The 57,671-nt window shown below is 41.2% G+C and carries 52 protein-coding genes and 1 other annotated feature (2 of these 53 running past the window's edge); of the genes, 35 read left to right on the plus strand and 17 right to left on the minus strand.

Going from position 1 to position 57,671, the window contains the following annotated elements; genetic code table 11:
- Positions 1 to 390 carry the final stretch of a homoserine kinase gene (gene thrB / locus ACE3G9_RS06875; protein ID WP_449218793.1) on the plus strand. Its footprint begins 579 nt before the window's first position, so only the last 390 of its 969 coding nucleotides appear in the window; its start codon lies beyond the left edge, outside the window; the stop codon is at positions 388 to 390.
- Positions 387 to 1,676, plus strand: coding sequence for a threonine synthase (thrC, locus tag ACE3G9_RS06880; RefSeq protein WP_449218768.1), 1,290 nt, complete (start codon positions 387 to 389; stop codon positions 1,674 to 1,676). The genes thrB and thrC overlap by 4 nt, the downstream gene beginning before the upstream one ends.
- A gap of 124 nt (positions 1,677 to 1,800) precedes the next feature.
- Here thrC and grcA read toward each other — a convergent pair whose 3' ends face one another.
- Complete coding sequence (gene grcA, locus ACE3G9_RS06885; protein ID WP_417880195.1) at positions 1,801 to 2,178, minus strand: autonomous glycyl radical cofactor GrcA; 378 nt, start codon at positions 2,176 to 2,178, stop codon at positions 1,801 to 1,803.
- A gap of 332 nt (positions 2,179 to 2,510) precedes the next feature.
- Between grcA and ung the strand changes: the two genes are divergently transcribed.
- Together ung and ACE3G9_RS06895 are read left to right on the plus strand one after the other, a co-directional pair.
- On the plus strand, positions 2,511 to 3,209 hold the full coding sequence (gene ung / locus ACE3G9_RS06890) for a uracil-DNA glycosylase (RefSeq protein ID WP_417880194.1): 699 nt from the start codon (positions 2,511 to 2,513) through the stop codon (positions 3,207 to 3,209).
- Between the two features lie 128 nt (positions 3,210 to 3,337).
- The gene (locus tag ACE3G9_RS06895) at positions 3,338 to 3,877 is read left to right on the plus strand and encodes a hemerythrin domain-containing protein (RefSeq protein WP_449218769.1); all 540 of its coding nucleotides are present in this window, start codon (positions 3,338 to 3,340) and stop codon (positions 3,875 to 3,877) included.
- Between the two features lie 107 nt (positions 3,878 to 3,984).
- On the opposite strand, the gene ACE3G9_RS06900 is transcribed toward ACE3G9_RS06895, so the two are convergent.
- Positions 3,985 to 4,170 carry a DUF3545 family protein gene (locus ACE3G9_RS06900; protein WP_417880192.1) on the minus strand — a complete coding sequence of 62 codons (186 nt, stop codon included), beginning with the start codon at positions 4,168 to 4,170 and terminating at the stop codon, positions 3,985 to 3,987.
- A 715-nt stretch (positions 4,171 to 4,885) separates the two neighbouring features.
- On the opposite strand from ACE3G9_RS06900, the gene ACE3G9_RS06905 reads away from it, so the two are divergent.
- Positions 4,886 to 6,313 carry an alanine/glycine:cation symporter family protein gene (locus tag ACE3G9_RS06905; RefSeq protein ID WP_417880191.1) on the plus strand — a complete coding sequence of 476 codons (1,428 nt, stop codon included), beginning with the start codon at positions 4,886 to 4,888 and terminating at the stop codon, positions 6,311 to 6,313.
- 97 nt (positions 6,314 to 6,410) lie between these two features.
- Complete coding sequence (yaaA, locus tag ACE3G9_RS06910; protein ID WP_417880190.1) at positions 6,411 to 7,184, plus strand: peroxide stress protein YaaA; 774 nt, start codon at positions 6,411 to 6,413, stop codon at positions 7,182 to 7,184.
- Positions 7,185 to 7,282: 98 nt separating this feature from the next.
- Here yaaA and srmB read toward each other — a convergent pair whose 3' ends face one another.
- Together srmB and ACE3G9_RS06920 are read right to left on the minus strand one after the other, a co-directional pair.
- On the minus strand, positions 7,283 to 8,506 hold the full coding sequence (gene srmB / locus ACE3G9_RS06915; protein WP_417880189.1) for an ATP-dependent RNA helicase SrmB: 1,224 nt from the start codon (positions 8,504 to 8,506) through the stop codon (positions 7,283 to 7,285).
- 121 nt (positions 8,507 to 8,627) lie between these two features.
- Positions 8,628 to 9,335: a tRNA1(Val) (adenine(37)-N6)-methyltransferase gene (locus ACE3G9_RS06920; protein WP_449218770.1), complete on the minus strand. Its 708-nt coding sequence runs from the start codon at positions 9,333 to 9,335 to the stop codon at positions 8,628 to 8,630.
- A gap of 327 nt (positions 9,336 to 9,662) precedes the next feature.
- Here ACE3G9_RS06920 and brnQ point away from each other — a divergent pair, with 327 nt between their 5' ends.
- The gene (gene brnQ / locus ACE3G9_RS06925; RefSeq protein ID WP_417880187.1) at positions 9,663 to 10,991 is read left to right on the plus strand and encodes a branched-chain amino acid transport system II carrier protein; all 1,329 of its coding nucleotides are present in this window, start codon (positions 9,663 to 9,665) and stop codon (positions 10,989 to 10,991) included.
- 85 nt (positions 10,992 to 11,076) lie between these two features.
- Here the strand turns inward: brnQ and fldB are convergent, their stop codons facing one another.
- Positions 11,077 to 11,595 (minus strand): flavodoxin FldB, encoded by a 519-nt coding sequence (gene fldB, locus ACE3G9_RS06930; protein WP_417880186.1) that lies wholly within the window; start codon positions 11,593 to 11,595, stop codon positions 11,077 to 11,079.
- Between the two features lie 147 nt (positions 11,596 to 11,742).
- Here fldB and xerD point away from each other — a divergent pair, with 147 nt between their 5' ends.
- The 7 genes from xerD to ACE3G9_RS06965 all read left to right on the plus strand — a co-directional run bounded on the left by xerD (position 11,743) and on the right by ACE3G9_RS06965 (position 19,941).
- Positions 11,743 to 12,639 (plus strand): site-specific tyrosine recombinase XerD, encoded by an 897-nt coding sequence (gene xerD / locus ACE3G9_RS06935; protein WP_417880185.1) that lies wholly within the window; start codon positions 11,743 to 11,745, stop codon positions 12,637 to 12,639.
- A 48-nt stretch (positions 12,640 to 12,687) separates the two neighbouring features.
- On the plus strand, positions 12,688 to 13,464 hold the full coding sequence (gene dsbC, locus ACE3G9_RS06940; protein ID WP_417880184.1) for a bifunctional protein-disulfide isomerase/oxidoreductase DsbC: 777 nt from the start codon (positions 12,688 to 12,690) through the stop codon (positions 13,462 to 13,464).
- Positions 13,464 to 13,802: a N(4)-acetylcytidine aminohydrolase gene (gene yqfB / locus ACE3G9_RS06945; protein ID WP_417880183.1), complete on the plus strand. Its 339-nt coding sequence runs from the start codon at positions 13,464 to 13,466 to the stop codon at positions 13,800 to 13,802. The genes dsbC and yqfB overlap by 1 nt, the downstream gene beginning before the upstream one ends.
- A gap of 26 nt (positions 13,803 to 13,828) precedes the next feature.
- On the plus strand, positions 13,829 to 15,598 hold the full coding sequence (gene recJ, locus ACE3G9_RS06950) for a single-stranded-DNA-specific exonuclease RecJ (RefSeq protein ID WP_417880182.1): 1,770 nt from the start codon (positions 13,829 to 13,831) through the stop codon (positions 15,596 to 15,598).
- 114 nt (positions 15,599 to 15,712) lie between these two features.
- Positions 15,713 to 16,811, plus strand: a protein-coding gene (prfB, locus tag ACE3G9_RS06955) for a peptide chain release factor 2 (RefSeq protein ID WP_417880181.1) whose coding sequence is annotated in 2 segments (ribosomal slippage) — positions 15,713 to 15,787 and positions 15,789 to 16,811 — 1,098 coding nt in all. Because the reading frame shifts where the segments join, the coding sequence is not laid out codon by codon here.
- Between the two features lie 72 nt (positions 16,812 to 16,883).
- On the plus strand, positions 16,884 to 18,407 hold the full coding sequence (gene lysS, locus ACE3G9_RS06960) for a lysine--tRNA ligase (RefSeq protein WP_449218771.1): 1,524 nt from the start codon (positions 16,884 to 16,886) through the stop codon (positions 18,405 to 18,407).
- A 199-nt stretch (positions 18,408 to 18,606) separates the two neighbouring features.
- Positions 18,607 to 19,941 (plus strand): sigma-54-dependent transcriptional regulator, encoded by a 1,335-nt coding sequence (locus ACE3G9_RS06965; protein WP_449218772.1) that lies wholly within the window; start codon positions 18,607 to 18,609, stop codon positions 19,939 to 19,941.
- A 97-nt stretch (positions 19,942 to 20,038) separates the two neighbouring features.
- On the opposite strand, the gene ACE3G9_RS06970 is transcribed toward ACE3G9_RS06965, so the two are convergent.
- A complete protein-coding gene (locus tag ACE3G9_RS06970) occupies positions 20,039 to 21,073 on the minus strand; it encodes an NADP(H)-dependent aldo-keto reductase (protein ID WP_449218773.1) in 1,035 nt (344 codons plus the stop codon).
- A gap of 151 nt (positions 21,074 to 21,224) precedes the next feature.
- On the opposite strand from ACE3G9_RS06970, the gene ACE3G9_RS06975 reads away from it, so the two are divergent.
- Positions 21,225 to 21,533, plus strand: a complete 309-nt coding sequence (locus ACE3G9_RS06975; protein WP_417880177.1) for a DUF6482 family protein — start codon at positions 21,225 to 21,227, stop codon at positions 21,531 to 21,533.
- A gap of 40 nt (positions 21,534 to 21,573) precedes the next feature.
- Here ACE3G9_RS06975 and mutH read toward each other — a convergent pair whose 3' ends face one another.
- On the minus strand, positions 21,574 to 22,248 hold the full coding sequence (gene mutH / locus ACE3G9_RS06980) for a DNA mismatch repair endonuclease MutH (RefSeq protein ID WP_449218774.1): 675 nt from the start codon (positions 22,246 to 22,248) through the stop codon (positions 21,574 to 21,576).
- A gap of 606 nt (positions 22,249 to 22,854) precedes the next feature.
- Here mutH and rppH point away from each other — a divergent pair.
- From rppH to ACE3G9_RS07010, 6 genes are all read left to right on the plus strand, one after another.
- Positions 22,855 to 23,370 (plus strand): RNA pyrophosphohydrolase, encoded by a 516-nt coding sequence (rppH, locus tag ACE3G9_RS06985; RefSeq protein ID WP_417880175.1) that lies wholly within the window; start codon positions 22,855 to 22,857, stop codon positions 23,368 to 23,370.
- 49 nt (positions 23,371 to 23,419) lie between these two features.
- Positions 23,420 to 25,669, plus strand: a complete 2,250-nt coding sequence (gene ptsP, locus ACE3G9_RS06990) for a phosphoenolpyruvate--protein phosphotransferase (protein ID WP_417880174.1) — start codon at positions 23,420 to 23,422, stop codon at positions 25,667 to 25,669.
- Positions 25,670 to 25,856: 187 nt separating this feature from the next.
- A complete protein-coding gene (gene lgt, locus ACE3G9_RS06995) occupies positions 25,857 to 26,696 on the plus strand; it encodes a prolipoprotein diacylglyceryl transferase (RefSeq protein WP_449218775.1) in 840 nt (279 codons plus the stop codon).
- Positions 26,697 to 26,699: 3 nt separating this feature from the next.
- On the plus strand, positions 26,700 to 27,551 hold the full coding sequence (locus ACE3G9_RS07000; protein ID WP_449218776.1) for a thymidylate synthase: 852 nt from the start codon (positions 26,700 to 26,702) through the stop codon (positions 27,549 to 27,551).
- Between the two features lie 128 nt (positions 27,552 to 27,679).
- Positions 27,680 to 28,606 (plus strand): transcriptional activator NhaR, encoded by a 927-nt coding sequence (nhaR, locus tag ACE3G9_RS07005; RefSeq protein ID WP_449218777.1) that lies wholly within the window; start codon positions 27,680 to 27,682, stop codon positions 28,604 to 28,606.
- Positions 28,607 to 28,610: 4 nt separating this feature from the next.
- Positions 28,611 to 28,907, plus strand: coding sequence for an ArsR/SmtB family transcription factor (locus tag ACE3G9_RS07010; RefSeq protein WP_449218778.1), 297 nt, complete (start codon positions 28,611 to 28,613; stop codon positions 28,905 to 28,907).
- Between the two features lie 120 nt (positions 28,908 to 29,027).
- On the opposite strand, the gene rpsT is transcribed toward ACE3G9_RS07010, so the two are convergent.
- The gene (rpsT, locus tag ACE3G9_RS07015; protein ID WP_089124807.1) at positions 29,028 to 29,288 is read right to left on the minus strand and encodes a 30S ribosomal protein S20; all 261 of its coding nucleotides are present in this window, start codon (positions 29,286 to 29,288) and stop codon (positions 29,028 to 29,030) included.
- A gap of 559 nt (positions 29,289 to 29,847) precedes the next feature.
- On the opposite strand from rpsT, the gene murJ reads away from it, so the two are divergent.
- From murJ to ACE3G9_RS07055, 8 genes are all read left to right on the plus strand, one after another.
- Positions 29,848 to 31,404 (plus strand): murein biosynthesis integral membrane protein MurJ, encoded by a 1,557-nt coding sequence (murJ, locus tag ACE3G9_RS07020; protein ID WP_417880169.1) that lies wholly within the window; start codon positions 29,848 to 29,850, stop codon positions 31,402 to 31,404.
- Positions 31,405 to 31,503: 99 nt separating this feature from the next.
- Positions 31,504 to 32,487: a bifunctional riboflavin kinase/FAD synthetase gene (gene ribF, locus ACE3G9_RS07025; RefSeq protein WP_417880168.1), complete on the plus strand. Its 984-nt coding sequence runs from the start codon at positions 31,504 to 31,506 to the stop codon at positions 32,485 to 32,487.
- Between the two features lie 61 nt (positions 32,488 to 32,548).
- On the plus strand, positions 32,549 to 35,407 hold the full coding sequence (gene ileS, locus ACE3G9_RS07030) for an isoleucine--tRNA ligase (RefSeq protein ID WP_449218779.1): 2,859 nt from the start codon (positions 32,549 to 32,551) through the stop codon (positions 35,405 to 35,407).
- Positions 35,407 to 35,910 carry a signal peptidase II gene (lspA, locus tag ACE3G9_RS07035; protein WP_417880166.1) on the plus strand — a complete coding sequence of 168 codons (504 nt, stop codon included), beginning with the start codon at positions 35,407 to 35,409 and terminating at the stop codon, positions 35,908 to 35,910. The genes ileS and lspA overlap by 1 nt, the downstream gene beginning before the upstream one ends.
- A gap of 125 nt (positions 35,911 to 36,035) precedes the next feature.
- On the plus strand, positions 36,036 to 36,464 hold the full coding sequence (gene fkpB, locus ACE3G9_RS07040) for an FKBP-type peptidyl-prolyl cis-trans isomerase (protein ID WP_449218780.1): 429 nt from the start codon (positions 36,036 to 36,038) through the stop codon (positions 36,462 to 36,464).
- Between the two features lie 82 nt (positions 36,465 to 36,546).
- On the plus strand, positions 36,547 to 37,503 hold the full coding sequence (gene ispH / locus ACE3G9_RS07045) for a 4-hydroxy-3-methylbut-2-enyl diphosphate reductase (RefSeq protein WP_449218781.1): 957 nt from the start codon (positions 36,547 to 36,549) through the stop codon (positions 37,501 to 37,503).
- Between the two features lie 1,133 nt (positions 37,504 to 38,636).
- The gene (locus ACE3G9_RS07050) at positions 38,637 to 38,822 is read left to right on the plus strand and encodes a hypothetical protein (protein WP_449218782.1); all 186 of its coding nucleotides are present in this window, start codon (positions 38,637 to 38,639) and stop codon (positions 38,820 to 38,822) included.
- A gap of 81 nt (positions 38,823 to 38,903) precedes the next feature.
- A complete protein-coding gene (locus ACE3G9_RS07055; protein ID WP_449218783.1) occupies positions 38,904 to 39,494 on the plus strand; it encodes a DUF6236 family protein in 591 nt (196 codons plus the stop codon).
- A gap of 421 nt (positions 39,495 to 39,915) precedes the next feature.
- Here ACE3G9_RS07055 and ACE3G9_RS07060 read toward each other — a convergent pair whose 3' ends face one another.
- A complete protein-coding gene (locus ACE3G9_RS07060; RefSeq protein WP_449218784.1) occupies positions 39,916 to 41,406 on the minus strand; it encodes a carbon starvation CstA family protein in 1,491 nt (496 codons plus the stop codon).
- Positions 41,407 to 41,664: 258 nt separating this feature from the next.
- On the opposite strand from ACE3G9_RS07060, the gene ACE3G9_RS07065 reads away from it, so the two are divergent.
- Positions 41,665 to 42,012, plus strand: a complete 348-nt coding sequence (locus tag ACE3G9_RS07065) for a DUF2799 domain-containing protein (protein WP_449218794.1) — start codon at positions 41,665 to 41,667, stop codon at positions 42,010 to 42,012.
- Between the two features lie 45 nt (positions 42,013 to 42,057).
- Positions 42,058 to 43,842: a cation:proton antiporter gene (locus ACE3G9_RS07070; RefSeq protein WP_417880160.1), complete on the plus strand. Its 1,785-nt coding sequence runs from the start codon at positions 42,058 to 42,060 to the stop codon at positions 43,840 to 43,842.
- Positions 43,843 to 44,039: 197 nt separating this feature from the next.
- On the opposite strand, the gene btsR is transcribed toward ACE3G9_RS07070, so the two are convergent.
- Positions 44,040 to 44,774: a two-component system response regulator BtsR gene (gene btsR, locus ACE3G9_RS07075; RefSeq protein WP_449218785.1), complete on the minus strand. Its 735-nt coding sequence runs from the start codon at positions 44,772 to 44,774 to the stop codon at positions 44,040 to 44,042.
- Between the two features lie 10 nt (positions 44,775 to 44,784).
- Complete coding sequence (locus ACE3G9_RS07080; RefSeq protein ID WP_417880158.1) at positions 44,785 to 46,464, minus strand: LytS/YhcK type 5TM receptor domain-containing protein; 1,680 nt, start codon at positions 46,462 to 46,464, stop codon at positions 44,785 to 44,787.
- Positions 46,465 to 46,674: 210 nt separating this feature from the next.
- Here ACE3G9_RS07080 and ACE3G9_RS07085 point away from each other — a divergent pair, with 210 nt between their 5' ends.
- Positions 46,675 to 47,748: a 3-deoxy-7-phosphoheptulonate synthase gene (locus ACE3G9_RS07085; protein ID WP_417880157.1), complete on the plus strand. Its 1,074-nt coding sequence runs from the start codon at positions 46,675 to 46,677 to the stop codon at positions 47,746 to 47,748.
- A 173-nt stretch (positions 47,749 to 47,921) separates the two neighbouring features.
- The gene (tyrA, locus tag ACE3G9_RS07090; protein ID WP_417880156.1) at positions 47,922 to 49,052 is read left to right on the plus strand and encodes a bifunctional chorismate mutase/prephenate dehydrogenase; all 1,131 of its coding nucleotides are present in this window, start codon (positions 47,922 to 47,924) and stop codon (positions 49,050 to 49,052) included.
- 122 nt (positions 49,053 to 49,174) lie between these two features.
- Here tyrA and ACE3G9_RS07095 read toward each other — a convergent pair whose 3' ends face one another.
- Both ACE3G9_RS07095 and ettA read right to left on the minus strand, forming a co-directional pair.
- Positions 49,175 to 50,245: a M23 family metallopeptidase gene (locus tag ACE3G9_RS07095; RefSeq protein WP_417880155.1), complete on the minus strand. Its 1,071-nt coding sequence runs from the start codon at positions 50,243 to 50,245 to the stop codon at positions 49,175 to 49,177.
- Between the two features lie 249 nt (positions 50,246 to 50,494).
- Positions 50,495 to 52,162: an energy-dependent translational throttle protein EttA gene (gene ettA / locus ACE3G9_RS07100; RefSeq protein ID WP_417880154.1), complete on the minus strand. Its 1,668-nt coding sequence runs from the start codon at positions 52,160 to 52,162 to the stop codon at positions 50,495 to 50,497.
- 214 nt (positions 52,163 to 52,376) lie between these two features.
- Here ettA and ACE3G9_RS07105 point away from each other — a divergent pair, with 214 nt between their 5' ends.
- Both ACE3G9_RS07105 and trpR read left to right on the plus strand, forming a co-directional pair.
- Positions 52,377 to 54,371 (plus strand): transglycosylase SLT domain-containing protein, encoded by a 1,995-nt coding sequence (locus ACE3G9_RS07105; RefSeq protein ID WP_449218786.1) that lies wholly within the window; start codon positions 52,377 to 52,379, stop codon positions 54,369 to 54,371.
- Between the two features lie 4 nt (positions 54,372 to 54,375).
- Positions 54,376 to 54,714, plus strand: a complete 339-nt coding sequence (trpR, locus tag ACE3G9_RS07110) for a trp operon repressor (protein WP_417880152.1) — start codon at positions 54,376 to 54,378, stop codon at positions 54,712 to 54,714.
- A gap of 13 nt (positions 54,715 to 54,727) precedes the next feature.
- On the opposite strand, the gene yjjX is transcribed toward trpR, so the two are convergent.
- From yjjX to ACE3G9_RS07130, 4 genes are all read right to left on the minus strand, one after another.
- Positions 54,728 to 55,273 (minus strand): inosine/xanthosine triphosphatase, encoded by a 546-nt coding sequence (yjjX, locus tag ACE3G9_RS07115; RefSeq protein WP_417880151.1) that lies wholly within the window; start codon positions 55,271 to 55,273, stop codon positions 54,728 to 54,730.
- Positions 55,274 to 56,494 carry a prephenate dehydratase gene (gene pheA / locus ACE3G9_RS07120; RefSeq protein ID WP_449218787.1) on the minus strand — a complete coding sequence of 407 codons (1,221 nt, stop codon included), beginning with the start codon at positions 56,492 to 56,494 and terminating at the stop codon, positions 55,274 to 55,276.
- Positions 56,495 to 56,505: 11 nt separating this feature from the next.
- Positions 56,506 to 56,626, minus strand: a sequence feature (Phe leader region).
- Between the two features lie 110 nt (positions 56,627 to 56,736).
- Entirely contained in the window at positions 56,737 to 57,075 is a 339-nt protein-coding gene (gene hpf / locus ACE3G9_RS07125; protein ID WP_417880149.1) for a ribosome hibernation-promoting factor, HPF/YfiA family, read from the minus strand.
- A 380-nt stretch (positions 57,076 to 57,455) separates the two neighbouring features.
- Positions 57,456 to 57,671, minus strand: partial view of an outer membrane protein assembly factor BamD gene (locus ACE3G9_RS07130; protein ID WP_417880148.1) — the end only. Its footprint extends 513 nt past the window's final position; the window shows 216 of its 729 coding nt (coding positions 514-729); the start codon falls outside the window, past its right edge; its stop codon occupies positions 57,456 to 57,458.

Below are 57,671 nucleotides of genomic sequence, written 5' to 3' on the forward strand. Positions count from 1 at the left end.
ACAGCAGAGGCACGCTCGATTTTACCTTCTCAATATCGTCGCCAAGATATTATTGCCCATGGTCGTCATCTTGGTGGCTTTATTCATGCGTGTCATTCAGGGCAACCAGAGCTCGCAGCTAAAGTGATTAAAGATGTGATAGCAGAACCCTATCGAGCTAAGTTGTTGCCAGGTTTTGAGGATGCTCGTCAATACGCGATGTCGGCAGGCGCATTAGCCTGCGGTATTTCTGGTTCTGGTCCAACACTATTTACTATTTGTAGTAAGAAAGATGTGGCAGAACGAGTTGCACATTGGTTAAATGAAAATTACATACAAAATGATGAAGGTTTCGTGCATATTTGTCGTTTAGACAAGGAAGGTTCGAGAGTAACAGGAAGTGAACTATGAAGTTGTACAATATAAAAGAAAATGATGAGCAGGTCTCTTTTGGCCAAGCTGTACGTCAAGGTCTAGGGCGTAATCAAGGGTTATTTTTTCCATCAGAATTACCTAAGTTTGATGATATTGAATCATTATTAGCGGAAGATTTTGTTAGTCGTAGTAGTAAAATTTTATCGGCATTAATTGGTGATGAGTTAACTGCTGAACAAGTAAATCAACTGGTCTCGGCGGCTTTTCAATTTCCAGCACCGATTAAATCAGTCAAAGATGGCGTTTACGCCCTAGAGCTTTTCCACGGTCCAACATTGGCTTTTAAAGATTTCGGTGGCCGTTTTATGGCGCAATCTTTGGCGGCTGTCACTGCTGATAAAGGCCAGAAGATTACCATATTAACAGCGACTTCTGGTGATACTGGTGCGGCGGTTGCCCATGCTTTCTATGGAATGGAAAACATTAATGTGGTGATCTTGTATCCAAAAGGAAAGATCAGCCCATTACAAGAAAAACTATTTTGTACTCTAGGTGGTAACATTCACACAGTGGCGATTGATGGTGATTTTGATGCATGCCAATCATTAGTAAAGCAAGCTTTTGATGATCAAGCGTTACGTGAAGAGATTGGCCTTAACTCTGCCAACTCAATCAACATTAGCCGTTTAATGGCGCAAATATGCTACTACTTTGAAGCTGCCGCTCAAATGACAAAAGCTGAGCGTGATAATTTAGTTATCTCAGTGCCTAGTGGTAACTTTGGTAACTTAACTGCTGGCTTACTGGCTAAAGCGTTGGGACTACCGATTAAGCGCTTTATTGCCGCAACCAATGCCAATGATACAGTGCCTCGTTACCTTGAAACCGGTAAGTGGGATCCAAAACCAACTGTCGCGACAACTTCTAACGCGATGGATGTTAGCCAACCAAATAACTGGCCGCGCATTGAAGAACTATGTCGCATTAAAGGTTGGGGCTTAGATACTCTAGGTAAAGGTATGGTAACTGACACACAAAGTGCTGAATCCGTGGTTGAGTTGAATAACCTTGGTTACTTATGTGAGCCGCATGGTGCGATTGCATACCGAGTGCTAACTCAACAGATTCAAGAAGGTGAAACCGGTTTATTCTTATGTACCGCGCACCCAGCTAAATTTAAAGAAGTGGTGGATGAAATACTGGATACAGATATCGATGTTCCAGGGCCATTAGCAAAACACGGTGCGATGGCATTGCTTTCTGAAGATCTTGCGGCAGATTTTGATTTGCTGAAAGAAGTGTTGAGAAGAGTGCAAGGTTAACCGTAGCTCGAAAGCTCGTTACTAGTCACTCGAAAAAGAAAAGCTCAAAAGAGGTTAAATTCTTTTGAGCTTTTTTATTTATATGAATTCCGAGCTACGAGAAACGTAAACCCGAAAATCGTTATTACATAGACTCTGTAAACGTACGAGCGATAACGTCGCGTTGTTGCTCAGCCGTTAGAGAATTAAAACGTACTGCATAACCAGAAACACGAATAGTTAGTTGTGGGTAATTTTCTGGGTGTGCAACTGCATCTTCTAGTGTTTCTCGAGAAAGAACGTTTACGTTTAGGTGTTGACCACCTTCGATGCGTGGTGCAGTTTCAATTTTTACTTCACGGTATTCGATGTTGCCTAGAGAATCAGCAGCAACAACTTGATCTGCTTCAAAGCCAGCTTCAGCGGCAACACAACGTGCTTCATTTTTGTCGCTATCTAGTAACCAGATAGAGTTTAATAAATCGTCGTTTGCTGCTTTAGTAATTTGGATACCTTGGATCATGCCCATCTCCTTTGTCACCTAAGTGGAATTAAATATGATGTTATTTTCGAACTAAATGATGATGTCATTATATACCTAATAACCACAAAATTAATATTGATTTAAATCAATAAACCACCAAAGTCAGATTTCATTATTGGTGTGTTTTCTTGCTGTAAATCAAGAAAACCAAAAGAAATAAGGGTTTGTAAGATTATTTTAAACTGTAAAAAATAATTGAAGTGCAAGTGTGTGGTTAATTTACTACGAAAATAACCGCATCCTTGTGGTTCGTCTTGCGCTCTCCTCGCGATACAATGACAAAATTAACTGAAAGTAAGGATAGGGATTAAATGATGTCAACGTGGGATGATGTGATCGAAAATGAAAAACAACAAAGCTATTTTAAACTGCTTGAAAGCTTTGTTGCGAGTGAGCGAGCTCAAGGTAAAAACATATACCCTGAAGAGAGTTTAGTTTTTTCAGCATTTAACCATACTCCATTTGATCAAGTAAAAGTGGTGATACTAGGACAAGATCCTTATCACGGGCCTAATCAAGCGCACGGTTTGGCTTTCTCGGTACAAGTTGGGGTTAAAACGCCGCCTTCTTTAGTTAATATGTATAAAGAACTGGCACAAGATATAGAAGGCTTTACTATTCCAGGGCACGGCAATCTAGTGTCTTGGGCCAAACAAGGTGTGTTGCTATTGAATACGGTATTGACGGTGGAACAAGGTAAGGCGCATTCGCATTCTAAGTCTGGTTGGGAACAGTTCACAGACCAAGTGATTGTAGAATTAAATCAAAATCATAGTGGATTGGTTTTTTTATTATGGGGAGCTCACGCGCAGAAAAAAGGCGCATCCATTGATACTTCTAAGCATCACATTTTGACCGCTCCTCACCCGTCTCCTCTTTCAGCTTATCGTGGTTTTTTTGGTTGTCAGCATTTTTCTCAAGCCAATACGCTTTTATTACAGCAAGGTAAGTCGCCAATAAACTGGGCTTCGGTAAGTTTACAACAAAATGAACAATTTGAATTGATTTGAGCTTATTCTGGGTTTGGCTCACAGAAAATGAACATGAGCTATACTGATTGAACAATATTTGACCATGGACAATAGCAAAGGAAAAGTATCACCTATAGTGGTGGTAGTTGACTGAGTAGGAGGGAGCCATGCTAAGAAATATTATAAGTCGTGAGCACAACTATATGGTGCGATTGCTGGTTATTTTGGACCAGAAACTTAATTTATTAAAACAAGAGAAACCAATTAATTACCTGATTATTAATGATATTATTTCTTATCTTCAACAGCATTCGGAAATGACACACCATCCAAAGGAAGATCTTATCTATCATTATTTCTTAGAGCATTATGGTGATAATCATAATATTGCCAATTTGCTGGAAGAGCATAAAAACTTATCGGAAACGACCAAGGAGTTTTCTGATTTACTGGAAATGGTGTTGCAAGATGCGGTGGTCCCTAATGATGTATTTAGTGAGCATTTAGAGAATTTTATCTATCAACAAAAAAAGCATTTAGATTTTGAAGAGCGTGAAATTTTACCTACCTTAAAGAAGCAGTTTACTGAGCAGGATTGGTTAGCGGTTGAAAAATTGTGGGGTAGTGAAGATAGAGATCCACTCTTTGGACAAAGTATTGATAAAGAATACCAACGCCTGTCTGAATACATGAAGTCTGATATCTAAGTCTAGATTGATGAAAAATAAAGCAGACACATTTCAAGCGTGTCTGCTTTATATTATGTAATTCTGAAAATGATGACATTTTAGTTTAAAAGTTAAAAATCCAAAGTTTAAATATCAAGGTCTTCTAAATTGTACTCGCCAAAGTAATCCAGCTCTTTCAATTCCTTCTGTAGTTGGCGTCTATCTTGAATCGCTTCAATTTCGCGCCACTTTCTCTTTGTCGGCTTAGTCTTGTGAGCACGATAAGGGTTTGGTTCCATTGCCATGATGTCTTCTAATTGGAAGCTGTCCATCTGTAATCCCTCTTTGTTGATACTGAATCCTATTCAGAACTTTATTGATATCACACTTTTTAAGAGGTTAACCTTGATGTATTTCTCATTTGTTTCTAAAAGATGAAATTTTCGTGTCATTCTGCTGCTTGATTCATGATTTAATTTTGAGCAAAAAAACGCCTTTTAATAAATAATTTTTGTAGGAAAACATGGAGAGTTGAGTGGCGATAGGTTGCAAGTGTGTTAATGATGTTAATGGTATATTTACTTGACTTGCGAGTTAGATATTTAAATTGAATTACCAAATAATAATCGATCAGGTGTTCGAGTAGAGACCTTGATAACTCTTGGGTTCACACTATTTACCTATTTTTAACAAATGTACGAAATTGGATTTTTATTTCTTAAATTACATAGTCAAAAGTTTGTTTTTCATGTGAAAAAACAGCTTAATTATACCAAAAAATTACTATCTACTAGTGTAATAATGCATAACTATGAATAAAATTTGATATTGATTTTTGACGCGTAGCCCTGCATTATCCTGCCGGTCATTATCAGTTTTGTCCTTACTTTAGGTGTTAAAATTGCATTTTGATGTGCCTTTTTCTTTAAACATAATAAAAGTAATGAATATATAAAGAGATAAGGCAAACACTCAAATGACTTGAGTGTTGAGGGAGCTCACTCTCATGGTGAGGGTAAATTAATTATTAATTTAGGTGAGGTTTGCGTGACGGATCTAATAGCTTTATTAAATGATCTTCTTTGGGGATCTATTCTGGTTTACTTATTGGTTGGGGTTGGTGTGTATTTCACAGTACGTCTTGGCCTTATTCAATTTCGCCACTTTACGCACATGTTTTCAGTGTTAAAAAACAGTCGTAAAGCAGATGCATCTGGTATTTCATCTTTCCAAGCGTTTTGTACCAGTTTAGCTGCGCGTGTTGGTACTGGTAACATGGCAGGTGTTGCAGTTGCTTTAACCGTTGGTGGCCCAGGAGCAATTTTCTGGATGTGGCTCATCGCTATGGTTGGTATGGCAACCGCATTTGCAGAAAGTACTTTAGCCCAGTTATACAAAACCAAAGGTTCTGACGGTACTTATATTGGCGGTCCGGCTTATTACATGGAGAAAGGTCTAGGCATGCGCTGGATGGGCATCCTTTTCTCAATCTTCCTGATCATTGCTTTTGGCTTGGTATTTAACGCGGTTCAATCAAACTCTATTGCGGATGCGATGCATACCGCTTTTGCTTGGAATAAAGCAATGGTCGGTGGTGTATTGGTTGTGCTTTCAGGTTTCGTTATCTTCGGTGGTATCCGTAAGATCGCTCGTACTGCGGAAATTCTTGTGCCAATTATGGCAATTTTCTATCTAGTGTTAGCAGTGATTGTTATCTTGATGAATCTAGATAAAGTACCCGGTGCTTTAGCGCTTATTTTTAAGAGTGCTTTCGGTTTGCAAGAAGCCGCAGCTGGTGGTGTAGGTTACGCTATTATGAATGCGATTAAGACGGGTGTTGCTCGCGGTTTGTTCTCGAACGAAGCCGGTATGGGCTCAGCACCAAATGCGGCAGCGGCAGCAACGCCATATCCACCACACCCAGCATCACAAGGTTATGTACAAATGCTAGGTGTGTTTGTTGATACGATTGTTATCTGTACAGCAACAGTATCAATTATTTTGTTATCTGGTGAATATGTGCCACACGGTGAAGTTACAGGTATCATCTTGACGCAAAATGCATTGAGCTCTCAAGTTGGTGCGTGGGGTAAAACCTTCGTTGCTATCGCGATCTTCTTCTTTGCATTCACATCAATCATTGCTAACTACTCTTACGCAGAAAGCAATATTGTGTTTATCTTTAAGAAATCTCGTCATGCTAAAAACATCTTCCGTGTCATTGTACTTGGTATGGTGATGTTTGGTTCATTAGCGACACTACCAACGGTATGGTCTCTTGCTGATGCTTCAATGGGCTTGATGGCGATTGTTAACTTAGTGGCTATCTTATTGTTGTCTGGTATCGTTATTAAACTAGCCAAAGACTACAACAAGCAATTAGATGAAGGTAAGTTACCGACATTTGATGCGAAAGATTTCCCTGAACTGCATTCTCAAATTGAAGAAGGTGTATGGGGTAAAGAGTTGAAGTAATAACTTTGACCTATACCACTAATAGTAAAAGCCATGCAGCGATGCGTGGCTTTTTTGTTATAATGATCAACATTATTTCAGAACACATGGATTGAATATGCTGATATTGGTTTCTCCTGCAAAAACACTTGATTATGAATCTTTACTTCCTACTCAAAAGCACACTCAACCTGATTTAACCGAGCACTCTGCTGAGTTAATTGAAGTCTGCCGTCAGCTTACGCCTGCAGGTGTGTCCAGCTTAATGAAAGTCAGTGATAAGATTGCTGGGCTTAATGTGGCTCGTTTTGCTCAATGGAGCCCTGAGTTTAGTTTTGAAAATGCACGTCAGGCGCTGTTTGCTTTTAAAGGCGACGTCTACACCGGACTAGATGCGAATAGTTTGTCAGAAGCGGATATCGACTATGCTCAGTCTCATTTAAGAATGCTGTCGGGCTTGTATGGTTTATTGAAGCCACTTGATTTAATGCAGCCATATCGCCTAGAAATGGGCACAAAGCTTGCGAATCCACGTGGTAGTAACCTGTATCAGTTCTGGGGCGATATCATTACCGATAAAGTCAATGATGCGTTACAAGCACAAGGTGATGAATGGTTAATTAACCTAGCGTCGAATGAGTACTTTAAAGCGGTGAAACCTAAAGGTGTAAAAGGTAAAATTATTACCCCTGTATTTAAAGACTGCAAAAATGGCACTTACAAGGTGATCAGTTTCTACGCGAAAAAAGCCCGCGGTATGATGGCGCGTTACATCATTGAAAATAAAGTAGAAGATCTGGATACGTTGAAAGCATTCGATACGGCTGGCTATTACTTTGTGGCGGCAGAGTCTACGGAAACCGAATTGGTGTTTAAGCGAGCAGAGCAGTAATCTGCATTTCTTGTTGCCTGAAAGCGTAAACTTGAAAACGTAAAAAAGGAGCGAATAGTCGCTCCTTTATTGTTTGGAAATGGTTTAGCAAGAATGTCTTACTTTTTCTTCTTTTTCACTGCTGTTTTCTTCTTCGCAGCAGGCGTTTTCTTTTTCTTCTTCTTAAAGGTTGCCTTTTTGCTTTGTGGGCGAAGGTCTTTAATGTAACGCTCTTTAATTTCATCTTGAGTGTAGCGCATTACACGATCAATCATCGGTTGGTCATGGGCTTCAATTAAAGAAATCGCATTGCCTTTTTTACCGGCGCGGGCAGTTCGCCCAATACGGTGTAGGTAAACATCAGCAGTTCGTGGCATATCGTAGTTAATGACATGGCTCACATCCGGTAAATCGATACCTCGCGCTGCTACATCGGTAGCAATTAATACATTCACTTCACCATCGCGGAAACGTTGAATAGCATTGTTACGGCGATCTTGAGGCATTTCGCCTTGGATCCATGAGCAAACGATTTGTGCGCTTTCTAGCTGTCCACGAAGCTCTGCGAGACGCTCACGGGTTTTGACAAAGATAATACTGCGCTCTGCTTGTTCAGTAAGAATATTTTTTAGCAGCGCTAATTTATGTTCAGCGTGATCGGCACGGTGATACCATTGGGTGATTTTTTTGCGTTCACGTCGAGAAGGATCTGCTTCCACTTTAATTGGGTTCTTTAGTAGATCTTCCGTAAAACCTTCAACACCGCGGCCTTCTAAGGTTGCAGAGAAAAGTAGCGTTTGTTTACGCCAGCGACATTCTGCCGATAGACGGTCAACGACTGGACCAAAGCCCATATCTAGCATGCGATCCGCTTCATCTAAGATCAGCCATTCAATCGCACGGCAATCAAAACGTTCAGCTTCGATGTATTCCATTAAACGGCCAGGCGTTGCAACCACGATATCTTGAGTGGTACCTAAAATATCCGCGTGTTCTTGATACATCACGCCACCGGTAATAGTGAAGATGTTTAAGTTGGTATTTTTTGCCAGTGCGCGAGTTTGGTCAGCCACTTGCATCGCCAGTTCACGAGTTGGCGTTAAGATTAATACGCGAGCCGGACCGGCTTTCTTGCGCGGGAAATCTTGTAAAAACTGTAGAGCAGGAAGTGCAAATGCAGCCGTTTTCCCTGTACCAGTAGGAGCTGACGCTAAGACATCCTTGCCATCAAGCGCTTGTGGAATGGCATCCGCCTGAATTTGAGTCGGGCGCTCAAAGCCCATTTCTTCAATGGCTTCAATAAGGTTTTGGTCTAAATCGAGTTCAGCAAAAGTTCTGATCACGTCATTTCTCCAACAAGCCATTTGGCTTTAGGTTCAGGGTTTATTAACGGTCGCGCATTATATACCCAAGTAACGGCAAGATGCGAGTTTCAGTGAGAGATCTCTTATTTTATTACCATCACTACATCTTGAGATAAAAATCGCGAGTCAGTTGAATAAATGGTTCGCTATAACCGTTAGCTTGGTGAATCGTTAATTGGCTATTCTGACATTCGGTTTGAACGCGAGTTAAGGTGAATAATAGTCGATAGCCGGGTTTATGCTCAGTGGTATTGACTTGGCAGAGTCGCTCTACAAACCAGCCTTGCTCTAAGGCTAGTTGAATAAACGCTTCGCCTTCTGTTTTCGGTAAAATAAAACTCGCACTGCCGGCTGGTTTTAATAATTTAGCACAAGCGTTAAGCAACTCACTGTGTGGCAAAGTCTGTGTGTGACGTGCGATTGCTCTGGCTTGCCAATCGGAAGTAGCACCCGAATTGAAGTAGGGTGGGTTACAAATAATATGATCAAATTTCAGGTTTGATTCTAATTGCTGAGCCGCGCTCTTGATAACTCGAATTCTTTTGTTCCAAGGGCTGTTATCGATATTATATTGCGCCGATTTAATTGCATCCTCATCAATATCAATCGCGGTAATCTGACTTTGTTGGTTTCGTTGGGCGCACATTAACGCTAGTAACCCAGTACCGGTTCCAATATCAAGTATTGAACTGTGGTTGGATATTTTAGCCCAGGCACCGAGTAATATCCCATCAGTACTGACTGCCATGCCGGAATGACCACCGTAAATTGAGAACCGCTTAAAATGAAAGTCTTTAGTTTTATTCATAATATCAATAGCTTTGGTGTAAGTGACTAATTATTGGTCTTAATATGGTTTTTTATGCTTATTTGTAATTCTGTTGTTTTTATTTTGTTAAGTTATTAATTCTTTGTTTGATGGTCATCAGTAGAGATAAACACTGCTTTTTTGTTTTAATTTTGTTATTTTATGGTGTTTTATTGCTGTTTGCTTGCGCGTTGGCTCTAATTTGTTCATTATCTTGCTCCTTATATTCAGGTAGAGTTTTATACCCAACTCGCCTCTTGAAGTCACTTGGGTATATGTTTTGTTCTTCTGAAATGCAATTCATTACTAATATATTAAGGGTTTATTTTGAACCAAAAGTTAAAAATAACCGATATTTGGGCCCTAGGCTTCATGTTGTTTGCGTTCTTTTTAGGCGCTGGTAATATCATCTTCCCCCCACTGGCTGGTCAATTAGCTGGCGAATCGGTGTCTTTTACTATGTTGGGGTTTCTTAGCACTGCAGTAGGTCTACCTTTATTAGGTATTATTGCCATTGCGCTAGTCGGTGGCGGTTGGGATAAACTGACCCAAGACTTACCTAAAAAAGCGGCGACAATTGTTGCTGTACTTTTCTTTATTATCATTGGTCCTGCTTTTGCTGCGCCTCGTACCGGGCTTGTAGCATATGAGATGGGCTTGAAACCCTTTATTGCTGAACCATCACAAATACATCTCACTATTTTTTCAATCGTCTTTTTTGCTATTGCGATGGGGTTTGCTTGGTCTCAAGGTAAGCTGTTAGATGTGATTGGTAAGGTGCTGACTCCGGTTCTGTTTTTAGGGTTAATCGTCCTCTCTGTAATGGTATTCATTAACCCTCAAGGTGATATTGTTGCTGCACAAGGTCGCTATGTAACCCATGCATTTAGTAGCGGTTTCCTTGATGGTTATAACACTATGGATACTTTTGCTTCGCTGATGTTTGGTACTTTGATCATTGAAGCTTTACGTAACAAGAAGATTACTGATAAGCGTGCGGTAACTCGTTATGTAACCTATGCGGCATTTATTGCAGCGGGTGGTTTGGCTTTGGTTTACATTTCATTGTTTTACCTTGGTGCGACCAGTAATAGTATTGCGGCTGGCCTTGATAACGGTGGCGCAATTTTAAGTGTTTATGTTCAAGCTCTATTTGGTACTGAAGGTCAGTTCGTTTTAACTACCATTGTATTATTGGCTTGTTTAACGACTTCAATTGGTTTGATTTCCGCTTGTGCCGATTACTTTAGCTCATTAACACCAATTAGCTATAAAGGATGGGTTATTGTCGTCGGTTCAGTATGTGCATTAGTGGCGAACGTTGGTTTAACGGAATTAATTGCCTTATCTATACCGGTATTATTTGCTTTGTACCCAGTGGCGATTGCGATTGTATTCCTAACTCTGGTTCGTTCTCGTTTACCAAACCGTGCTTTGGCGTATCGTTTTGTTGTTTGCTTATCTTTATTATTTGCTTTGATTGATGCAGGTAAAGCAATCGGTATTGATATGTCAGTATTCAACTTCTTGCCGTTGTTTGATTACGGTATGGCGTGGATGTTGCCAACATTGGTTGCGATTGCGGTGATGATGTTTGTCCCAAAGTGCGAACAGCAAGCGAATGAAGTAGCTGAGTTAAGCGAAGATATGGCTTAATCGGTTAACAATCTAACAAGAAAAAGGCTTAGTAGATTCAAATTGCTAAGCCTTTTTTGTATTCGAATGTGTTTAAACGATAAAATTATAAACTGTCGTGATACTCAACAAGGATTTGTTCGCACCATTGCTCGATACGTTCATCGCTGAGTTCATATTGAGAATCTTCATCAAGCGCTAAGCCAACAAAATGCGTTTTATCTTCAGTAAGGGCTTTTGATTGTTCAAACTCATAGCCTTGGTTGGGCCAGTAACCGAGAAACTTAACTCCCGTTGTTATTAGTTCGTCGTGCAGCATCCCCATCGCATCGAGAAACCATTCGCCATAGCCTTCTTGATCGCCTAGACCGAATAATGCCACGTACTTGTCGTTTAGAGATAGCCCATCGAGTTGCTGCCATACTGCGCTCCAATCTTCTTGTATCTCACCGAAATCCCAAGTGGAAATTCCTAAAATAAGGAAATCATAATCTTGAAGTGTTGAGACTGGGGTATCTTTAATATTGTAGATATCGACCAGATCTTCGCCAATTATTGCGCGGATTTTTTCCGAAGCCATTTCGGTGTAACAGGTGCTTGAACCGTAGAATAATCCAATCTTCATAAGTCTTTTTAAACGTTTGATGAATTTGTGGTTAATTCTAACGATAAAGCTGCCTGCTTTACATGCTTTCAGTAAAATTAGTGGCAATTATGAGTAAGCTACCGTAGTCTCAGCATGGATATTCGACATTAAGTGAGTGAATAGGTGATGCAGTCTGAATTAGCTCTGGTAGAGCGTTTTCTTGATTCAATTTGGCTAGAGAAAGGCTTGTCAGAAAATACCTTGCAGTCTTATCGACATGATCTCGATAAGTTGGTGGGATGGTTAAGTCAGCAATCGATGAATTTGTTAACTGTAACAACTGATGACTTACAAGCCTACCAAGCTTGGTTATTGGAGCAAAATTACAAGCAAACTTCTCGAGCACGTATGTTGTCTGCCATGCGTCGATTATTTCAATATTTTACTCGTGAGAAGTTGCGTAGCGACGATCCTAGCGCGTTATTAATTGCCCCTAAGTTGCCGAAACGCTTGCCGAAAGATTTATCTGAGCAACAGATTGAAGCTTTGCTCGATGCACCAATTGTTGAAGACCCTCTAGAACTACGTGATAAAGCCATGCTAGAACTGCTTTATGCTACCGGCTTACGTGTGACTGAATTGGTGAGTTTGACCATGGAAAATATGAGCCTGCGCCAAGGAGTAGTGCGCGTGATGGGCAAGGGGGGTAAAGAGCGTCTCGTACCGATGGGAGAAAATGCTATTGAATGGATTGAAACCTACATAGAGCAAGGTCGCCCGGCATTATTGGGTGAGAAAAGCTCAGATGTGGTTTTCCCGAGTAAACGTGCTCGGCAAATGACCCGTCAAACCTTTTGGCATCGCATTAAATTTTATGCTCAACATGCTGGTATTGATTCTGAAGCGCTGTCTCCACACGTATTACGCCATGCCTTTGCGACGCATTTACTCAATCATGGTGCTGACTTGAGAGTGGTGCAAATGCTGCTCGGACATAGTGACTTATCGACCACACAAATTTATACTCATGTGGCAACCGAAAGATTAAAACAAATCCACCAAGAGCATCACCCTAGAGCTTAGTTCTAGGATGTGTTATTGGACAACTTTTATCCATATTGTAGGTGTTTTATGCATTTTGCTTCTTTGTTTGATTCAATTAACGTTAAGTCAGTTTGTGCTAAAGGAGCATTGGCTTTTTCCGCATTGATATTTTCACTATTGAGTTTGCCAAGTTTTGCGAGCACAGAAGCTAATCAAGCTGAAATCAGTGCACGCTTTGTGAATCTTGGCATTAAAGTGACAGAGGTCGCGCCATCACCGATTGATGGTTTATATGAAGTGATCACGAATCAAGGCATTTTCTTTTCGAGTGCGACGGGTGACTTTTTTATTCAAGGCAAAATGTACAGCCTAGATAAACAAGGTAACTTCAGTGATTTAATGGCGAAAAAATACGCGAAGCAAGTTGAGAAGTTTGCTGATGATATGATCGTCTATAAAGCCAAAGATCAAAAATATGTGGTAACGGTATTTACCGATATTACTTGTGGTTACTGCGTAAAACTGCATAAAGAAATACAAAAATATAACGATCTAGGTATTACGGTTCGTTATATGGCATACCCTCGTCAAGGGCCGACTGGTGATGTTGCGCAAGCGATGGCTAAAGTATGGTGCGCAGATGATCGTAAAAAAGCTTTGGATGATGTGAAGATCAATCGCAGTTTTGATTTTGATAGTAACAATTTACCTAAATGTCAGAAAATGATCAGTGAGCAATATGCTTTTGGTGCTCAATTAGGCATTAGTGGTACGCCTGCCATTTTATTGTCTAATGGCCGAATAGTAGGTGGTTACTTACCAGCTAACGATTTACTTGAGGCGCTAGACGCTGAAAATTTATAATGAATAATCTATCTAACACACCGACCGAAATGACATTTTTTGCTCGCTTTGAAGACGATATTCTGACGGGCAAAAAGACCATTACTATTCGAGATGAAGCAGAAAGTCATTATGTGCCTGGCAGCGTAGTGACAGTATCGACCTTAGAGCAAGGGCGAGTCTTCTGCCAATTGAAAATATTATCCGTCACGCCGGTATTATTATCTCAACTTACCGAATTTCATGCCGAGCAAGAGAACATGACATTGCCTCAATTGAAATCCGTGATTCAAGACATTTACCCCGGTTTAGAACAGTTATTTGTGATTGATTATCAGCTTTATTCTACAAATGCTTAAACTCTCCTTAACCAATTAAGAGTATTATGACGACTATTTCTCGCCGACCTGATGTTGATCTTTCTATCTTACCTGAGTCGATTTCACCCTTATTACGTCGCATTTATATTAATCGTCAGATCCAGAATGTCAGCCAATTAGAAAAGGGCGCGAAAGGACTACACTCTTATCAGGCGTTGCATGGTATTGAGCTTGCAGTGTCGTTATTGTTTCAAGCGATTAAACAGAAACAACGTATTATCGTGGTTGGTGATTTTGATGCGGATGGCGCGACCAGTTCGGCTTTATCTGTACTCGCGATTCGTATGCTAGGTAGTAGTAATGTCGACTACCTAGTGCCTAATCGTTTTGAAGATGGTTATGGCCTAAGCCCTGAAGTGGTCGATCAAGCGATTGAGCGCGGCGCGCAAGTGATCATGACAGTGGATAATGGCGTCTCTTCTATTGAAGGGGTGCGTTATGCCAAGGAGCAAGGGTTAATTGTGATCGTCACCGACCACCATTTACCTGGTCATGAATTGCCAAATGCCGATGCGATGGTTAATCCTAACCTGCAACAATGCTCTTTTCCTTCAAAAGCATTAGCGGGTGTCGGTGTGGCGTTTTATCTCATGCTGGCTCTACGTGCTGAAATGCGAACGCAACAATGGTTTGCTCAACAAAATATCCCCGAGCCTAATTTAGCAGAACTGTTAGATATAGTCGCACTCGGCACCGTAGCCGATGTGGTACCACTGGATGAAAATAATCGAATTTTAGTTCATCAAGGCTTGCAAAGAATTCGTGCTGGTAAAGCGCGCCCGGGCATTCAAGCGTTAATTGAAGTGGCAAAACGTGATGCTAAGCGTCTTGTGGCAGCAGACTTTGGCTTTGCGCTAGGGCCAAGAATTAATGCGGCTGGACGCCTTGAAGATATGTCGTTTGGGGTCGAGTTATTACTGAGCAACAATATTCATGCCGCGCGCCGCATGGCCAGTGAACTGGATGGTTTAAACCACATGCGCCGTGAAATTGAGCAAGGCATGAAGCAAGAAGCAATGGCATTTTGTGAGCGTTTGCTGAACGCGAAAGGCGGCCTAGAAGATAAGTCGAATTTGCCGTATGGCTTAACTTTATTTCAAGCCGATTGGCACCAAGGGGTAATTGGAATTTTAGCCTCACGTATTAAAGATGAATTTCATCGTCCAGTGATCGCATTTGCCGACGGCGGTGAGTTGTCGAATGGAGAGCTTTCTTTAAAAGGATCATGTCGTTCGATTCCCGGGCTTCATATGCGTGATGTTTTGGATAAGATCGACACTCAAAACCCTGGGATCATTGTAAAATTTGGTGGTCATGCGATGGCAGCGGGTTTAACGATCTACCAAAATAAATTCGAACAATTCTCTCGCTTGTTTGATTTGGCGGTACGCGAAGAGCTTGATGAATCAGCGCTGGAAGGTGTAATTTTATCCGATGGTGAATTAAAGCCAGAAGAATTTTCGATGCATACCGCAGAAGAGTTACGTGCTGGTGGTCCTTGGGGGCAAGCTTTCCCTGAGCCGATTTTTGATGGTGAATTCAAATTATTGCATCAAAAACTGGTGGGTGAAAAACATTTAAAAATGATGTTAGAGCCGCTGTTTAAAGGTCATCCAACAGGCATTATGATTGATGCGATCGCCTTTAATGTTGATTTACGCCGTTGGCCAGATGCTTCCGTGAAAACCGTTCACTTAGCTTATAAACTTGATATAAATGAGTTTCGTGGCAATCAATCATTGCAATTGATGGTTGATCATCTAGAAGCTAAATGAAACGAGTAAAATTCCTGTATATTCATCATCAATTTAGGTAGAATTCTGCGCCTATCTATGCATTGAAAATAGCATGGAAAATGAATTTATTTCTCAAATAAGTGATAAGCCAACATGTTTGAAATCAATCCGATTAAAAACCGCCTTCAGGACGTTGCCGAGCGCACCAATGTTCTGAGGGGGTATCTTTGACTACGATGCTAAGAAAGAGCGTCTAGAAGAAGTCAATGCCGAACTTGAACAACCTGATGTCTGGAATGAACCTGAGCGCGCTCAAGCCTTAGGTAAAGAACGTTCAGCTTTAGAAGCGGTTGTTGACACTATTGATCAACTGGATCAAGGTTGTGATGATGTTGAAGGACTATTAGAACTTGCGGTTGAAGAGCAAGATCAAGAAACCTTTGACGAGATCGAACCTGAACTTGCCGATCTTGAAGCGAAATTAGAAAAGCTTGAGTTCCGCCGCATGTTCGCTGGTGATCACGATGCTTCTGATTGTTATATCGACTTACAATCAGGCTCTGGTGGTACCGAAGCACAAGATTGGACTTCGATGATGCTACGTATGTATTTACGTTGGGCAGAAGCCAAAGGGTTCAAGACGGAAGTGATTGAAGTATCAGAAGGGGATGTGGCTGGCCTTAAAGGCGCGACAGTCCGTATTTCTGGTGAATATGCTTATGGTTGGCTACGTACCGAAACCGGCGTGCATCGCTTAGTTCGTAAATCACCATTTGATTCAGGTGGTCGCCGTCATACCTCATTTGCGTCGGCATTTATTTACCCTGAGATTGATGACAACATCGAAATTGATATTAACCCATCGGATTTACGTATCGATGTATATCGTGCATCTGGTGCCGGTGGTCAGCACGTAAACACTACGGAATCGGCGGTACGTATTACGCACGTACCAACGAATATTGTGGTGCAATGTCAAAATGATCGTTCTCAGCATAAAAATAAAGATCAGGCGATGAAGCAGCTTCGTGCAAAATTGTTTGAGTTTGAATTGCAAAAGCAAAATGCTGAAAAACAAGCCAATGAAGATTCGAAATCTGATATCGGTTGGGGCAGCCAAATTCGCTCTTATGTATTAGATGATTCTCGTATTAAAGATCTTCGCACAGGCGTGGAAAACCGAAATACTCAAGCAGTATTAGATGGCGATCTTGATAAATTTATTGAAGCAAGCTTGAAGTCAGGACTCTAAGTTCAGCAACAAGCTAAGCGCAAAGAATTCCTCTTCTTTTAGAAGATAACTCATTTTTTATAAGGGCACATGATGACTGAATCAAACAGCCAAAACCAAATTGATACAGCAGAAGAAAATAAACTGATCGCTGAGCGTCGTTCTAAATTGGATCACATCCGTCAAAGCTGTAAAGCAAACGGCCACCCAAATGATTTTCGTCGTGAGCACTTAGCGGCAGATCTTCAAGCGGAATTTGGTGAAAAATCAAAAGAAGAATTAGAAACGCTGAATCATATTGTCGCGATTGCTGGTCGTGTAATGGCAAAACGTGGTCCATTCCTCGTGATTCAAGAAACCTCTGGCCGTATCCAAGCGTACGCTGCGAAAGATGTACAAAAAGAATTAAAAGAGAAATACCAAGGTCTGGATATCGGTGACATCATCGGTGTGAAAGGGGCATTGCATAAGTCAGGTAAAGGCGATCTTTACGTGAATATGGAATCATACGAGTTGCTGACTAAAGCACTACGTCCACTGCCTGAAAAATTCCATGGCTTAACTGACCAAGAAATGCGTTACCGTCAGCGTTATGTTGACCTGATTGTAAACGAAGATTCACGTACTGCTTTCATTATTCGCTCTAAGCTTGTGATGGCAATTCGTAACTTCATGGCGAAAAAAGGCTTCCTAGAAGTTGAAACGCCAATGATGCACGTTATCCCTGGAGGTGCAACAGCGCGTCCATTTATTACTCACCACAATGCGTTAGATATTGATATGTACCTACGTGTTGCTCCAGAGCTTTATTTGAAGCGTTTAGTTGTCGGTGGTTTTGATCGCGTATTTGAAGTAAACCGTAACTTCCGTAATGAAGGTCTATCGCCTCGCCATAACCCAGAATTCACTATGATGGAATTCTACATGGCGTATGCGGATTACAACGATCTTATGGATCTTACTGAAGAAATGCTAAGTACAGTTGCGATTGAAGTGCTGGGTGAAACCTCTATGCCTTACGGCGAAGAGCGTGTTGAGTTCGGTGGTAAATATGCACGTATGAGCATGATCGATGCAATCAAACAATACAATCCAGACCATGCTGATATTGCTAACTTAAATGAAGAAACGGTAAAAGATCGTGACTTTATGGTTAAGATTGCTAAATCAGTTCATGTCGAAGTAGAAAGTTTCTGGACTTGTGGTCAACTACTTGAAGAGATCTTTGGTGAAACCGCTGAACCTCAACTTATTCAGCCTACCTTCATTACAGGTTACCCAGCAGATATTTCACCACTGGCTCGTCGCAGTGATTCGAATCCCTTCTTTACTGATCGATTTGAATTCTTTATCGGTGGCCGTGAAGTGGCGAATGGTTTCTCTGAACTCAATGATGCAGAAGACCAAGATGCACGCTTTAAAGCACAGGTTGAAGCCAAAGATGCAGGTGATGATGAAGCGATGTTCTACGATGCTGACTACATTACAGCACTTGAACACGGTTTGCCGCCAACAGCGGGTCAAGGTATCGGTATCGATCGTCTAGCCATGCTATTTACAGATACTCATACTATTCGTGACGTGATCCTATTCCCAGCAATGCGTCCACAGCAATAAGTGAGAAAGTAATACCGGATTATTGCCCACCATCTCATTGGTGGGTTTTTTTTATCTGAAATTCGGAAAAATATTCTAAGCATCTATTTTTATTAAATAAACTGTCCGTCTCAAAAATAAGAACCCCTTTCATAGCTTTAATAATGTTGTCCTGTGTATGATTCCTTATCTGATGAATAAGTAGTCAAAAGGATACGATATGGAAAAGTATTTCCGAATGAATTCGCTACCGGGTTCGCTTTTAGTGATTGGAGGGCGACTCGATACTTGGCATGAGAAAGTAGTACTCGCAGGTTGGAAAGTGGAACGCTGTGGCGATTTAAGGCTCGGTCAAACCATGATCGAGCGAATTGGTCCGTGTATTGGGCTGATTGATCTTACGAATGATGACTTCAGTTTAAGTGCGATTGCCTATTTAGTTACTAATAATAAACATGTCCGTTGGATGGCTTACATAAAAGAGCACCAACTCAATCAAGATTCTATTTGTCAGTTCATCGTTAACTTCTGTATTGATTTCTTCACTTTGCCTATGCCAGAAAAACTATTGTTAAGCAGTATTGGCCATCAGTTAGGCATGTTGAAAATAGAGAAGAAGGTATGGCCAGAAAATATGTTGGATAACCAAGCTCTCTTAGTCGGTGATTCTTTATCAACTAAGCGCTTGCGTGAGCAGGTTAAACGTATTGCCAATACTGATGCTAATATTATTATTGCGGGTGAAAGAGGGGTTGGGAAACAGCTCGTCGGAAAATTAATTCATGACGCTTCATCACGTAGCACATGTGCTTTTGTGGTTGTTAATTGCAGTGCTTTACCAGAAAAACGTTTTGAAAGAGAGGTTTTTGGTTTTGAAAGAGAAAGCCAAACACCAGGCTTTAAAACTAAACTTGAAGAGGCAGACCAAGGAACCTTACTGCTGAAAGACATTACTGCATTGCCAAAAAGCCAACAAACTCATTTATTGCACTTTATTAATCATCCAGTTATTCAGACTGATAATGGCGAAAAAACCTTAGATATTCGAATTATAGTTTCAAGCCATAATAATCTTGAGCAAAAGGTACAAGAATCGGAGTTTTCTGCTGAGTTGTATTATCTATTAAAAATTCTTAAAGTGCATGTCACCCCTCTGAAAGATCGTTGTGGTGATATTGCCAGTATAGCGCATTATTATATTCAACAATTTAGTCGAGAATATAACACTCAAGCTCGTAATCTTTCTTCTCAAGCTCTTAAGGCTTTAACCCAATATCATTGGCCCGGAAATGTCAGAGAATTACTTAATCAAATTAAACGAGCAGTCTTAGTTTCTGATGGAATAGTGATTGAATTAGAGCATTTTGATTTACCGTCTCAAAGCCAAAAAATTCGCACCTTAAAAATGATCAGAGAAGATTCTGAAAAAGAAGCACTAGTGAAAGTATTAGAGGCACATGATGGACAAGTATCGCTCGCTGCGAAAGAGCTGAAGATATCGAGAGCAACTATGTATCGCTTGCTTGGTAAACATAAATTGGTCTCAGAGGCGTGAAACGATAACGGCTTACTGGTGGTTATGAATCACCTACGACAGAAAAGGGAAGTGATCACTTACTTCCCTTTGTGTTTTTAAAATTATTAAGTATGAATTATGGACAAGGATTAGGGTACTGAACACCTACTTGATGAAGATCTTGCAGTAGTTCGTCAGAGAGTTGGGTATCGATACTATCAATGTTCGCTTTTAGCTGTTCCATTGTGGTGGCACCGATAATATTCGACGCAACAAATGGGCGTTGATTAACAAATGCTAATGCCATTTGTACCGGATCAATATCGTGTTTTTTAGCAATATCGATGTAGGTTTGGGTTGCGGCCTCACCTTGTGGTGTAAAGTAACGAACAAAGCGTTCAAATAAGCTACAACGAGCGCCATCTGGTCGAGCGCCATTGAGATACTTACCACTTAATACCCCGAATGCTAGCGGCGAATAAGCCAGTAACTCGACACCTTCATGGTGACTAATTTCTGATAGGCCAACTTCAAAGCTGCGGTTGAGTAGATTATATGGGTTTTGAATCGATACGATCCTTGGCAAATCATGCTTTTCTGCTAAACGTAGCAACGTCATCACGCCCCATGGAGTTTCATTTGATACACCGATATAACGAGTTTTACCCGCTTTCACTAACTCCGCTAATGCTTCTAATGTTTCGATAAGAGTGACTTCTTGCTGTTCATCTAAATAAGGGTAGTTGAGTTGTCCAAAGCGGTTGTTATTACGTTGAGGCCAATGTATTTGGTACAAGTCAACGTAATCGGTTTTGAGACGTTGTAAGCTGCTATCCATTGCGAGATGAATATTACGACGATCGAGACTCATGTTTTCACGAATGTGAGACATACGGCCTGGGCCTGCCACTTTGGTCGCCAAAATGATTTTTTCGCGTTTACCTGATTTTTCTAGCCAATGACCAATATATTCTTCGGTGGATCCTTGGGTGCTAGGCTTTGGCGGAACAGGATACATTTCTGCGGTATCGATGAAGTTAACCCCCCTTTCGAGCGCATAATCTAATTGTTCGAAAGCTTCTTTTTGAGTGTTCTGTTCACCATAGGTCATTGTACCTAAAGCTATTTTACTGACTTCTAAATTAGAGTGCGGGATTTTGTGGTATTTCATTGCACATCCTTGGGCGATCGTTGAAAAATCATATAAATGGTTTGTTCAATATATAGCAAAAAAGCTCGAGTAGTAAGTCAGTTAGCTAAGGTTAGATTTTTGTTCTAGACTGGAATATAACACCATGAATTGTCCTGAGTGGGAGGTAAGGATGAGAAAACAGCAATTGGATCACTGGTTGCAAGCGAGTAAAAATGAGGAGTGTGACCCTCCTAAAGTATTTGTGGTGAGTTGTGCTGATCTTTCCCACTATTCACTTGCTGTTGAATATAAACATCGACTTGAGCCGATCATGGAAAAAGATCAATTAGCTTATTTCAATTCTTTAGAATCGGTAAAGGATGAGTTAAAAAAATTAGGCTTATCCAGTGCTTATCTTAGATTGCATAATGCTTATGATGAATTTGGCGCTGAGGGACTCGATCTTTTTCAGGATATTGAATTACATCTCGCTTCTTAGTGGATTAAGTGGCAGGGTTTTACTAGGTAACAGACGGTGGCTATGAAGATCGTTGCAAATGATTTAGTAAAATATTCGCTGTGAATTGTTTCCGTAAATAAAAACCTCTTGGTAAGGCCTTGATAGGCTGCCCATTGGCACTATAGGCTTCTGTTACCACTTTACTATTGGCCGCTTTAGGTCGTAGCTGCATTACTTCCCCGTGCTTAGCCGTAATCTGCTCTACCTTCCCTAGTACGATAAATTCCATCAACTCTTCCCAATCTTGTTGAAGTTGTTGTTCTTCTTGAGCACTTGGAGACCATAAGATTGGACGACCAACTCGGCGTTCAGCAAGAGGGATATCTCGTTCACCTTCAACCGGGATCCATAATACTTTTGCGAGTTTATGCTTAACATGGCTATTCTGCCAGGTTAGCCCATTGACTCCGGTTAAGGGGGCAACAGATATAAATGTAGTTTCCAATGGTTGACCATTAAATCCAATTGGAATGGTTTTTAATTCAATGCCTAAATGCTCAAAATCTGGTTGAGCTTTACTGCCAGATTCGGCACCTAAATGCCATTCAAGTAATTGTCCTACCCAACCTTTTTCCCGTTTGAGATTTTCGGGAACAATAATACCAGCTTGGTGTGCTAAAGAAGCAAAAGAACGAGCAACAATCTTTTCGGCTCGTTGCATCAATTCTTGTTCTGTCTTAGGGGGTAACGGCATAGCAAATGATCTGATTAAAAAACAAGGGTTCTATAGTACATTATTTTTAACAAGGATCTTATTCGCTTTGATCTTATTATGTTGTTAAATTAACTTATCCACAGGTTTTTTTCTGGATGGTGAAAATAAAAGTGATGACGATCACTTTATTCACATTTGCTGTAATAAAAGAATATGTATGAGTCCTTTTTGAGCGCTTTAGTATGATCTAATGTGGATAATATAAATCATGATGGATCTTTGACCGATCTGTGCCTATAAAAGATCCTAAAGATCTTTTATTTGTCTTCAATTGGATTTTTGTTCCTATTGTTATGTTTTTAAATAACTTTATTCTATTTTCGCATGACAGTTTGACTGTTGTATTTGAGTGTTAAATAAGCCATTTAATGGTTTTATCGTTTTCTTCACACATTTATTCACAGAAATAGTGAATAAATGCCACAGCAACTCAATTTTTGTGTTGATAACTTATTATTTAAGCTAATTTGATTAAAAAGTGGATGTTAGGTAATAAAAAACGCGATATTGTGCTCTTGAAATTTGCCCCTTTTGTGGATATGTGAAAAAATCACTGGTAACAGAGATTTATATTAGAGGTTAGCCGTGATAGATGGCGATGGTTACCGCTTAAATGTGGGAATTGTAATATGTAACAACCATGGTCAGGTATTCTGGGCAAAACGATACGGGCAGCATTCTTGGCAATTTCCACAAGGTGGGATTGATGACGGTGAAACACCGGAACAAGCACTATTTCGTGAATTGTATGAAGAAGTTGGGCTAACAAAGAAAGATGTGAAAATCATTGGAGTCAGTCGTCATTGGTTAAAATATAAATTACCAAAACGTCTGGTGAGATGGGATTCCAAGCCTGTGTGTATTGGCCAAAAACAGAAATGGTTTTTACTACGGTTAGAGTGTGATGAATCAAACATCAATATGAACCGTGGACGAACCCCTGAATTCGATGGTTGGCGTTGGGTGAGTTTTTGGTATCCAGTCAGACAAGTGGTTTCTTTTAAAAGGGATGTATATCGACGAGCAATGAAAGAGTTTGCTTCGATTGCGATGCCTTTTCGAGATCCTAAAATGAAAGGTAAGAGAAAAGTGCGTCGATAAGTCTTTATCTGGTTAATAACTAGGTAAGACCTCATAAAGGTGAATGTGAATGCTTATTCAACTAAGGGACATCGTTGAACAAGTATCTAAAGCAGACGATCTTCGTCAAGCATTAGATATTTTGGTAAAGGATACTTGTAAAGCGATGCACACAGAGTGTTGCACCGTTTATTTAGCCAATAACGAGCAAAGTCGTTTGGAGCTAATGGCCACCCAAGGGCTAAAGTTTTCTGGCCAAACTATTCACATTCCTTTTGAAGAAGGTTTAGTAGGGCTGGTTCGTCGCAGCGCCGAACCTCTCAATCTATCTTATGCACAAAAACATCCCAATTTTAAATATTTCCCTGAGCTTGGGGAAAATGTTTATCAATCTTTCCTCGGAACTCCGATCATTCACCGCCGCCAGATATTAGGCGTGTTAGTGATTCAGCAACGATCACCAAGATCATTTAGTGAAGTAGAAGAATCGTTCCTCGTGACACTTGCCGCTCAGTTGGCGGTCATTCTTGCTCATTCTCAAGCCCAAGGTCAATGGCAACTCAATGACCATCAAGTCCATTCCTATAAAGGCATAGCAGCTTCGTCTGGCATTGCAATTGGTCAAATTTGGTGGGATGACACTCATCCAGATCTTTCCCAAATTGCTCCAGCTTCTTGTTTAGATATTAATCAAGATCAAGAGTGGCTGGCGCTTGCGATTGAAAGTGCGATTGCGGATTTTCGCCGGATGCGTAAGCGTTTTGATAGTGAATTAAATAAAGATACTTTAGCAATCTTTGAGCTATTTGTTCACTTATTGCATGATCCTATGCTGCGTGCCGATTTGAATAAACAGATAGAGAAAGGCGATCGAGCGGATTGGGCGTTAAGACAAGTCGTCGAGCTTTATGCTGAGCGTTTTGCCAGCATGAGTGACTCTTATTTACGAGAACGATCCAACGACATTAAAGAGCTTGGACAGAGATTACTGTATTTCTTACACAATAGTGAAGTTCGAACTCCTAGTTTTAAAAATCCGGTTATTTTGGTGGTTAGGGAACTGACTGCTTCAATATTGGCTGCGATTCCTAAAGATAAGCTGCTTGCGGTTATTTCATTGGAAGGTGCCGCGAATTCACATGCGGCCATTTTATCTCGTGCACTTGGTATTCCTGCCATCATGGGCGCGCAACTTAAACCAGAATCGATATCGGGTAAATTCGGTATCGTAGATGGTTATAGTGGTGATATCTTTGTTGAACCTGCTGCCCAATTACTTACCGAATATCAATCGTTAGCTAATGAAGAAGAAGAACTTTCAGATTTAGTTGCTCAGGAATTATCGGAACCCGCCGCTACCCAAGATGGCAAGCGAGTAGAATTGATGCTCAATGCCGGCCTTAGTGCCGATACCAATATTGCGGTTAACCAAGGCGTTGATGGGGTTGGTTTGTATCGTACGGAAATTTCGTTTTTATTGCATAATCGCTTTCCTTCCGAAGAAGAACAAACCCAACAATACCGCACGATTTTAGCGACTTATCCGGATAAACGCGTGGTAATGCGAACCTTAGATATCGGTGGTGATAAAGCATTACCTTACTTCCCAATTGAAGAAGATAACCCTTTTCTAGGGTGGCGTGGCATCCGTTTTACTTTAGATCATCCAGATATCTTTTTAATTCAACTACGCTCAATGTTAAAAGCCAGTACCGGGCTAGGTAATTTAAATATTATGTTACCTATGGTGTCGGGATGCCAAGAGATTGATGAATCTCTGATCTTGATAGAGCGTGCTTATCAAGATGTGTCGCAGGTCGATCCTAATATTCAGCGGCCACAAATCGGTATTATGCTCGAAGTACCTTCAATGCTGTATTTATTACCGTTAGTGGCGCATAAAGTGGATTTTGTATCAGTTGGTACTAACGATTTAACTCAATATCTACTGGCGGTTGATCGAAATAACTCTCGGGTGTCGGATGTGTACGAACATGTTCATCCTTCAGTAGTAATGGCACTTAAACATATTTATGATATGTGTCAACAATATAAACTGCCAGTGTGTATTTGTGGTGAGTTAGCAGGGGATCCAATAGGTGCCTTGCTGCTTATTGGTATGGGATATCGCTCATTGAGTATGAACACATCCAATGTTGCCCGAATCAAATATATTCTACGTAAATCTGACTCTACAGAATTGCAGCAGCTCCTTAATACTGCGATGAAGCAAGCCTACGGTACTGATATCTATAACCTAGTATTTCAATATCTAGAACAGAAAGGTTTGGCTGGCTTTATTCGTGCTGGTAAGAAATAAGAGTTTTTACTACGTAATTTCTGAGCCGCTAATTAATTTGATTGGTATTACTGTATCTGTGTAGGCTTTACTTTATTATACTCGCCAATAAATTATCTTTTTATGTTTGATGGCACTAAAGCTGTAACTCTTGGTCAGATAGTATCTACCTTCTATTATTTTTTTACTTTAAAGCAGAGAGACTTTTATGAGTCAGGGATTTTTAGTCTTCCCACAGATTGATCCGATCATTTTCTCTATCGGGCCAATTGGTGTGCGTTGGTATGGATTGATGTATTTACTAGGGTTCGCTTTTGCAATGTACGTTGCTAACAAGCGGGCTGATAAACCAGGCAGTGGTTGGACGCGTGAGCAAGTTTCTGATCTACTCTTTGCAGGCTTCCTTGGGGTAGTACTTGGTGGCCGCATTGGCTATGTGCTGTTTTATGGCTTTGACTACTGGATGGAAGATCCATTGTATCTGTTTAAAGTCTGGACGGGGGGGATGTCATTCCACGGTGGCTTGCTCGGTGTGATCACTGCCATGCTATGGTATGCACGTAAAAACCAACGTACTTTCTTTGGTGTGGCAGACTTTATTGCGCCATTAGTTCCGTTTGGTCTAGGTGCTGGTCGTATCGGTAACTTTATTAATGGTGAGCTATGGGGACGCGTGACTGACGTGCCATGGGCGATGATTTTCCCAACTGGTGGCCCATATCCACGTCACCCATCTCAATTGTATGAATTTTTACTTGAAGGGGTCGTGCTCTTCTTTATCTTAAATTGGTTCATTCGTAAACCTAGACCTGCTGGTGCGGTGTCGGGGCTATTTTTGATTGGCTATGGAGTATTCCGCTTCTCAGTGGAATTTGTTCGTCAGCCAGATGCACAGCTTGGTTTATTTGATAACTTTATTTCGATGGGGCAAATTCTATCCACACCTATGATTATTATTGGTGCCTTGATTATGATTTGGTCATATAAAACTCAGAAACCGCCTGTATATTCAAATGAAAAAGCCAGCAAACCAACTAAAGGGAAGTAAGTTGTGAAACAATATTTAGAACTTTGCCAGCGTATTATTGATGAAGGGCAATGGGTTGAAAATGAGCGTACAGGTAAACGCTGCTTGACGATTATTAATGCCGATCTAACTTATGATGTTGGTAACAATCAATTTCCTTTAGTGACCACACGTAAGAGCTTTTGGAAATCGGCAGTTGCTGAGTTGCTGGGTTATATTCGTGGTTATGATAATGCGGAAGATTTCCGTAAGTTGGGCACCAAAACATGGGATGCTAATGCTAACTTAAACCAAGCTTGGCTCGAGAATCCTTACCGTAAAGGCGAAGATGATATGGGCCGTGTTTATGGTGTTCAAGGGAGAAGCTGGACAAAACCGGATGGTGGGCACATCGATCAATTACGTAAAATTGTCGATGATTTAATCCGTGGTGTCGATGACCGAGGTGAGATTTTAAACTTCTATAACCCTGGTGAGTTTCATATGGGATGTTTACGCCCTTGTATGTACAGCCACCACTTTTCCCTACTTGGTGATACGCTATATTTAAACAGTACTCAACGTTCATGTGATGTACCGCTAGGCCTTAATTTCAATATGGTTCAAGTGTACGTGTTCTTAGCGATTATGGCGCAAATTACCGGTAAAAAAGCTGGCGTTGCGTATCATAAGATCGTTAATGGTCATATTTATGAAGACCAACTCGCACCAATGCGTGATATTCAATTGAAGCGTACGCCGTTTGACGCGCCTAAATTCCATATTAACCCTAAGATTAAAACGTTAGAAGATTTAGAAACTTGGGTAACGCTGGATGATTTTGAGGTGACAGATTATCAATGTCACGATGCGATTAAGTATCCATTTTCAGTGTAGAGTGTCCGATAGGTAAGCATAATCGACTATCAGCCCTTATTTGGTCACATGTGCCTAATAAGGGCTTTTTAATAGTTCGGTAAAAGCATATTATGAGTCAATTAATTATGGTTTTTCCGAGGCAATAAATGTCACATTTGAATTATAACCATCTGTATTACTTTTGGATGGTCTGCAAACAAGGCTCAGTAGCAAAAGCGGCTGAAGCTTTGTTTCTAACACCTCAAACGGTGACTGGACAAATTAAAGCATTTGAAGAGCGTATGAATGGCAAGTTGATGAAGCGTAGTGGTCGTAGTGTGGAGCCTACCGAGCTTGGTCAATTGGTCTTTAAGTATGCCGATAAAATGTTTGGTCTCAGCTACGAAATGCTGGATATCGTTAATTACTCTCAGCAAGAAAATGTATTGTTTGATGTTGGGGTAGCGGATGCATTATCGAAAAGGCTTGTCAGTAAGATTCTGTTAAATACCGTGCCGGAAGATAACAGTATTCACCTACGCTGTTTTGAGTCGACTCATGAATTACTATTAGAGCAACTCTCTCAACATAAGTTAGATATGATTTTATCGGATTGCCCTGTCGATTCGAGTCAAAGCCCTGGGTTGTATAGTAAGAAGCTAGGGGAATGCAAAATGAACTTTTATTCTTCTCAGCCGATTGAAAATAATGATTTTCAATCGGCATTGTCTCAAAGAAAATTACTGATTCCAGGAAGAAGAACTTCAATGGGACGTAATCTCATGCATTGGTTTGAAAGATTAGGGATTACCCCTAATATTTTAGGCGAATTTGATGATTCAGCATTAATGAAGGCCTTTGCTCGTTATCACACTGATGCCATTTTTCTTGCTCCTAACTTATACTTATCAGAAGTTGAAGATGAGTTTTCTCTGCATTTGATTGCAGAAGTCGAAGATTTGAAAGAAGAATATTATGTTATTTTTGCAGAAAGGATGATCCAACATCCTTCTGTAAAGAATTTATGTGATGCGGATTTTAGTCGGTTATTTCAACCACTCCGAGATCATTCCCCTTATTCAATAGTGAGATAATAAGATGGATTTTAAAGAGATGGAAAGTAATCTTTCTCAAGCAGTGGTTCTTCTTAAAGCCATGGCCAATGAAAATCGATTACAGATATTATGTATTTTGCATCAAAATGAATTATCAGTTGGGCAGTTGTGTGAAAAGTTACCTCTAAGTCAATCGGCATTGTCTCAGCATTTGGCGTGGCTACGCCGAGATGGACTGGTGATTACTCGTAAAGAGTCACAAACTGTATACTACTCATTGCAAAGTGATGAAGTAAAAGCTTTGATTAAGCAGTTGCATCATTTGTATTGCGATAAATAATCACTCCGAGAGCCGAGAGCCGAGAGCCGAGAGCCGAGAGCCGAGAGCCGAGATACTAGAAATGCAGATATAAAAAAACCGACCCTAAGGTCGGTTTTTAGCAATTAAACAACTTTAAAATTAAAGTGCTTTGATCGCTGCAGCAAAACGAGACTTGTGACGAGCAGCTTTATTCTTATGAATAAGGCCTTTAGTCGCCATGCGGTCTAGTAATGGTGTAACTTCAACTAGTGCAGCAGTTGCAGCTTCTTTATCGCCAGCTTCAATAGCCGCGATAGTTTTTTTCATGTAAGTGCGCATCATAGAACGACGGCTAGCATTGTGCTGGCGACGTTTCTCAGCTTGGATAGCGCGCTTCTTAGCAGATTTACTGTTTGCCAAGGGTCTAACTCCCAAAAAACTTTAGTTCGGTGACAATTTAAGGGCGAGGACTATGCCTTTTCCCTTAAAATATGTCAACAGATTTGTGCAAAAACCAATCTTTACCAAACAAAAATTTTGGTGAAGTATGGCTATCGCGGTTAAGATGGCGTGGATTCTATCAGCATTTGAATACCAATGCTATACCCAAGTAACTTCAGGGTGCAAGTTTCAGCAAGAATAAAACAAGCTTTAGGCAAGGCAAATTAAATATGATCATAGTTATTCTATCTCTGTTCAATTTAACGCAGCATAAAGCTTGTTTTAACTTGCCCTTCGGGAGCTTCATCCACATCTTTATACTGCGTCAGATTGGTTTGAAAGGTGCCTACACTCCTTCGCCAATCTTCCTTGCCTAAAGGTCTGGATGATAGCTCTGAATTCTGCATCTTGAAGTCACTTGGGGATATAATTATCTCATTACAAAGTCACTTATTGATGGCAAATTTATGCTCAAATAGCGATAAATTGGCCACTGAGGGCTTATTGTCGTTTATGACTATTTTTTATCGAGGCACGCGTGAGTCGAAAACTATTACGATCTGGGCTAATTGTTAGCGCCATGACATTTGTTTCTAGGGTATTAGGCCTGGTACGTGATGTTGTTGTTGCTAATTTAATGGGAGCTGGTGCGGCTGCCGATGTATTCTTTTTTGCCAATCGAATTCCTAACTTTTTGCGTCGTTTATTTGCCGAGGGCGCATTTTCTCAAGCTTTCGTTCCTGTATTGACTGAATATCACGCGTCTGGCGATATGGATAAAACTCGTCAACTTATCGCTAAAGTTTCAGGGACACTTGGGGTGCTTGTAACTATTGTGACACTACTAGGTGTACTTGGTTCTGGTGTGGTCACTGCCGTTTTTGGTGCTGGTTGGTTTATGGATTGGCTGAATGATGGCCCGAAAGCTGACAAGTTTGTCCTGGCTAGCTTCTTATTGAAGATCACTTTTCCTTATTTGTGGTTTGTCACTTTTGTTGCTTTATCTGGTGCAATTTTAAATACCTTAGGTAAGTTTGCGGTTTCATCATTTACTCCGGTGTTTTTAAACATAATGATGATTTTAGCCGCGTTATATATTTCCCCCAATCTCGATCAGCCTGAAGTGGGTCTCGCTATTGGGGTATTCTTAGGCGGCTTGGCGCAGTTTTTGTTCCAAATTCCATTTTTATTAAAGCAAAAAGTGATCGTCCGTCCGCAATGGGGTTGGAATGATCCCGGTGTGAAAAAAATCCGCACTCTAATGATTCCTGCATTGTTTGGGGTATCGGTTAGTCAAATTAACTTATTGTTTGATTCTGCAGTGGCCAGTTTTCTTGCGACAGGTTCAATCAGTTATCTTTATTATTCGGATCGCCTATTGGAATTTCCGTTAGGTTTGTTTGGTATCGCAATTGCAACGGTTATCTTGCCGGCCTTATCACGTAAGCATGTCGATGCTGAAAATGATGGATTCTCCAAGACAATGGATTGGGGCGTTCGCATGGTGCTGCTGCTCGGTGTGCCTGCGATGTGTGGATTAATTGTGCTTGCTAAGCCAATGCTGATGGTGCTGTTTATGCGTGGCGAGTTTTCTGCTGCGGATGTACAAAATGCTTCTTTGTCGTTGTTTGCTTATGCCACTGGCTTACTGAACTTTATGTTAATCAAAGTATTAGCACCGGGTTACTACTCAAGACAAGACACGAAAACTCCAGTTCGTTATGGCATCATAGCGATGTTGACTAATATTGTGTTCAATGCGATTTTTGCTTACTTCTTTGGTTATGTAGGTTTAGCACTGGCAACATCGCTTTCAGCCTTAGTTAATATGGGGTTATTATATCGCGGTCTACATATTGCCAATGTGTATCGACTATCAAAAGAAACGATTGTTTTTGCTATGAAAATTGCTCTAGCTGGTGGTTTGATGGTGGCCGTAATTGATTGGCAGATGGCTGATTTTGCTACTTGGCTAACTTGGTCTATTTCTGTGCGTGCAATGTGGCTAGCGGGTTTGATTGGTTTAGGTGCCGCGGTTTATCTGGTTTCTGCAACGTTATTTGGTATTCGCCTGAAACACTTGAAGGCCGATTAATTGGCAACAACAAAGGTGCGTGATGCTCGCATATTAAGGGCATTACGTATATAATTCGTCGGTTTAACGCGAAGCAAAAATTTGGTAAATAAAAACCGTATGGAATTGATTCGAGGCATTCACAATATTCAAGCGCATCATTCAGGATGTGTGCTCAGCATTGGTAATTTTGATGGCGTTCATTTAGGACATCAGAAAGTATTAAAGCAACTTTGTGAACACGCTGAGACTTTAGATCTACCCTCGATTGTGATGACATTTGAGCCTCAGCCCATGGAGTTTTTTGCGAAGCAAGCTGCGCCAGCAAGGCTCACTCGATTGCGAGATAAGTTTGCCCAATTATCTAAATGTAAAATTGATCGCTTATTGTGTGTTAATTTTAATCAAAAGTTTGCCAGTTTAAGCCCTGAAGATTTTATTAGTGAGTTGCTAGTTAAGAAACTTGGGGTTAAGTTTTTAGTGGTTGGTGATGATTTTTGTTTTGGAAAGAATCGCCAAGGTACTTTTTCTGACTTGCAAAAAGCAGCGGATAAATATGGCTTCCAAGTGGTCAATACACAAAGCTTTTGTATGCCAGAACGTATTGCTCAACAAGCTGACTCTTCAGTGAGAGTCAGTAGTACTGCGATTCGCCAAGCATTAGCGAGTGATGATTTGGCGTCAGCCGCGGCTATGCTAGGTCGTGACTACAGTATTAATGGTCGTGTATCACATGGCCGTAAGTTAGGCCGAACCATTGATTTTCCAACGGCGAACATCCCATTAAAGCGTAATGTGTCACCAGTGTCTGGTGTCTATGTGGTGAAAGTGATCGGAGCCGATGGCAATGCGGTGATCGGTGGTGTTGCTAATGTCGGTAACAGGCCAACCGTTAATGGTGTACGTCAACAACTTGAAGTGCACTTGTTTGACTTCAAAAGTAATCTATACGGTAAGCAACTAGAAGTAGTTCTACTACATAAAATTCGTGATGAACAAAAATTTGATTCATTTGAATTATTGAAACAACAAATAGTATTAGATGCTCAAGTGGCAAGGGTGTGGTTACTTGAGCACAACATATTTTCAGAGATGGCTGAATAAGCGCTACATCTCCAAGAAAATCCTTATTTAATATCGCCCAATGTAACGGAATTAAGAATCGATGACTGACTATAAAGATACTCTGAATCTACCTGAAACGGGGTTTCCAATGCGCGGAAATCTGGCTAATCGTGAGCCAGAAATGCTTAAGCGTTGGTACAAAGAAGATCTTTACGGCGCAATCCGTGCTGCAAAGAAAGGTAAAAAATCCTTCGTATTACACGATGGCCCTCCATACGCCAACGGTGATATTCATATTGGTCACGCGTTAAACAAGATTCTTAAAGATATTATTATTAAGTCAAAAACACTTTCTGGCTTTGATGCTCCATACGTTCCTGGTTGGGACTGTCACGGTCTTCCAATTGAACTTATGGTTGAGAAGAAAAAAGGCAAGCCGGGGCAAAAAATCTCGGCGGCTGAATTCCGTGAAGAATGCCGTAAATATGCGGCGGGCCAAGTAGAAGGTCAAAAAGAAAGCTTTAAGCGTTTGGGTATCATGGGCGAGTGGGACAAACCGTACCGCACTATGGATTTTAATACAGAAGCGAACATTATTCGTGCTTTAGGTAAAATTGCAGACCAAGGTCATTTACTGAAAGGTTTCAAACCGGTTCACTGGTGTACTGACTGTGGTTCAGCTCTAGCTGAAGCGGAAGTAGAATATAAAGATAAAGTATCGCCTTCTATCGATGTGCGTTTTAAAGCTGCTGACCAAGCTGCGACCGTTGCTAAGTTTGATTGCAAAGAAGGTCATCAAGGTGAAGGTGATGTATCGATTGTTATTTGGACGACCACTCCTTGGACATTGCCTGCAAACCGCGCGGTATGTTTGCGTGACGATCTTGAATACGTATTGATTCAAGTTGAAGCTAATGGCGAACAAGCTGCTGAGCGTGTTATCGTGGCATCAGATCTAGCGAAATCTGTGATGGATCGCGCAGGTATCGAGCATTTTCATAACTTAGGTTTTGCCAGTGGTAAAGATCTTGAATTAACGCAATTCTCTCACCCATTCTACGACTTCAGTGTTCCTGCTATCTTGGGCGATCACGTTACAACGGATTCTGGTACTGGTGTGGTTCACACTGCTCCTGGCCACGGCCAAGAAGACTTCGTAGTCGGTAAACAATATGATTTAGAAGTGGCTAACCCAGTGGGTTCTAACGGCGTTTACTTACCTGATACCGAGCTATTTGCGGGTCAACACGTCTTTAAAGCGAACGATTCGGTACTTGAAGTATTGAAAGAAAAAGGTGCACTTTTACATCACCATGCTTATGAGCACAGCTACCCACATTGTTGGCGTCATAAGACTCCAATCATCTTCCGTGCAACACCACAATGGTTTGTATCGATGGATCAAGCGGGTCTACGTGCCAAAGCATTAGGTGCTATTAAAAATGTGGAGTGGATGCCGGAGTGGGGTCAAAGCCGCATCGAAGGTATGATCGAAGGTCGCCCTGAGTGGTGTATCTCTCGTCAACGTACTTGGGGCGTGCCAATCGCTTTATTCGTACATAAAGAAACCGCTGAACTGCACCCTAACTCTCTTGAGCTTATCGAGAAAGTCGCGAAGCTAGTAGAAGAAAAAGGCATTCAAGCTTGGTGGGATGTAGATGCCGCTGAACTAATGAGCGAAGAAGATTCCGCTAACTACGAGAAGGTTCTTGATACGTTAGATGTATGGTTTGATTCTGGTGTGACCCACTACGCCGTTGTAGATAATCGTGATGAATTCAATGGTCATAGTGCGGATTTATACCTTGAAGGTTCAGATCAACACCGTGGTTGGTTCCAATCATCATTGATCACTTCGATCGCAATGAAAGATGAAGCACCTTATAAGCAAGTACTAACACACGGTTTCGTTGTTGATGGTAAAGGCCGTAAGATGTCGAAATCTATCGGCAACGTGGTTGCACCAAAAGATGTCACTAACAAGCTGGGTGCTGACATTTTACGTCTATGGGTCGCTTCAACTGACTACACGGGTGAAGTAGCGGTTTCTGATGAAATCCTAAAACGTAGTGCCGATGCGTATCGTCGTATTCGTAACACTGCACGTTTCTTCCTTGCGAACCTAAACGGTTTCAACCCAGCAACGGATATGGTCGCGCCAGAAGATATGGTGGCATTGGATCGTTGGGCGGTCGCGCGTGCACAAGCCGCACAAACTGAGATCGTCAAAGCGTATGAACAGTATAATACTCATGGCGTAACACAGCGGTTAATGCAGTTCTGTTCAATTGAAATGGGTTCATTCTACTTAGATGTGATTAAAGACCGTCAGTACACCGCGAAACAAGGTAGTCATGCACAACGTAGTTGCCAAACTGCACTTTACTACATCGTAGAAGCACTGGTTCGTTGGATGGCGCCTATCATGTCATTCACTGCCGATGAAATCTGGAACGAAATGCCAACTAAACTACCAAATGGTGAAGCTCGCGATCAGTTTGTGTTTACGGGTGAATGGTTCGATGGTTTATTCGGTCTAATTGAAGGCGAAGAGCTAAATAACGAATTTTGGACGCAAATCCAAACGGTTCGTGCTTCAGTGAACAAATTGCTTGAAGCGGCTCGTAACGACAAAACGATTGGTGGTTCATTACAAGCGGAAGTGACTCTGTACGCAGATGACGCCTTAGCTGCAACCATCAATAAGCTTGAAGATGAATTACGCTTTGTATTATTAACCTCTAAAGCACAAGTGAAGCCACTAAGCGAGAAAACTGACGCAGCTAAAGAAACCGAAGTAGAAGGTTTATTGGTAGAAGTGGCTGCTTCAGAAGCTGAGAAGTGTGACCGTTGTTGGCACCATGTGGCCGATGTTGGCACCATTGCTGGTCATGAAACCATTTGTGGCCGTTGTGTGACTAACGTTGATGGCGACGGCGAAGTCCGCAAGTTCGCGTAATGAGTAAGCTTATCAAACAAACAGGGCTTCGCTGGCTATGGCTGGCGGCTCTGGTGTTTTGCTTAGACATTGGCATTAAGTTAATTGTTATGGATAACATGGGATATGGTTGGTCAAACCGTATTGAAGTGTTGCCGTTTTTTAATCTACTTTATGTTCATAACCTAGGTGCAGCATTTAGCTTCTTAAGTGATCAAGAAGGTTGGCAACGTTGGTTGTTCTCAGGCATCGCATTTGTGGTGAGTGGCATGTTGATGTGGTGGATGCGTAAGCTACCTGCTACTGAGCGTTGGAACAATGTTGCTTATGCTTTAGTGATTGGCGGTGCTCTCGGCAATGTATTTGACAGAATTGTGCATGGCTTTGTTGTCGATTATCTCGATTTCTTCTGGGGTAATTATCACTGGCCAGCCTTTAACTTGGCGGATTCAGCCATTTGTATCGGTGCCGTTATGATTGTGCTTGATGGTTTTCGCTCTAAAAAAGAGCAACCAGACGCCTAATTCGTTACTCAAGCCTCAGTTTAAAAGCGCCATTGGTTTTCCAGTGGCGCTTTTTTATATAATTTAGTTCCTAGTTCCTAGTTCCTAGTTCCTAGGCGAAATTTCAATGACTACAAGGATTTAATGTGTCGATAATTACAGAAGATAGTACGGTTACTTTGCATTTTACCATTAAGCTGAAAGATGGCTCGGTAGCCGATAGTACTCATAATATGGGAAAAGCGGCTAAATTTACGATGGGTGATGGTAGTTTAAGCCCTAACTTTGAAACTTGCCTTATCGGTTTAACGAGCGGTGAAAGCAAAGCGATAAAGCTTGAAGCCAAAGATGCTTTTGGTGAGCCGAACCCAGATTTTATTCAATATATGGATAAAAATCGCTTTAATGGTCAAGAGTTAGAGGTCGGCACTATCATGGCGTTTAATGGCCGAGATGGCATGGAAATTCCGGGCATTATTTCCGAAGTTACAGGTGAATCGGTAAAGGTTGACTTTAATCATCCACTTGTCGGCCAAGACGTGGTTTTTGACGTAGAAATTTTAGCAGTAGAATAGCTGACATTTAGGGATAATAGTTGCCTGTAAAAACGTTATCGGTAGAATAGCGCCATTCCTTGCCGCTTAAGTGATCAAAGATATGACCCAAGACATGAAAATTTTGTTAGCCAATCCACGTGGCTTCTGTGCTGGTGTAGACCGTGCGATCAGTATTGTTGAACGTGCATTAGAAATGTATCAGCCGCCAATTTATGTTCGTCATGAAGTGGTGCACAATCGTTTCGTGGTTGAAGGTTTAAAACAGCGTGGCGCAGTGTTTGTTGAAGAATTGTCTGAAGTGCCTGATGACAATATTGTTATTTTCTCAGCACATGGTGTTTCTCAAGCGGTTCGCCAAGAAGCAAAAGATCGCCAGTTAACAGTTTTTGATGCAACTTGTCCTTTAGTAACGAAAGTTCATATGGAAGTGGCTCGCGCGAGTCGCCGTAATATGGAAGTCGTATTGATCGGTCATGCTGGACACCCAGAAGTCGAAGGCACTATGGGGCAATACGCCAGCGAAACGGGTGGTATGTACCTAGTAGAGCGTCCAGAAGATGTCGCTAAACTAGTAGTAAAAGATCCTACTCACTTACATTACGTTAGCCAAACGACACTTTCGGTTGATGAAACCTCTGATGTGATTGATGCGCTCCGTAAAACCTTCCCAGAAATTCAAGGGCCGCGTAAAGATGACATTTGTTACGCCACTCAAAACCGTCAAGACGCAGTCCGTATTTTGGCTGGTAGTGTTGATGTGATGGTCGTCGTAGGCTCGAAAAACTCGTCAAACTCAACACGCCTGAAAGAGCTATCGGAAAAACTGGGCACGCCTGGTTATCTCACCGATTGCCCTGAAGACATTAATCCAGCTTGGTTTGATGGTAAAACGAAAGTCGGCGTTACCGCAGGTGCATCGGCTCCTGAAGAACTCGTCCATCAAATCATCGAGCGCATTAAAGAACTTGGCGGACGTGATGTAGAAGAAGTACTAGGCCGCGAAGAAAATATGTTCTTTGAAGTGCCAAAAGAGCTGCAAATTAAGAATGTAGAGTAGCGGGGAGCGGTAAAGACGTTTCTCGTTGCTCGGAAGAGATAGTTCGAGACAAAATCAAATAAGGTCGCTAGATGAAAGCCTAGCGGCCTTTTTGTTTTTTAGGTTATTCTATTTTGAAAAATTGTCATCACTGAATAGTGAGGGACGAACGCAGTTCACGATCTCCCTTATTATCTTGAGACTCAAAATTCACCGCACATTATTAGAGCGTCATTCCAGCCGAGCCTAAGCGAGAGCAGGAATCTACTTATCACGCGCTGAATATTTGAAATATATTTAGGCAGATACCATTATGTAACAAGCGATCACAAATAACGCCCTCTCTTAACCAATGAAAAATACTTGGCATCAGATTTACAGCTAAGGGAGGGTTGATGTGAGTAGTTTATTTGTACCCCAAAGTATTTTGCTTAACCAACCCTATCCCCGCTTCCCCTTATATCGACTTCTGCTGCCAAGTGGCTTCATCTATCAAGGGGAAGAGCTAGTCTTTGTCGCTTGCAGTTGCAATATCTACCCAAGATTCACCACACATTATTAGAGCGTCATTCCAGCCGAGCCTAAGCGAGAGCAGGAATCTACTTATCACGCGCTGAATATTTACAGTGTTTTTTTACGCTAATACCATTAAACAACAAGCGATCACAAATAACTCCCTCCCTTTACCAACGAAAAATACTTGGCATCAAGATGTATAGCCAAGGGAGGGCGGGGAGGGTTGATGTGAGTGACTTATTTATGCCCCGAATTGAGTTAGCCAGTAACACTACAAGTTCTACAATGATTATCTTTTTCCATATATTTTCTCATGCTAAATGTTACTAATTCTGCATAGTTTGAAATTAGAACAATTGGATTTTTAGTTAGAAAAGCTAGGTATGTATGAACAATAGATCTAGTTTTCGCTTAGTTCTAGATACTGAGTAAATCCACAGCTCTTTACCATGAGTTAACCTTGGTGAACTATACGGATTGTTTCCGCATTTTATGTTGAATCAATATGAGGCGAATTCATATTTTATGAATTAATTTAGTTCTTTAGCTTGCTGTTTAAAAAAGTGACTGAGAAGATAGACGGAAATACTATACGGATTTTTTCCGTCTATTAAATTGTTATACGAGCAGGAGGCTAAATGGAACGCGGTATAATAATTACTCCAAATTATTCAATTTTGAATGATGGGCATGGATTACAAATGAATGGCTCTGTCGAGCCTATAAATCTCAGAAATTACCTTCTTTTTTGGGACAAGATAGATTATCCAACAAACAATATGATTCATATTGGTGGTGGTCAGGATGTTGACTTTCTCATTTAGGAAGGGATTGCTAAATCTACAACCGTACGATTTCGTGAATTACGAGGTGATCAAAATGGATTTTTACCACTAGCAACTCAAATGGCTGCTTACGAAGAAAACAATAAAGTTGAAAATGAAGAGTGGAGTATTGCCCAGCCAACGGATCAATTAATTGTTCCTCAGCAATATGCAAAAACACAAGGATGTTTAGAGTTTGAATTGTATAATGCTATCCAAATTCCAACCGGTGACGTCCCTCTTCCTGAAGTTATTGACTTTAAGAATAAAAGGTTGCCAGAGCTTTTAGCGTTACGTGATGCTATGGATTCAATTGTAGATACTGTAGTTACGAGCCAAGACATACCTAAACGAAAGAACAAAGCAATTAATAAACTTCATCGTGATTTAAATGATTTCAATCGCGTTATGAAAGAAACTGGCTTTAAAAGAGTTAAGCGTTCCTTAACAGCAATAGCCACAGACCCGTGGTTTGGTGTAAGTAATGCCATGATGCTAGGTAATGGTTATTTACCAGAAAATTATCAGCCATACATGCAAGGGATTAATGTGGCAGCTCTAGGGGCTTGTGCGCTGAAATTTAGCTATCGCGAATTGGGCGTTGGACGTAACATACCCGTTGAGTACAAACATTTTGCCTATCTTTCGAGTATCCAGAAAGAGCTCGTATAACAAACGACTATGGTGTCAATAATTAATTTTTAGCAAAATTTTCACCCCACATGGAGTCATCTCTTATCATCGAATTTAATATGACCACCATCTCTCTAGCTCAAATTATGTTTAAAAGCCAGATCCCGCATCTTCTTCGCCTAGGCTCATGTGCGGGATTACGGGGCCGGATCGATTCATTTTTGTCCCAAATGATACCTAATTAACTAAAAATCACTAACCGTAAGTGCCTTATCAACCATTCTTCATATACAAAAAAACCGACAGTCTTTCAACCATCAGCTTTCCTTTTTCGAGATCCGAGAAACGAAATGCGAAGCATCCGAGTCACCGATAGTAAAAAAACCGACAGTCTCTCAACTATCGGTTTTTATCTTTTCCGAGAAGCAACGCGCTCTAGTCACGAGCTTCCGAGTAACGCTTACACCGTCTTAGGTTTCGCGTTTAACTTATCTTCTTCAGCTTGGTCGAATTCTGGGTCGCCTTTGCCTTTCGATATTTTAATTACATAGCCGGTGATGAATAGCATCGCCACTACACCAATGATGGTTGAGATTTGCATGTCTAAACCAAAGCCTAGCGTGCTGCTGTTTAAGATAAAGGTAATACATACCGTCGTCATAAACATGGCAGGAATAGTCGTGATCCAGTGTAACTTGTTAAAGCGTAGTAGGTAAGCTGAAGCCGTCCATAACATCATTACTGCGGTCATTTGGTTAGCAAAACCGAAGTAGCGCCAGATGATGCCGAAGTCTACTTGAGTCAAAATGCCGCCGATAACAAATAATGGAAGTGCCATTAGTAAGCGGCTTTTTAGTGTTTTTTGTTCCATGTTGAAATATTCAGCAAGGATCAAACGGCTAGAACGGAAGGCGGTATCGCCAGAGGTGATAGGAAGAATTACCACACCTAGGAAAGCAATGACGCCACCGAATACGCCAAGTAAACCAAATGATGATGAGTAAACGACATTACCTGGGCCACCGTGTTTCACCGCTTCGCCTAGTGCATCCATTGAACCAAAGAATGACAACGCAACCGCACACCAGATTAGTGCGATAATACCTTCACCAATCATGGCACCAAAGAATACGAAACGACCGTTCTTTTCATTTTCCAAGCAACGAGCCATTAGAGGTGACTGAGTGGCATGGAAACCTGAAATCGCACCACAAGCAATGGTAATGAATAGGGCCGGCCATAGTGGTAGATCGTGTGGGTTCATATTGGTGAACATGTCGCTAAATTTATAGCCAGCAAGAATAGCTTGGTCACTTGAAAATGCGATTGCACTAATTAAGCCAACAGACATGAAAATTAACAAGAAGCCGAATAGAGGATAAAAACGACCAATGATTTTATCGATTGGAACGATAGTCGCTACAATATAATAAGCAAAGATAATCACAACCATAGTGCCCATTGAAACGGTCGCACTGGTTTGCTCGTTCACTAGGTTGCTGATCATGCCTGCTGGCGCGGAAACAAATACCACGCCGACTAATAGCAGTAAAATAATCGCAAACACATTCATGAAGTGTTTCGCACCTTTACCTAGATAGCGACCGGTAATCGATGGAACCGAAGCACCACCGTTACGGATAGAAAGCATACCAGAGAAATAATCGTGAACCGCACCAGCAAAGATGCAGCCTAAAACAATCCAAAGCATTGCCGCTGGGCCGTAAAGGGCACCCATGATTGGGCCGAAAATTGGGCCGACACCAGCAATGTTTAATAGTTGAACCAGGTAAACTTTCTTGTTCGACATTGGGACATAATCGACGCCATCTTGCTTAGAGTAAGCCGGAGTAGTACGGTTTTGATTAATGCCGAAAACTTTTTCAACGAAAGCTCCGTAAATAAAGTAACCAGCAATCAATGCGGCTACACAAAAAAGGAACATCATCATAATTATTGTCCTGTTCAATAAGAGGGGTGAGGAGTACGACATACATAATAATCCCAGCTTTAGTAACAAGCATTTAACCTTTTGATGAGTGGTCGCATATAAAATTGAACGGTCATTACACCTAATAAGTGGTTTTATTGTTAACTTATCGGTGCTTTTCTGATTTGTTTTAAATGTGACCTGTGTAATAGTTGTGATAAATATCAGTGTGATGAACAGAAGGAAATATCAATGAATCAAGCTCAAGTGAAGAAGTGGATGAAAAATATGAGTGTAGTAGCAGGTCTCCTTTTAGTGGTTGCTTGTACTAGCACAGCAGAAGATTATGCCGAAGCGGGTGATTGGAATGCGGTTGGTTATTCTGATGGCATTAAAGGTAAGCAGCACCGTACCGCGGGAGATTTTCAAGACTTTAGCAAAGTAAATATTAATGATTATGTCGATGGTTACTTAAAAGGCATCAATGAATACTGCAACCCTAATCATGCTTACCAAATCGGGTTAAGCGGCAATTACTATGAAGGCGTGTGTGAAGGAACCCCAGATTCACAAAAGTTTCGTATGGAATGGCAACGCGGTTGGAATGATAGTCAGATGAATAACTAATGTTATCGAATATTTGTGAATAGTTAATAATAGGTAGTATGTTTGATGCTCACTGAAGATCTAGGTTTAATGCTGGCCGCTGTTGGGGTAGTAGGGCTAGGGTGCCAATGGCTTGCATGGCGAATGAAGTTGCCAGCGATTTTATTTCTATTGATTGCCGGCTTTATTATTGGCCCGATTACGCATCTCTTTCAACCGAATGAAATGTTCGGCGATCTGCTTTTTCCTCTTATCTCCTTAGCCGTTGCGGTGATCTTATTTGAAGGGAGTTTGACGCTTAATCTCAAAGAGATCCGCGAAGTAAACCGAACCGTGATCAACATTGTCACTATCGGGGCGTTAATGACTTGGGCGATGACCAGTGTATTTACCTTCTATTTACTTGACTTTAGTTGGCCGTTGGCGTTGTTATTCGGTAGTTTGACTGTGGTGACGGGCCCAACAGTAGTGGTGCCACTCCTACGCACGGTAAGGCCAAAATCTAAGCTGGCTAACATATTGCGTTGGGAAGGGATTCTCATTGATCCAATTGGCGCGCTATTTATCGTGATCGTGTATGAGTTTATTGTTTCTAGTAGCAAGATGCACAGTTTGCATGTGTTCGGTTTGATCTTATTGATCGGCATCGTACTCGGCGGCTTAGCGGGAATGTTATTGGCGCAGATATTAAAACGCCGTTTATTACCTGAGTATTTGCAACCATTTGCCGTGTTAACCTTAGTACTCGGCGTATTTGCGGTTTCTAATGCTCTGGAGTCCGAGTCAGGCTTATTGTCGGTCACCGTGATGGGGATGTGGCTTGCGAATGCCAAAGGCGTCAATATTCAGAATATTCTGCATTTTAAAGAAAATCTAACCATCTTATTGATTTCTGGTTTATTTTTAATGCTTTCCGCTCGAATGGAGTTAGCAGACTTTGCCACTTTAGGTGTCGCTTCTGCGGTACTGTTTGCTGCAATACAATTGGTGTCACGCCCTATTGCGATTTTTATTGCCACTATTGGCAGCAGTCTTAATTTTAAAGAGAAATTCTTTATCGCTTGGGTGGCGCCACGAGGCATTGTTGCCGCATCTATTTCGTCACTATTTGCCATTAAGTTAGTTGATGCGGGGGTTGAAGGGGCGAGCTTGCTGGTTCCGTTAACCTTTATGGTGATTGTGGGAACCGTGGTACTGCAAAGTATTACTGCTAGGCCATTAGCCAATACACTGAGCTTATCTGAGCCTTCGCCGAGGGGCTTCTTGATTGTCGGGGCGAATGATGTCGGTCGAACCTTCGCGATTGCTTTACAAAAATATGGCTATCGAATCGTTATTACAGATTCTAATTGGGAGTACATCCGTAAAGCGCGTATGCAAGGGTTAGAAACCTACTACGGCAACCCAATTTCCAGTCATGCAGAGGAATATTTAGATTTAATCGGCATTGGTAATTTGATCGCGGTGACGCCAGATAAGCACTTTAATGTCGTGGTAGCAAAATATTTCATGACTGAATTTAGCGAGCGCCGAGTGTTTTTCTTAAATGGCAAAAGCAAAGAAAATCAGCACGAAAAGCATCGTCTTGTAGAAGAAAAGCATGGCAGAACTTTGCTAGGCGATGATGTGAGTTATAAAAAACTGGCGAGCCTGATTAACCAAGGTGCTGAAATCAAACACACTAAATTAACCGCTGAATTTAAGTGGCAAGATTATGTGATGAAATACGTCGATGGCCACCGTCTATCGTTGTTTACCGTTGATCCTAAAGGTAATATTCATATTCTTTCTAACGATAGTACTCATACGACGGAAGAAGGGTGGACCGTGGTGAGTTTGATAAAAGAATAGGTTCGAATCTCGTAGCTAGAGCACTTCGTTTCTCGTGGCTCGGAAATACTGTCGAGTCACGAATACCGAGAAACGTTTTTCGGAAAACATGGAAAGTTTTTCTCGTAACACTAAGCGAAGCGTTCACGCTACTCGTAACTACCATGCTCTTTCTAGCAGCGAAGCAAATCTAGGAACTCGTTACTAGGTACCTGTGTTTACACTATTCCCAACTCTTCTTTCAGTGGTTTTAAATAGCGACGGCTAATGGGAACTATTTGTCCACTTTGGGTAGTTACTTCGCCTAAACCGTTATCGAGTAGTTTGATCTCTTTGATTTTTTGTGTGTTGATCAAATACTGGCGATGGCAGCGTAATAACTCTGTTTTCTCTTCCAATGTTTTTAGTGTTAATTGGCTGGTGGCGGTTTGCTGGGCGGTTTGAATATGAACACCAGAAAGATCGCTAAATGCCGATTCGATCTCTTGTAATGAAATGATCATGATCCGGTTGTGGCCCATGCAAGGTACTTGTTGTAAGCGCTTTGGTGTCAGGGCTTCAATTTGGGCTTGAGTGTGTAATGCTTCTTTATTTTGTCCCGCTTTGAGCAAACGTTGAATGCTTTTCTCGAGTCGCTTAGGGTCGACCGGTTTTAGGAGGTAGTCAAAAGCATTATCTTCAAAAGCTTGAATGGCATATTGGTCAAATGCGGTGACAAAAATAACGTGCGGCATGGTGTCGGGATCAAGCATACCGAGTAATTCAATGCCGCTGACTTGCGGCATTTGAATATCAACGAAAACGGCTTCAGGTTTTAAGCTATAGATTTGCTTTAAGCCTTCAATAGCATTACTCGCTTGGGCAATCACTTCTACCTGACCGGTTTCTTGTAATAGTTCGGTGAGCTCTTCACGAGCAAATAGTTCATCATCAATGACAATTGCAGTTAACATTGGCTATCCTTTATTGACCAATTTTTTCGTAAGGGATTACAAAACTCATGCGAGTAAATTGATCTTTATGACAATGGGTTTGCAAGGCGGCAGTTGGACCAAAATGGTTGGTCAAACGCTTATCAACAATTTCCATTCCCAAGCCTTCATGAGTGGGTTGTGGTGGAATAAAACTACCTGCATTATCTTCCACTACGATTCGATAACCGAGTGAATTTTGTTGGCTTACAATGCGGATTTTACCACCTTCCAGTTTATTCGAAACACCGTGTTTAATCGCATTTTCCACTAAAGGTTGTAGGGTAAAACTCGGTAATGATTTTTCAAGCAATGCCTCATCAATATTAATTTCTACTTCCAAGCGATCGGTAAAACGGGCTTTTTCAATGGTGAGATAGGCGTTCACATGTGCTAGTTCTTCTTTAAAGGTAACGGTTTCTATGTTCTGTTTTAAGTTGCTTCTAAAGAAGTGAGAAAGGTGTTGAATCAGTTCTCGTGCTTTATTGGGATCGCGACGAATAATTGCACTGATAGTATTGAGCGCATTAAATAAAAAGTGCGGGTTTACTTGAGCTTGTAATAATTTAATTTCAGCCTGACTCAATAATGCTTGTTGACGCTTAAAATCGTTATACAGAATTTGGCTCGAGAGTAGTTGCGCAATCCCTTCTCCCATTGAACGGTTAATATTAGACAGCAGTTTACGTTTCGGTTCATAAAGTTTAATTGTTCCAATCACTTCTTTACCGACTCTTAATGGGATCACTAAAACAGAACCTAGTTTACAGCTTGATGATAGTGAGCACTGGTAAGGCGCTTCTCGTCCATCGAGGTACATCACTCTGTTTTGTTCCATCGCTTGAATGGTGCAATCAGAAGAGATCGGCGTATTCGGTTTATGGTGATCATCGCCAAGGCCGATAAAAGCTAAGATCTTATCTTTATCAGTAATAGCTACCGCACCTACATTGGTTTCCTCATAAATAATTCGAACAATTTTTTTTGCATTGGTTGAATTAAAGCCTGAACTCCAAATTCCGACACTGCGCTCAGCAATAGTTAATGCACGACGAGAAAAAGTGGCCGAGTATTTCTCATAGATGGTTTTTCGATCCTGCAAGATGCTGACAAACAGTGCTGCGCCCACACAATTAGCAATGATCATTGGTGCAGCAATATTGGACACAAGGGCATAAGCTTGATCAAATGGTTTGGCGACGGAGATGATGATCAGCATTTGGGCTGCTTCGGCAACAAAAGTAATCGACAATACAATGATCGGATTAAATAGTTGTTCAGTTTTGTCTTTTTTTACTAGATAAAGGTGTAGTAGTCCGCCAATTAACCCTTCTGCGGTGGTTGAAATAGCACAAGCTATATCGGTGAATCCACCTAAACTATAACGATGAATTCCACCAGTAAAGCCTACTGCAAAGCCAACAATTGGGCCGCCAAATAGTCCACCCATCACTGCGCCAATAGCTCGAGTATTGGCTATAGCATCATTGATATGTAAACCAAAGTAGGTTCCCATTATGCAAAATAATGAGAATAAAACATAGCAACTGAACTTATGAGATAAGCGAGAGGAAATGTTCAACATTGGTAAAAAGATCGGCGTTTTACTGAGCATGTAGGCTAACACTAGGTAGACGCACATTTGTTGAAGTAGAGAAAGTATTAAGTCCATAGTACCTTTATAGCTCATAGGCTAAAGTAAATGATATTGCCTTTATGTAAAATTAAAATTACATGTGTTTATTTTGCTTTACAGTTCTAGGTGTTGTAGTTTTCAGGATAGTGATGCTTGCAAAGTTAGTTAATACTGTTAATTTGGATTTATCAAGCACTGAGAGTTGACTCAGATATACGGTGTATTAAATTTTTTACAGGTGACATTATGTACAAAAGCGAATTAAGCAATATCAATATCAGCGATGAACAAGTCATTATCACGCCGAATGAATTAAAAAACAAAATTCCATTAAGCGAGAATGCTCGTCAGTTTATCCAATCATCACGTCAAACTATTTCTAACATTATACATAAGAAAGATCACCGTTTGCTTGTTGTTTGTGGTCCGTGTTCAATTCATGACATCGATGCAGCTAAAGAATACGCAAAACGTCTTAAAGCATTATCAGCTCAACTGGATGATCAAATTTACCTAGTGATGCGTGTTTACTTTGAAAAGCCACGTACTACTGTTGGTTGGAAAGGTCTGATTAACGATCCGCATTTGGATAATTCATTCGATATTGAACAAGGCCTGCATATTGCTCGTCAGCTATTGGTTGATTTAGCCGAAATGGAAATTCCATTAGCGACAGAAGCGCTGGATCCAATCAGTCCTCAATACCTTGGCGATACATTTAGCTGGGCTGCAATAGGCGCGCGTACTACCGAGTCTCAAACTCACCGTGAAATGGCCAGTGGCTTATCGGTTCCGGTTGGTTTTAAAAATGGCACCGATGGCAGTTTAAGTACGGCCATTAATGCGATGCAAGCCGCTTCTTCTAGCCACCGTTTTATGGGCATTGATAGTGATGGTCAAGTCGCACTTCTGACAACCCAAGGTAATGGTAATGGTCATGTGATTCTACGTGGCGGCAAGCAAACCAACTACGATTCAGTGTCGGTGAATGAGTGTGAACAAGAGATGGCGAAACATGGGTTAGATGCCGCACTGATGGTTGATTGTAGTCATGCCAACTCACGTAAAGATTATCGTCGTCAGCCATTAGTGGCAGAAGATGTGATTCATCAAATTCGCGAAGGCAATAAGTCGATTATTGGTCTAATGATTGAAAGCCATATTAATGAAGGCAATCAAGGTTCTGATATTCCATTGTCTGAAATGCAATACGGGGTATCGATTACCGATGCTTGTATTAGTTGGGAGACTACCGAAACCTTGTTACGTCATGCACATAAAGAATTAGTTCCGTTTTTACAAAAGCGCTTAAAAGGGTAGAGTAGAGGGTTCAAAAGGAATTAAGTGCTATCCCCTGCGTACTTGAAGCTGCAGCATTGTTAACGGTGTCATTGGCCCCAATCTATAGGTAACCTATGGGATATGGACCTCATTCACTTGTCGTCTCACTGCAACTTCAGTTACTTTGGGTATTATGAAGTTAGGAAAAATAAATGGCCGTTGAATTAAATGAATTAAGAGACCAAATTGACGCTGTGGACAAACAAATCGTTGATCTTCTGGCTCAACGTTTGTCTTTGGTAGAAAAGGTCGGTGAAGTAAAAAGCAAACATGGTTTACCGATTTACGCACCGGATCGTGAAGCAGCGATGTTGGCTTCTCGTCGTGAAGAAGCGGAAAAACGTGGCGTTCCACCGCAACTTATTGAAGATATTCTGCGCCGCACCATGCGTGAGTCTTACGCCAGTGAAAAAGATTCTGGCTTTAAGTGCCTCAACCCAGAATTGCGATCTATTGTGATTGTGGGTGGTAATGGTCAGCTCGGCGGCTTATTTAAGCGTATGTTTGAGCTTTCTGGCTATCAGGTGAAAATCTTAGGTAGTCAAGATTGGGAGAATGCAGAAGAAATCGTTAAAGATGCAGGAATGGTCGTAGTTAGCGTGCCAATTCACCTAACTGATTCGGTAATAAAAAAACTTCCGGCATTACCAAGCGACTGCATTCTATGTGATTTAACTTCGATTAAAGCCGAACCACTCTCGGCAATGCTCGAAGCGCATGCTGGTCCAGTGGTTGGTTTACACCCGATGTTTGGCCCAGATATTCCAAGCATGGCAAAACAGGTAATTATTTGTAGTGAGGGGCGCCAACCGGAAGCTTATCAATGGTTGCTCAATCAATTTGAAATTTGGGGGGCGAGTATTTGTGAGATTGATGCTGAAGAGCATGATGACGGCATGACTTTAATTCAAGCGCTGCGTCACTTCACGTCATTTGCTTATGGCTCGCACCTATCTAAAGAGAACCCAAATCTTGATACTTTAGTGCAGCTAAGTTCTCCTATTTATCGTTTAGAGTTAGCGATGGTCGGTCGTCTGTTTGCGCAGGATCCTGATTTGTACGGCGATATTATTATGTCGTCACAACGCAATATCGATATGATCAAACGCTTCCATCAACGTTTTGGCGAAGCCATTGAGATTTTAGATCATCGTAATAAAGCTGAATTTGTGAAGCAGTTTAATTCGGTATCAGAATGGTATGGATACTACTCTCAGCAATTTATGCGTGAAAGCCAAAACTTGTTAAAACAAGCGAATGATGCCATGCATCGCGGCAAGTAATTATCCCCGTTGTACCTGAGCTGCCACTTGTTGCCGACGTTTATTTACTTGTCGCCTCACTGTTATTCAATTACTTTGGGTATGAATTTCTTGAGCCTTCTCTTATCGATAGAGAAGGCTCTTTATTCTTCTACGGTTACCCATCCACCTTCTTCAATCCCAAAATCTTGTAATCTTTCTTTTCTCTTTATTTTATCTTGTCTGGTGAGTTTACTGGGTTGGTTTGCAATGTCATTGATGGGTTGTTTAGTACTCATTGCCAAGAGTAGTTGCAAATTAATTGTGCGATTAAGCTGCTTAACTAGGCTTGCCCAAGGCACGTATGATTGTTTCTTAAATAGCTGTTCGATGTTTTCGGGTTGCCATCGCATAAAATCTTGTGGATCTAAGGTTTTACCAATAAAGCGAACTTCATAGTGCAAATGTGGACCTGTTGAGTTACCACTAGTGCCACAAAACCCGACTCGGTCACCTTTCTCTACAAATTGTCCCGGCTTGACTGCAAATTGGTTTAAATGAGCATAGAGAGTGGCAAAGCCCAAGCCATGACGAATCTTTAATAAGTTTCCATAACCTTGGTTGCTGGCGCGGGTCATTTCAACCACGCCATCGGCGGTGGCAAAAATAGGAGTACCAAGAGGGCAGGTTAAATCTATACCTAGGTGTCGTTTCCATTTACCGCTAATGGGATGTAGTCGGTCTCCGTAAGGCGAAGAGATCCGTCGATAGTTGACCGGAATATCATTGGGGATTATGCGAAACAAGCTGGCTTCAATAGCTGGTGGGAGGGGGAAGTTGATTTGTTGTGAATTGTCTATTATTGCGAGAGCTTGTTCTAAGTTGATTCCAGTGGGGGCGATTGAAACATCGTTTAGATTATCAATTTGATCATGATCTTGTTTTTGCAAAGCTTCTTGCAGGTTTTGATTGGTGACAAGTTGTTGTTGGTACTGTTTTTTATAGAGTTGTAATTCTTGGTTGAGAATATCGAGTTCATTTCGGCTGTTTTGCCACTGGGTGATTGCTACCCATGTGATTGAAAATAAAAATAGGATAGTAATGATAGAGAATGTTTTGAATAGCTTTTGGCCTATCATGTGCTTAAAGAACATCATAGGCCAAATACTCTGTTCGTGCTTGGCGGTAATGTGAGAGTGTAGGTTGTTCGGCAATGTGGAATCTAAGTCAGACATAAAGCACACAAGGTTAAAAATCTGGAAAGCTTATGGTCTACAGTAATTTGTGGAATGGGAAAAGGTTGGGCTAAATTAGGCGATAAAATTTACAGCGCTGTTCTCATTTTGAGGTGAGAAAACCAATTCGAAAATATAATCAGCAGAAAAAATAAAGCCATCACATAGAGCAATGGCTTTAGTGGTTGGTATCAGTCAGGCTACATGCTTATTTAGCGTATGTTTACCTATCTACAACTAGCGGTATGACTACTTAGTTACACGTTTATACTTGATGCGGTGAGGTTCAGCAGCCGCTGCACCTAAGGTTTGTTTCAACCATTCGCTGTACTCAGTGTAGTTACCTTCGTAGAAGTTTACTTGGCCTTCATCGCGGTAATCAAGAATATGTGTTGCGATACGGTCTAGGAACCAACGGTCATGCGAGATAACCATGGCACAACCTGGGAATTCAAGTAACGCTTCTTCAAGAGCACGAAGCGTTTCAACGTCCAAGTCATTGGTCGGCTCATCGAGTAGTAATACGTTACCGCCCGCTTTAAGTAGCTTCGCTAAGTGAACACGGTTACGTTCACCACCAGAAAGCTCACCAATGCGTTTTTGCTGATCAACACCACGGAAGTTAAAGCGAGAGCAGTAAGCGCGCGCTGGAATTTCGAAGTTGTTGATCTTGATGATATCAGCGCCTTCCGAGATTTCTTGGAAAACCGTGTTGCTATCATTCATGCTGTCGCGGAACTGATCAACGGAAGCTAGTTTCACCGTTTCGCCTAATTCAATAGTGCCAGAATCTGGTTGCTCAGTACCACTTAGCATTTTGAATAGTGTTGATTTACCTGCACCGTTGGCACCAACGATACCGACGATGGCACCTTTGGGCATGCTGAAAGATAAATTATCAATCAAAACACGATCGCCAAATGACTTGGTTAGGTTGTTAACTTCAAGAACCTTATCACCTAAACGCTCACCCGGCGGAATAAATAACTCATTGGTTTCATTTCGTTTTTGATGGTCAGATTTGTTTAGTTCTTCAAAGCGCGCCATACGAGCTTTTGACTTCGCCTGACGACCTTTTGGATTTTGGCGAACCCACTCTAGCTCTTTCTCAATCGTTTTCTTACGAGCATTTTCAGACGAAGCTTCTTGTGCTAAACGCTCATCTTTTTGCTCTAGCCATGAGGTGTAGTTGCCTTCCCATGGAATACCTTCACCACGGTCAAGTTCTAAAATCCATCCTGCTGCATTATCTAGGAAGTAACGGTCGTGGGTAATCGCCACCACAGTACCGCTATAATCAACTAGGAAGTGCTCAAGCCAAGCTACCGATTCCGCATCCAAGTGGTTGGTTGGCTCATCAAGTAGTAACATGTCAGGTTTTTCAAGTAGTAGACGACAAATTGCTACACGGCGACGCTCACCACCAGAAAGATGTTCAATTTTGGCATCCCATTCCGGAAGACGAAGCGCATCTGCGGCACGCTCTAGAGCATTTTGTAGATTGTGACCATCTTTAGCTTGAATTAATGCTTCTAGTTCGCCTTGTTCTTTTGCCAGCGCATCAAAGTCAGCATCAGGTTCTGCGTAGGCTGCGTAAACCGCATCAATTCGTTTTAATGCATCCGCGACATCGGCTACCGCTTCTTCTACAATTTCACGTACGGTTTTTGATTCATCCAGTACTGGTTCTTGGGGAAGGTAACCAACATTTAAACCTGGTTGAGGGCGCGCTTCGCCATCAATATCGGTATCAATACCAGCCATTATGCGAAGTAGGGTCGATTTACCTGCGCCGTTTAGGCCGAGGACACCAATTTTGGCACCAGGAAAAAAGCTTAGTGAGATATCTTTCAATATTTGACGTTTCGGTGGCACAATTTTGCTCACACGAGACATGGTATAGACGTATTCAGCCATAGCCGCTCGGATCCTATTCTTTAGAATAAATTGAAAACCTTAGTTTACTCTTTCTCACGTAAGATTCACACTAGAGGAGTGTAAACAAGGGTATTATGCTTATCTAATGAGTTGGCTTTTATGGAAAGTAGCAATTAATTCAACTCATTAAAATTTATCAATATTTATCATTTCACGTTATTTGTGAATTCATCATCAGGGAAGTTTCAAATTCATGCTGGATTGTAAAAAGACTTTATTTCTCTGTGTTGTATCGGTGAGTGGTACGTTACCGGCCGCTTATGTTACTGCTCAGTCTATTAGTGCTACTCATGTGAAAGAGTCTAAAATTACTGATTCAACAGAGAAAAAATTATCACCGCTTGAGCTTCAAAGACAGATTTATGAGCAAGCTCAAGACTTACTCGATAAAGACGATGTGCAAGCCTATCAAGAGCTTCGTCCGCAAATTGCTAACTATCCGTTAACCCCTTATGTGGATTACCGAGTTTTTCTGACCGATATCGAACATCGAACTCCTGAAGAGGTGAATAGCTTTACTGAAAAGTACCAATCTTTTCCGTTTTCAGCTCGCATAAGGGCCAATTACCTTGATGCGTTAGCCAAAACCAATCAATGGAAATTATTGACGGAATATCAAACCGAAGAGCCTAAAGATCAACGGTATCGCTGCCACTACTATTTTGCTAAGTGGACGCAAGGTGAAAAAGAGCAAGCTTATAAAGGCGCGGAAGATTTATGGCTAACTGGAAGCAGTGTGTCTCCGGCTTGTGATCCTTTGTTTGATGAGTGGGCGAAAGCTGGTTTACGTAGTGATGAGATCATTTTGCAGCGCATGTTACTCGGCTTCAAATCTAGCAATTCACGCTTATTCAAATACCTAGATAATTTACTGACGAGCGATCAAGCTAAGCGTCAATCGAAAGAGCTCCAAGCTTTATATGCTGACCCAAGTAACGTATTAGATTTCAGCAAAAAATCAAAAATCACACCATTTAACCAGCAGTTAACCGAATATGCATTTAGACAATTAATTCGTAAAGATACCGCTAAAGCGGTGGAAGATTACGATCAGGTAATCAAAGGTCAAAAGCTCTCGAAATCTGCGCAGGTTGAGTTATCTAACTACGCCAGTGCTTGGTTAATGAATACTCGTTCAAGTAAGTTAGCCAAATGGCGCGATCAAATGCTGAGTAAGCAAGGGTTAACCAATCGTCTTGAACGACGTGCTCGTATTGCAATCCAAAATGGTGACTGGAATGATTTGTCTCTCTGGATCAGAAAGTTACCGAAAAAAGATCAGGAAAGCTTGCGTTGGCAGTATTGGTTAGCGCGAGTGGAGTTTGCTCAAGGAAAAGATAAACAAGCGACTCAACGTCTAAAGAAGATATTAGGTCAGCGTAATTTTTATAGTGCTGCGGCAGCAGAGTTACTTGGTGAGCCAATTCGCTATCAAAGTAAGATCTTAAATGAAAAATTACCTGACATTTCTAAAAACCAAGTCGCGCTAGATCGCATCGGTGAAATGATCGCAGTCGATAAAATTTATGCGGCAAAAAGTGAATGGCGTTGGTTGTTATGGCACAGTACCAAAAGCGAAAAGAAAGCATTAGTGAAATATGCTGCCAATAAGCGTTGGCATAACTTTACAGTTGTGGCGACGATTGAAGCGAAGATGTGGGATTATATTAGTTTACGTTTTCCAATTGCTCATCGCTGGTGGTTTGACTTTTATGGTAAGAAAAATAATATTCCACTCATTACTTTAATGTCATTATCTCGCCAAGAAAGTGCTTTGGATATCGAAGCTCGCTCTCCCGTTGGCGCGAGAGGGATTATGCAAATTATGCCGACAACTGCTCAGCATACCGCTGATATCTATAATTTAGAATATAACGATAGTGATGAGTTGTATGATATTCAAAAGAACATTGAGATTGGCAGTTCTTATCTTGGTGGATTACTGGATGACTTTAATCACAATAGAATTTTTGCCTTTGCCGCTTATAATGCCGGACCGCACCGCGTGAAGCAGTGGCGCGCACGTACCAATCAAAGTATTGATGCTTACTCATTTATTGAGGCGATTCCTTTTGATGAAACACGTGGTTATGTACAAAATATTCTAATGTTTGAAACCTATTATCGAAACTTACTTGGTCAGGATGGAGCATTCTTAACTCCTCAAGAAGTAAAGGAAAAATATTAATCTGATGGATAAATCAAAGCAGCAAATCCATAATGATGAATCGGCACCCGAATTTGCTAACTGGCAAGATGTATTGACGCTACTGGAGCATTCTTGTCAGCAAGAGCAGTTGGATTTTCTACTGTCGATGTTATTGACCTATGATGAGCGAGAAGCCTTGTTAGCTCGAATGAATATATTACATGAGCTGATTAAAGGTGAGCGATCTCAGCGTCAAGTTAGTCAAATGCTAGGGGTTGGTGTGGCGACGATTACTCGTGGTTCCTCTGAGCTGAAAAAGCTTCAACCAGAACAAAAGCAGCAACTGCAAGCGATGTTGCAAGCTGCTGTGGATAAGGCTTAACTATCGCAATAGTTTAAAGTGGGAAGTGTTCGGTATTTAAAAATGGAATTAATGCCAATACTAACGCTTGATGATAAACCGAACTTCTGGTCAATTGGTGGTGTGTTAGCAAGCCTATCGCGCCACCTTTTTGTTTGATGTTGTTGGTCACAAAGATCTCATCCATAACATGACCAAGCTCTTTGCCTTGTTTTACCTTCTCAAGCACTACAGGCGGCAGCATTAAACAAGCCGAGCGTGATTCGCCGCGTTGTATTTTTCCTACACTAGGGTTACTTTCGATAATCATCCAAGCGTAAGTAAACGGTTCTGCAATTCCCGCTTCTAATCCAACATAAAAATCGCCATCCGGGATTGCCGTTTGAGCATTGTGTACTCGGTTTAGAGCACCTTGTTTAGTTTCCTGATCATTCATTGGTTGATCCGGCACTTCACTGGCGACCGACACCCCTTCAAATAGAAATTCAGTCTCAGGAAAACAGGCTGTAAAAGCGCTTTCCACGGCTGTTATTTTGGCTGGATTTAACGAGGCGACTACTACCTTTTTACTGCTTTTCATTTAGCCTTCCAGTTTGACTTGAGTCGGTTTGATATTTTCGATTGGGTAGCAACCTAACACTTTCAAGTGACGAGTGATTTTAGTTAGTTCGCTGATCGATTGTTGCATTTCGACTGAATCTAAATGTGCTTCTAAATCGACATAGAACATTTCTTCCCATGGATTGCCCATGATTGGGCGTGACTCTAGTTTCGTTATATTAATACCGTAGCGTTGCAGCACTAACAAAGTCTGCACTAGAGATCCTGCTTCTTGGGAGGTCGACATGATCAGCGTGGTTTTGGCTGGGATTTGAGTCGATACTTCGATTGGCTTACGCGCCACGATAATAAAGCGTGTGTGGTTTTCGGTTTGATTAGCAATGTTTTCTTTCACGACTTGTAAGCCGTAAAGTTTGCCTGTGGTTGAGTTACCAATTGCCGCGACATCTGAACGGTTAAGCTCTTTAACTTTTTGCATCGCATCCGCAGTACTGACACATGATTCTAATGAAATATCATCTAAGCGACTTAAAAACTCACTGCATTGTTGGTGCGGTTGAGGGTGAGAGTAAAGTATTTTGATGTCTTCTAGGCGCATCTCTTGTGGCGCTAATAAGCAATGTTCAATGGGCAATGTCAACTCACCGACAATGTATAGCGTCGTATGCTGCAATAGGTCATACACTTCATTGATGGAACCTGAACTGGTGTTTTCAATAGGTAGCACGCCGAAATCAGCATGACCAGATTCAACAATTGAGGTCACTTCTTGAAAATGCTTGCAGTTAAGTTCAATTAGTTCTGTATTTTTACGGCTGAAATATTCAAGGCTAGCAAGGTGCGAATAAGAGCCTTTTGAACCTAAGAAGGCAACACGAGCTAACGGTTTCCGGCTTTCTTGTGGGTTGGCTAGGTTCTGTAGGTAAGCCTGTTGTAGTAGTACCGAATCTTCAATGATAGTGTGAAAAATTTTGGTGATGTAAGGTGCATCGAGTTGATATTTATCTTTACCATTATTGATTAGTTTGACCAGTAGCTCTTGCTCACGTTGTGCGTCACGAACAGGCTTGGCCGTTTCAACTTTACTTTTGGCGACATCTAAGCTTAATGCTCGGCGCTCAGATAATATCTTTAGCAGTTGATCATCGAGTTCATTTAAGCGAAGTCGAATCCTTTCTAAGGATAGGTGAGGTTGAGAATTGCTGGTATTCGGTGAAGAAGAACTGTGCTGCTTGGTCATGTGTATTTCCTATAAAAAAGCCTCCCAGAGTGGGAGGCTTTCTGTCCGTTTTTGGCTTATTTTTAAAACGACATCTAGCCCCACCGATTAGGATGGAAAAAAGAAGCCAAAAAAGAACAGAGTAGATGAATGCATAGTATTAATTCCTTTGGGTGAGACAGTACCATAAGCAAGCGCAAGGAAAGCGTCAAGCAAAAAAATGGCGCTCAATTGAGCGCCATACTATTCATGTCTGTTGAGTCTTAAATTTCTTCTGGTTCTTCTTCTAATTTTGGTTTTTCTGCCTGAGCACGTTTTGCTTCAGGTTTATGGCTTAGCTTATTAAGTTGTCGTTCGAGTTTTTGCTCTACCTCATTAATAGCTTTATATAAATCTTCATTGGATGCGGAAGCAACCAGGTGTCCTTTTGATGTGTTAATTGTGGCTTCAATCTTCTGTTGTTTACCTGGTTCGGTGCTAATAGTAGCATGACAGACAATTAGATCAGTTTGCCATTTTTCTAGTTTTTTAAATTTCGCCTCAATATGGTCACGGATGGAAGAGGTCACTTCAATATTCTTACCAGTAATGTTTAGTTGCATAGGTTATTTATCCTCTTTTTCCTTGATTCGTTAACTTCAGGTTACTGTGTTGCGCTGAAATAAATGTGAGCAATGTCAATTTTTATAAGGAACTTATGAATTGATGAAGTAAATGTGATCGTAGACAAAAGCAAGTGATATTCGAGGTTGAAAAGGCTTGTTATTTGTCTGGATTTAAGTAGATTGAGTGGAATGACTACTAGAGATTAACGTTTTTAGGGACGCTGTTTGAGCCTGAAATTAAGGCGCTTATTTTATCGACACTTCTTTGCTGTACTACTCCTACTCAAATACTCACTTCTCGCTTTTTTAAAAACAAAAAAAGCAACCGAAGCTGCTTTTTCGTTGTTTCTCTATTTGATTACGCTTTCAGTATTCGACTACTTCTTTTTGTTAAGCTCGATCAGTTGTTCGGTACGCTTAACGGCATCATCTAACCCGAGTTCTTTATAGGCTTTTAACTGGATCTTTAATGAATCTCGCGCTGCAATGGTGTCAGGGTAGGTTTTTTGGATTTCTTGGCAGCGATTGATCGCTGCAATCCAAGCTTCGCGACGTAAATAAAAATCGGCAGACGATAGGTCATATTCCGCTAA

Source organism: Vibrio sp. E150_018 (assembly GCF_053544035.1).

Bases quoted from the DNA above. Each gene is read 5' to 3' on its own strand.
- ACE3G9_RS07105 (WP_449218786.1), top strand. From the start codon at position 52,377: ATGCTGGATTGTAAAAAGACTTTATTTCTCTGTGTTGTATCGGTGAGT.
- fldB (WP_417880186.1), bottom strand. From the start codon at position 11,595: ATGAAGATTGGATTATTCTACGGTTCAAGCACCTGTTACACCGAAATG.
- ettA (WP_417880154.1), bottom strand. From the start codon at position 52,162: ATGGCTGAATACGTCTATACCATGTCTCGTGTGAGCAAAATTGTGCCA.
- btsR (WP_449218785.1), bottom strand. From the start codon at position 44,774: ATGTTAACTGCAATTGTCATTGATGATGAACTATTTGCTCGTGAAGAG.
- ACE3G9_RS07070 (WP_417880160.1), top strand. From the start codon at position 42,058: ATGCTCACTGAAGATCTAGGTTTAATGCTGGCCGCTGTTGGGGTAGTA.
- ACE3G9_RS07010 (WP_449218778.1), top strand. From the start codon at position 28,611: ATGGATTTTAAAGAGATGGAAAGTAATCTTTCTCAAGCAGTGGTTCTT.
- ACE3G9_RS06970 (WP_449218773.1), bottom strand. From the start codon at position 21,073: ATGAAATACCACAAAATCCCGCACTCTAATTTAGAAGTCAGTAAAATA.
- yqfB (WP_417880183.1), top strand. From the start codon at position 13,464: ATGAATAATCTATCTAACACACCGACCGAAATGACATTTTTTGCTCGC.
- ACE3G9_RS06965 (WP_449218772.1), top strand. From the start codon at position 18,607: ATGGAAAAGTATTTCCGAATGAATTCGCTACCGGGTTCGCTTTTAGTG.
- grcA (WP_417880195.1), bottom strand. From the start codon at position 2,178: ATGATCCAAGGTATCCAAATTACTAAAGCAGCAAACGACGATTTATTA.
- yaaA (WP_417880190.1), top strand. From the start codon at position 6,411: ATGCTGATATTGGTTTCTCCTGCAAAAACACTTGATTATGAATCTTTA.
- lspA (WP_417880166.1), top strand. From the start codon at position 35,407: ATGAGTAAGCTTATCAAACAAACAGGGCTTCGCTGGCTATGGCTGGCG.
- ACE3G9_RS07060 (WP_449218784.1), bottom strand. From the start codon at position 41,406: ATGATGATGTTCCTTTTTTGTGTAGCCGCATTGATTGCTGGTTACTTT.
- ACE3G9_RS06920 (WP_449218770.1), bottom strand. From the start codon at position 9,335: ATGAATAAAACTAAAGACTTTCATTTTAAGCGGTTCTCAATTTACGGT.
- nhaR (WP_449218777.1), top strand. From the start codon at position 27,680: ATGTCACATTTGAATTATAACCATCTGTATTACTTTTGGATGGTCTGC.
- lgt (WP_449218775.1), top strand. From the start codon at position 25,857: ATGAGTCAGGGATTTTTAGTCTTCCCACAGATTGATCCGATCATTTTC.
- hpf (WP_417880149.1), bottom strand. From the start codon at position 57,075: ATGCAACTAAACATTACTGGTAAGAATATTGAAGTGACCTCTTCCATC.
- xerD (WP_417880185.1), top strand. From the start codon at position 11,743: ATGCAGTCTGAATTAGCTCTGGTAGAGCGTTTTCTTGATTCAATTTGG.
- trpR (WP_417880152.1), top strand. From the start codon at position 54,376: ATGGATAAATCAAAGCAGCAAATCCATAATGATGAATCGGCACCCGAA.
- ACE3G9_RS07050 (WP_449218782.1), top strand. From the start codon at position 38,637: ATGGAACGCGGTATAATAATTACTCCAAATTATTCAATTTTGAATGAT.
- ACE3G9_RS07085 (WP_417880157.1), top strand. From the start codon at position 46,675: ATGTACAAAAGCGAATTAAGCAATATCAATATCAGCGATGAACAAGTC.
- recJ (WP_417880182.1), top strand. From the start codon at position 13,829: ATGACGACTATTTCTCGCCGACCTGATGTTGATCTTTCTATCTTACCT.
- ACE3G9_RS06895 (WP_449218769.1), top strand. From the start codon at position 3,338: ATGCTAAGAAATATTATAAGTCGTGAGCACAACTATATGGTGCGATTG.
- mutH (WP_449218774.1), bottom strand. From the start codon at position 22,248: ATGCCGTTACCCCCTAAGACAGAACAAGAATTGATGCAACGAGCCGAA.
- ACE3G9_RS07080 (WP_417880158.1), bottom strand. From the start codon at position 46,464: ATGGACTTAATACTTTCTCTACTTCAACAAATGTGCGTCTACCTAGTG.
- lysS (WP_449218771.1), top strand. From the start codon at position 16,884: ATGACTGAATCAAACAGCCAAAACCAAATTGATACAGCAGAAGAAAAT.
- ptsP (WP_417880174.1), top strand. From the start codon at position 23,420: ATGCTTATTCAACTAAGGGACATCGTTGAACAAGTATCTAAAGCAGAC.
- tyrA (WP_417880156.1), top strand. From the start codon at position 47,922: ATGGCCGTTGAATTAAATGAATTAAGAGACCAAATTGACGCTGTGGAC.
- ACE3G9_RS07055 (WP_449218783.1), top strand. From the start codon at position 38,904: ATGGCTGCTTACGAAGAAAACAATAAAGTTGAAAATGAAGAGTGGAGT.
- thrC (WP_449218768.1), top strand. From the start codon at position 387: ATGAAGTTGTACAATATAAAAGAAAATGATGAGCAGGTCTCTTTTGGC.
- yjjX (WP_417880151.1), bottom strand. From the start codon at position 55,273: ATGAAAAGCAGTAAAAAGGTAGTAGTCGCCTCGTTAAATCCAGCCAAA.
- ribF (WP_417880168.1), top strand. From the start codon at position 31,504: ATGGAATTGATTCGAGGCATTCACAATATTCAAGCGCATCATTCAGGA.
- ispH (WP_449218781.1), top strand. From the start codon at position 36,547: ATGACCCAAGACATGAAAATTTTGTTAGCCAATCCACGTGGCTTCTGT.
- ACE3G9_RS06900 (WP_417880192.1), bottom strand. From the start codon at position 4,170: ATGGACAGCTTCCAATTAGAAGACATCATGGCAATGGAACCAAACCCT.
- ileS (WP_449218779.1), top strand. From the start codon at position 32,549: ATGACTGACTATAAAGATACTCTGAATCTACCTGAAACGGGGTTTCCA.
- ACE3G9_RS07065 (WP_449218794.1), top strand. From the start codon at position 41,665: ATGAAAAATATGAGTGTAGTAGCAGGTCTCCTTTTAGTGGTTGCTTGT.
- pheA (WP_449218787.1), bottom strand. From the start codon at position 56,494: ATGACCAAGCAGCACAGTTCTTCTTCACCGAATACCAGCAATTCTCAA.
- ACE3G9_RS07095 (WP_417880155.1), bottom strand. From the start codon at position 50,245: ATGTCTGACTTAGATTCCACATTGCCGAACAACCTACACTCTCACATT.
- dsbC (WP_417880184.1), top strand. From the start codon at position 12,688: ATGCATTTTGCTTCTTTGTTTGATTCAATTAACGTTAAGTCAGTTTGT.
- ung (WP_417880194.1), top strand. From the start codon at position 2,511: ATGATGTCAACGTGGGATGATGTGATCGAAAATGAAAAACAACAAAGC.
- ACE3G9_RS06975 (WP_417880177.1), top strand. From the start codon at position 21,225: ATGAGAAAACAGCAATTGGATCACTGGTTGCAAGCGAGTAAAAATGAG.